Origin of the sequence: Chitinophaga terrae (ex Kim and Jung 2007) (genome assembly GCF_900107795.1) — a bacterium.
Classification (GTDB): Bacteria; Bacteroidota; Bacteroidia; order Chitinophagales; family Chitinophagaceae; genus Chitinophaga; species Chitinophaga terrae.
Map to the genome: position 1 here is coordinate 1 of NZ_FNRL01000035.1, position 55,223 is coordinate 55,223.

Below are 55,223 nucleotides of genomic sequence, written 5' to 3' on the forward strand. Positions count from 1 at the left end.
CAAACCCAGGTGGGACAACTTGCCCTCACAGGCCAACAGCCCCTCGCATAGCTCCCGCAGCCCGTTACAGTAACTGAACACCCCATACAGAAGGCTTACCAAATGAACCCGCAAGGGTAAGCGCTTATAATAACGGTTTGATTGATGCTTTCTGTTTGCCGCATTGATTATAGCACTGGGTATTACATCTAATATTTGAGATAATACCGGCTGTCCGGAAAAACTTTTATTTTCGCCCATGGTAATTTTAAGTGTGGTAACTCAAACTTACCAAATTGGGCGGTTCTTCGGAACTGCCTTTTTTCATCCTAAAACATTATTTTAGTCGGACAATAGTGATATTTTTTGATGATTGCAGGGTCAACCAGTGCAGCCCATACCTGATCAGGGGTTGCATGGATCGTTACTTCAGCTTTTGCTATGAGGTTCTTTTTTTCCATGTTACAGGTATTTAAACAATGAAAATTATTAGCAAAAACCGTGAAAATTATTTGTTGCCTGGCTCAACAGTATAAGTTCTTATATTCTTTACCGGTGCATGATTGGTAGAGGCTTTGAACCGGTAAACATCGCAGAACGCTTCCTTTCTTCCGTCTTTAAATTTCAGCAATCCTTCCGCCATACCGTCATACCCGTGGGTAATAATGGTATGAATAGTTAATTCCGCTACTTTATCGCTTCTGAAACGCCGGAGCGCTGCAAGCACTGCTTCTTTTCCTTCGATGGTTTCGCCTCCGGCCGTGGTCCATTGTATATCGTCGGTTGCGTTTTTCTCCAGGGAAGCCTGGTCATTATTTACGATGGCAATAATAAAGTCTTTTACAAACATTTTTTTGGGCGCATTACCGCAATCGGCCTGTACTTGAATTTTTATCATGGGTTGTTTATTTATTAGCGGGTCCAGGTGCCTTAATTGAAGATAAGGAAATTGTCAGTGTTCCAGGTAGCCTTTGTACAGGGGAATATACCTTCTTCAACTAAAAAACCGAAGGTTTTCCAACGTATGGAAAACCTCCGGTTCCTGTAAATTTAAAAAAAAAGAATTATTTCTTTTGCTGTTCCAGGAAGCTGACCAGGGATGCAAATTCTTCGATCGATAATGCATTGGCGAGCCCGGTAGGCATCATTGATGTTTTCAATTCCTTGCGGCTCAGGATATCGGCTGTATTCACCGTGTATACGGCGCCGGTAATATCTCTCATCACTACTTTGTTAGCCGTTTCTTCTGTTACGAATCCAACATACGACTTGTTGCCTTTTGCTGTAATGGTTACAGTGGCAAAGCCCTGCGAGATAGAGGCGTTAGGTTTAAGAATGGATTCGGCGATCCGCTCGCGGTTCATGATAGAACCAATTTGTCCCATGAACGGTCCTTTCATCTTTTCGCTCCTGCTAAGGCTATGGCAAGCAATACAACCCTGGTTGGTGAACAGGATCTTTCCTTTTGCCGGATCACCTTTTATCTGTTTAACAGCCAGCAATACGTCTTCAATAGATGATTTGCCTACCTGTCCTTTTTTACTTTTGATTTTCTCCAGGTCTATTTTTGGTTCCTTAGCTGCAACCGGTTCCGCTTTTTTCACCGGGGCAAATGCTGCGATCTCCATCCTGTGGCGTGCATCCAGTTCCCTGAACATATCCAGGCGTGCAGGTCCGGCTTTTACCGCTTCCTGTTTCAGGAATTTTTCGATTGCCGGCGAGCCTTCCCAAAGTACTGCTTTGTAATACGGTCCATGTGAATCAGGGCGTGTTCCCCACCACCAGGAGGCGTCGTATGCGTCTTCTTTTTTATAGAGGCGGGCCAGCGTGGTCAGGATTTGTTTTTTCAGCTTTTCGTCTTTCGATTGTTTGTAGGCGGCAATTAACCCGTTCACTGCTTTTTCATCGTGCATATAACGCAGCGCCCATAATGCAAGAGTAGCGTTAGGGCTGTTGATCGCCGATACCGTGGCATCCACCGCATTCAGTTCCAAAAGTGCGCGTACGGCCAGGTGCGGCAGTACGATAGCTGCATTAGGCGTAGCATGCGGGCCTTCCTTGTCTTTAACCGGTGCTGCAAAAGAGGCTGGTACTTTTGTCTGCAACAGGGCTGTGGCAGTTTCTGGATGTCCCAGGCGTCCTAACCCAATGATTGCTGCGGCATGAACGCGCGGAGAAGGATCTTTCAGCGCATCCAGGAATGGTTGTACCGGAACGGCTGCTGCCAGGGCTTTGCGATCGGCCAGGGCGCGTAACGCATGTTCTTTTATTGTTTCGTCCTTCGTCAGTTCTACCAACGCCGGGATACCGTCTTTACCGCTGGCTTGCGCATAGGTATACAAGCCGGCTACCCGGGCGTACAATGGCAATTGTGCATCAGATGCTATCTTCAGCGAAGCGGTAATTCCTTGCTGGTCGCCTCTTTTCACCAGCTCCTGGGAAGCGTTCAGTCTTGCCACGGCGCTTGGAGATTTAAGCAGGTTAACCAGCTCGTCTGCCGATGCCTTGGCCAGGTCGGGGAAGGGTTTATATGTCCAGTTATTAGGTACTGCCCGTACTACGAACCCGATGGTATCGCTGCCGGAGTAACCTGCGCCATCCCAGGCGGAAAGATAAAGCCTGCCGGAGCCGTCAACATCCAGGTCGGTGATCTGCGGCAGTGCAATGAAATCCTCTTCTTTTTGAGTGAACGTTGGGCCGTCGGGCTTTACCCTGTGAATGTAAAGCATGCTTCTGCCCCAATCGGCCATCATGGGAACGTTGTTGTATTTTTCCGGCCAGTTGGGTTCCGACATGAACAGGGCGCCTGTTCCGGAGCCTCCGCCCAGGTCGGCCAAGGCTGGTATGATTTCATCCGTGAAGTGTTGGAACAAAACAGGGTATCCATATTCGCCTGACTGGAGGTGATGGGAGAAACGTACGTTCCATCCGCCGCCATCATTGGTGTTTTCGCGGGTAAAGATGTTCATATACGGGTCAATGGCCACATCATATACGTTACGTGTGCCATGGGTGAATACTTCCATCTCGGTACCGTCGGGGCGTACGCGTACGATACCTCCGCCCAGCATGGTCAGTTTCTTACCGGAACGGTCGGTAGCTTCATGGAAACCGAAGTCGCCAACGGCAATATAGATCCAGCCGTCGATACCCATGCGGATACCGTTGGTAGCATGGTCTGTTCCCCGTTCCTGGATATATTTGGTGTTGCTGAGGTGTTCGATGAGTGGTTTGGGCGCTCCATCGGCCTTTCCGTCCCCGTCTTTGTCTTCAAATACTACCAGGGCCATACCCGTGGCCTTTCCTGTTTCATTGGAGAAGGTAGTATGCAAAACGAAAACCTGGTTACCCATTACGATGATCCCTCTTGGGTTATCTACCATCGCAAATTCGGTATGCTGGTCCATTTTCCCATCATTGTCCGTATCTACCAGCTTCAATATGCGTCCTTTCCCGGGATCTTTACCCAGGGAGCCGATCATATCTACGCCCACAAATACTTCCCCTGTTGGCGCCACTGCCAGGCAGGCTGGGCTGGGGGTGATGGCAGGACCTGAAAATTTTGTGATACTTAATTCTGCCGGAGCAGCAGTCTGAGAATACCCTGAAAACGGTTTAGCTAACATCAACGCTGTAAGAGAGCATACCAGCGTAAGTGGGTGTTTTATCATTTAATAACGCGTGTTTAAAAAACTATAACTAAGTGCTTGGATAACAGGTCAAGATATAAAAAATAAATTTCCGGGTAGAAAAATTTCTTTGAGTGGGGAGATGTTTAGCCTGTTCAACTGTTCGTTTGTGGACAAATGACCGTCCGGCGATGAACATTTATCCGGAGCCTCAAACGGCAGATTCGCCAGCCAGGCGTGCCTTGGGCGTGGCAGTTTATTTGTGATACAGGGAAACAATCATTTTTCAAATTCAAACTATGATAAGAAACTATATCAAAATGGCACTCAGGAACCTGATGAGAAATCGCCGGAGTTTCTTTGTGAACATGATTGGGTTGGTAGTTGGATTTAGCGCCTGCCTGGGCATATTGCTGGTGCTGAGCTATGAACAGAGCTACGATAACTTTCATGCCGGTAAAGATCGAATTTACAGGTTAGTGAGAGAGGATAAGAAAGTAGAAGCAAAAGGCTATGGCGCAGGTATTCCTTTTCCTATGGCTTCCGCTATTGCTGCAGAATACCCGCAGGTAGAGGCTACCGCACAGATGTACGGGGAGCGGGATGTACAGGTGATCGTTCCTTCAGGCCCCGATGGTGCAAACAGGAAATTCCTGGAAGCCAAAGGCGTATTTTTCACAACACCGCAGTTCTTTAAAATATTCAATTTCCGGATGAAAAGCGGTACCACTGATGCGATCAGGGAGCCGGGTACAGCGCTGCTGACTGAAGATTACGCCTCTCAATTTTGAGATTATAGTTGTCGATGATGGAAGTACAGACACTACGGCTTCGATTGCCAAAAAATTTTCAAACTATTATGGGCATACCAAAGTGATCTCTTACTTTCCTAATAAAGGAAAAGGATTTGCTGTTAAAACAGGTGTATTAGCTGCGGAAGGCAATTTAATATTGTATAATGATGCTGATGGTTCGGCACCTATTCAGGAACTTTGTAAATTGGAAGAACAACTATTATTAGGATATGATATTGCACTAGGATCTCGTAATAAGGATAATAATGGATCTGAAGTTCAATTTCTATTACATAGAAAAATAATTGGTACTCTTTTCAATACTTTAGTAAAAGTATTCCTTGTTCGGGAATTTCATGATACCCAATGCGGATTCAAATTATTTACAAAAGAAAGTGCAAAGAACGTATTTCCATTGCTTACGGAACAAAGATTTGCATTTGATATTGAAGTATTATTCATTGCCAAACATTTAGGATATAAAGCCTCAGAGGTTGGAATTAATTGGTCCAATGTTAAAGGGTCTAAAGTAAATCTGATTCTGGATTCATATAGAATGTTCATAAGTATTTTTAAAGTTCGGGTAAGGCGTTTCAAAAGCAAAAACACCAAAGTCAAACAATTAAATTATGAAAATCCAAATCACCTGGAAATGAATAATTTGTTATAAGGAACTTTTTATATACCTATCAGAATCCATTGTTTAGAAGTAACAAAATGATTGGCTGTCATTCCATCAAACCCCAGAAGTGCGTGAGTGCTATTGATTCAGGTAACCAACCAAATATTTTCAACTAACCAATTACATTTTTGAATATCTTTGCCGTATTCTTAATTGACTGTGCTACTAAACGAAGCTATTAGTGGTACTGATTTAAGGAAGCTAAAATTGCATTGGTTCAACTTTTATTAACCTAATAAAAGTTGATTAATAGGGAATCAGGTGAAAAACCTGAGCAGACCCGCTACTGTAAGTTCTGTAAGAACGCTTTGCATCCACTTGCCACTGTCTCTGTTCACCCGGGGATGGGAAGGCCGGCAAAGTAAGAACAAGCCAGGAGACCTGCCAATGCAGATAGAGTTTAGAGCTTTCGAGGGTTGAAGCTTTGAATATGATTGTACTGAATTAATTCAGCAACTTAATTTTTTTCCTGTGTCCTCCGGCCAACAGCCGGATGATCGCTTAATGATTAACCAATATGTCAAACGCCTTAAAAACGTTGATAGTGGCGTTCTTTGCTCTTATTGGCGCCCAGGGGTATGCGCAGCAGCGCCGGCATGATACCGGGCATGCAGATACCACAGGCGTTAAAACTTTGCGTAGTGTTACCGTATACACTTCTGCTTATAAAGAAGTTATTCCCTCGCAAAAGCTGTCGGGCGCGCAATTAAAGAGCCTGAACAGCTTCTCGGTAGCCGATGCAATCCGCTATTTTGCCGGCGTACAGGTAAAAGATTACGGAGGCATTGGCGGGCTAAAAACTGTAGACATGCGCAGCATGGGTACTAACCACATGGGCGTATTTTATGATGGGATACAGCTGGGTAATGCGCAGAACGGGCAGATAGACCTCGGGAAATTCTCTATGGATAATATCGAATCCATCGCTGTTTACAATGGTCAGAAAAGCGATATTTTTCAACCGGCCAGGGACTATGGTTCATCAGGCACCATCTACCTCCGCAGCCGGAAACCAGTCTTCGATTCTTCAAAGAATATCAATCTCAAAGGGGTATTTAAAACCGGGTCGTTCGATCTTATCAATCCTTCCATCCTCTTTGAACAAAAACTTACCCAGCATCTTAATTACTCCCTCAGCGGCGAGTATATCAAATCGTCGGGCCGTTATCCTTTCAGGTATAAACGAGTGTACCACGAGTCGGGGACCATTGCCTGGGATACCACTGCTACCAGGCAAAACGGGGATATTAACGCGTTCAGGCTGGAGAGCGGGTTATACGGAAATGTGAACCGTGGTACCTGGAATGCCAAAGCCTATTTTTATGATTCAGAGAGAGGCATACCCGGCGCTATTGTAAACAATGTATGGAAACGTTCCCAAAGGCAGTGGGACAGGAACTTTTTCATGCAGGGCTCTTTCCAGAAAAATGTTGCCAGGAATTATGATATACAGGTAAATGCAAAGTATGCCAACGATTACATGCGTTACCTGAACCCCGATACTACTTTAATGTATATCGATAATACCTTTCAGCAGCAGGAGTGGTACGGATCAGTAGCGAATAAATATAGCCTGTCCAGGAAGCTGGACATCAATTTGTCTACAGACTTCCAGTATAATACCCTTAACTCGAACCTGGACGGATTTGTGTTTCCTAAAAGATTCACATCCCTTGTGGCGCTCGCAGGAGCGGCAGATTTAGGGAAACTGAAAATGCAGGCAAGCGTTTTAGGTACTTTTGTAAATGAGCGCGTTTCCAGGGGCAATACTTCGAAAAGCGATACTGCTGCAGCCGCTCCATCCAGGAACGAGATCACCCCGGCATTCTTTCTTTCCTACAAACCTTTCACCAAAGCAGATCTTAGTCTCAGGGCTTTTTATAAGAATATTTTCAGGATGCCAACATTCAACGACCTGTATTACACGGATATAGGCAATATTAACCTGCAACCGGAGTACACGCACCAGTACAACCTGGGGTTCGAGTACCGTAAAACCCATACCGGGGCGGTGTTGAGTGAATGGCGCCTGCAATCTGATTTCTATTACAACCAGGTTACCAACAAAATAGTAGCCGTTCCGAAGGGAAGTGGTATGTACCGCTGGATGATGATGAATATCGGGGATGTAGAGATCAGGGGGATAGATGTAGTAGCCGACCTGGCGTTTACATTACCGGTAGAAGTTTTATTGAATGTAAGAGCCGCGTATACCTACCAGGCAGCCCAGGATTACACCAAACGGAAGAACCCCGAATTGCAGAAGATCACTTACGGGGGGCAGATACCTTATATACCCTGGCATAGCGGTTCTGTCATTTCAAGTATCCAATACAGGTCGTGGCGCCTGAACTACAGCTTTATTTACGTAGGAGAGCGATACCAGAACTCCGCCAATATTCCTGAGAATTATGAACAGCCCTGGTATACCAGCGACCTCTCGGCATCCCGGAATATCCGGTTTAAGCGGTACCAGTTCAGGATCGCAGGGGAGGTCAATAACCTTTTGGACCAGGATTACGAGGTAGTACTGAACTACCCCATGCCTAAACGAAATTATAAGATCATTTTATCCGTTGAACTATGAGAAAGTTGTTATTCTTCGTCCTGGCGCCGCTGTTGCTGATCCTGGCAACCTTATCCTGCAGGAAGGATGTAGAAGTCTTTATCAACGAAGACACCTCGCTGGATACCGCGTCGCTGAATGGGTACGCCGGGTTTTACCTGCTTAACGAGGGCAATATGGGCAGCAATAAAAGTACGCTGGACTATTTTGATTATACAACGGGGAAGTATCAACGAAATATTTACGCAGCTATTAATCCCAATGTGCCTAAGGAGTTGGGAGATGTAGGGAATGATATTGCTATATATGGCAACAGGCTATACGTAGTGGTAAATGCATCCAATAAAGTGGAAGTGATGGATGCGCGAACGGCCAGGAGAATCGGGCAGGTAGAAATACCGAACTGCCGTTATATCAGTTTCCACGAAGGATATGCCTATGTTACTTCGTATGCAGGACCTATCCAGGTGAACCCTGACTATACCCAGAAAGGTTACGTGGCTAAAGTGGATACTGCCGCGCTTTCGGTTGTCGACAAGTGTATCGTAGGCTATCAGCCGGATGGTATTGAAATTACAGGCGGTAAGATATATGTGGCCAATTCAGGAGGTTATATGGGAGCCGGCAACACAGCGAAATATGAACGAACAGTTTCGGTAATTGACCTGGCAACTTTCAGGGAAGATAAACGGATAGACGTTGCTTATAATCTTCATCATATCAAAGCCGACAGGCGGGGCAATCTTTGGGTCACTTCCCGGGGCGATTATAAATCGCTGCCCTCCAGGCTTTATTTTATAGACAAAGACCAGCAGAAGGTTACTGATACCTTGCCTGTTGCGGTGAGCAACTATTACCTGGATGGCGATTCCCTTTACATATATAGCACCGAATGGAGTTATGTCACATTTTCAAACGTGATCTCCTATAGTATTGTAAATACCCGTACCCGCGAAGTAGTGAACCGTTCGTTCATTACCGACGGAACAGATAAAGAAATAGAGATCCCTTATGGGATCATGGTGCACCCGGTCACGAAAGACATTTATGTAACTGACGCCGGTAACTATGTGTCGCCCGGGATGCTGTATTGTTTTACAAAGAACGGTAAGAAGAAATGGAGTGTCAGAACAGGAGATATACCGGCTCATTTTGCGCTGCTACCAAAATCATAAATATCAATAATCAATCAAACAAAATGAATAAACAATTTAAACGACTCGTTTACCTGGCCTGCATTTTAACTACCATCAACAGTTGTAAAAAAGAGGACGCAGTGATTCCGGAAGCGCCAACGGAAGTTAAAGGAACTGCTAACGCCATCCTGGCGCTTGAAGCCCCAAAGAAATTTGCGAACAGGAACGATTTGAAATGGGAGGTAGTGTCTGCCCCCTCTGAACTTTACAGGTTATCAGGTCAGGGCTTAACAGCGCTGTTCTCTGCGGTTGTAAAGGGAAACTATAAACTGAAAGTTTCCGCTGCCGACCTGGTTGATACGGTTTTTGTAACTGTTCAGCAGGCAGATAAAACCCCATCTCCCTATACCGCCAAAGTTTTTGATTACCTGCCGGCTCCCGGGCAGTTTGTGAATGAAATGCCTAAGTATGAAGCAGGCGATACGTATGAATCTATGGTTGCCAAAGCTGGTAAAGCGTTAGTGGGAGACGACGCCGGCATGATCACCTTAGGAGGCTGGGGAGGTTATGTAGTGCTGGGTTTTGACCATACCATTGTGAATGTACCTGGCAGACGTGATTTCAGGATTAATGGCAACGCGTTTGGCGCTAATACTAATCCGCGCCCTAATGCTCCTTTTGGAGGAAGCTGTGAGCCGGGCATCGTCATGGTAGCATACGATAAAAACAAAAACGGTAAACCGGATGAAGATGAATGGTATGAAATAAAAGGCAGCGGCAATTTTTCCGCAGAGGGCGAACTTTGGTACAGCGCAGCTGTTGGCGGCAAACTGGATACCCGTACTTTCCGAAACTATGAAATGACCTATAACCGGCCTGTTACCGAAGAGGAAAGTGCGCCAGAGGGATCTGTGAGTATCCGCAATTATATTCTCTGGACTGATAACCAGGGTCAGCAAGGGTATAAAATAAAAAATGTTTATCACTCTCAAAGCTATTATCCATCCTGGGTAAAAGACAACAAGATCACTTTTAAAGGCATCCGCCTGGCTCAAAACGGGATCGATGAAAGCAGTGCAGGCAATTATTATGTGTTGTACGCATTCAGATATGGCTATGCAGATAACTATCCTAATACCGATGATAATTCAGGTATCGATATCGACTGGGCAATTGATAAGAACGGCAATAAAGTTAACCTGCCGGGCATCGATTTTATAAAAGTATACAGCGGTGTTGACCAGGAAAATGGCTGGCTTGGAGAAGCGTCTACAGAAGTTGGAAGGGGAGAAGACCTGCACCTGTTGGGAACCAATATTGCAACCATTGAACAATAGAGAACAGCAGCATTTTAAAGCATAAATCAATCAAAAGGAAAATCAATTAGTATCAGAATGTTAAAGAAAAGAAGTGGTTTAGCACTTGGGGCGTTTATCGCCGTTGCAGCAGTATCATGTTCTAAGAACGATGACGTGGCGCCTGTCTGGTCTCCGGACGTGCAGCTAATAAATGTGCTTTCCCAGAACAATGTAGCACAGGAAGACACCCTGTTCTTTAAGGTGAAAGCTGCGACTGGCAGTACTTTTTCCTGGTCCGTAGATGGTAAGGACGCAGCGGTGGCAGACTCCGTGTTTAAGTTTGTTTCAAACGAGCTGGGGGAGCATACCATAAGGGTAGCAGCTTCCGGTAACGGGCAAAGTGCTTCTTCGGATGCGAAAGTTACCGTGTATGGAAAATATAAGTTCGGCACTTTCGTGTTGAATGAAGGCAACATGACATCAGAAAATGGTTCGCTTGTCTTTATCAGTCCCAGTGGCGTAGTAACAGAGAATGCTTATTTTAAAGCAAATGGTACAGATCTCGGCAATGTAGCGCAGGACCTGTATATCCACAATAATAAGATGTACGTTATTTCCCAGAACGGAAAAACGAACGCTGTTGGCTCTTCGTTTACCAACGATGGGATGCTCGTGGTAGCCAATGCAGAAACGCTTAAAAAGGAAGCCGCTTACAACGATGAACTGGCAGCGCTGAGATGGCCAACGCATGTAGCGGTACTCAACGAGGAAAATGTAATACTCCGCGATAACAATGGATTGTACAATTTCAATACTCTTACTAAAACGCTTACATTTATTAAGGGCTCCAGGTCCGCGGCTAAGATGACCATGGCTGTTTCAAATAACAAGGTATTTGCGGCAGCGGGATCAAAAGTATACGTAGTTGAGCCGAACAAGGATACGCTGACTTATGCGCTGGATATGAAAGCATCCGTAAGCGGCGTGGTAAAGGCAAATGATGGTAATATCTGGGTGTCTACTACCGGTTCACCCTCTAAGATCTCCAAGATCAACTACAGGGATTATTCTTTGATCAAGGCCAATGAGATTTCTGCAGGCAGTGTGAGCGCCGGTTTTGGCGCAACTCCGGGCATTACCGCAAAAGGCGATACGCTTTATTTCAGCGGCGCTGGTACCAAAATTTACCGACATGTTTTCAGTGTAGGAACTACTGAATTTATGGTAGATGCAAAAACTATGGTAGAAAATGCAGGAGTTGTATATAATAACATTGCCGTTCACCCGCTTACCGGCGAAGTTTACCTGAACACCATTAAAGGCTATGGTCCGGCATACCTGTTTAACAGCATCAGCGTATTCAACTTTAGCGGGAAACCTGTTCTGAGTAATAATTATAAAGACTATACGAAGTTCCCTGCGGGTATCTTCTTCACTTACTCATTTAACTAAATAAAGAGGGCTATCTCAAAATTGATCCGCTGCGAATGATGTAGATCTGATTCGGCAAGCGGGCGACTTTTGAGTTAGCCCTTTTCAATATCATACGTACTTGTTCACTCCATGCTTAACTGAGGCCAGGAATGTTTGCACTTCGGCGGCGAATCGTGCGGGTTGATCTATATGCAGGCTATGCCCGGCATCTGGTATCTGCGCTGTTTGCAAGCCGGGATAAAGCGACCGGAGCTCCGCGGCCACCGGTGCTGTAACCACTCCTTTATCCCCAAACAGCAACAGGCATGGAACATCTATTTGTTTCACCACTTGCCTGAAGTCCGGGTTTGGCGGCGTAAGAACGTCGAAAGCCGCCATACTGGTTTGAAGCCGGGCCCGTGCAAATAATTCCAGCGTTTCCTGCGACCGGTGAGGATGCCTGGCCCTTGCATCTGCCATTACTTCCTCCAGCGACCATTTAAGAATTTTTCTGTGTTGATCGGCTACTTCGCTGTCCCGTACTTCCCGTTGTACTTCCGGGCTTAAAAATGTGGGATCTGCCAGGATCAGCGCCCGGAGTAGCCCGGGATTGAGACTTGCTGTAACAGCAGCCGTCATCCCGCCCATAGAATGCCCCAGCAGCACAGGAGAGGGTAGCTTCAGCGCGGCGATGAGCCCTGCAATATCCTTTGCATGATCATAGTAAGTGTATCCATAATTCGGTACTGATGAAAGGCCATGGCCTCTTGCATCCGGCATGATCACATCGTAATCTTTTTCCAGCGTGCGCGCCAGGTCTGTCCAGCACCGGCCATTGGTCATTAAACCATGCAGCAGGATAAGCGGAGGTTTGTTGCCGCCCGTTCTCGTATAATGGATATGAATACCGTTAGCCTCGTAGTGAGCGTTAATCCAGTTGGTCATTTGTTCGTTTCCCGGGAATAGTGTTATAACATTTTATCCTGCTGGGAATAGCTATTCAGCAGGTTCCCAAAGTTCAATGGCATTTCCTTCCGGGTCAAGTATATGAACGAACTTCCCATAATCGTATGTCTTGATTTCATCGACGATCGTTACACCGTTCTGTTTCAATTCTTCAACCAGTTTTTCGATGTTTTCTACCCGGTAATTGATCATGAAACCTTTGGTAGAAGGGTCAAAGTATTTAGTGTCTGCCGGGAATGTGCTCCATATAGTAGAACCCATTTTTTCAGGATCATCAGCATCCCGCCAGTTAAACATGGCGCCGTATTCGGACACCGGGATGCCGAGGTTCTTTGCGTACCAGTCGTTCATTGCAGCAGCGTCACTGCACTTAAAGAATATGCCGCCAAGGCCTGTAACTTTTTTCATAAAATGTAGTTATCATGTGCGCAATGTAAGTAAAATATTCTTTGTGTTGATTGCCGGTGTAAATGTTTAGAATATTGAGAGAGATGTTCGCTTTATCCTATTTTATTTTTTCTTTCAATACATCCACCTCTTTCTTTAATGCTTTATTCTGCTCATTCATTTTGATCAGGTATAAGGTGAGTTCTTCCACTTTCTGTAATAATTTTTTATTCATCTCCCCAAGATCAATTCCTTCTCTTTCTACCTCCTCAGCGGAAGGTATCTCAGGCAGGTGTTTTTCTTTTTGGATGAATAGTCCAAGGTCTGTCAGATCTGTCAACTTATAATTATCTGAAAATACATAATCCGGCCATGCGCTGTTGGACTTTACTTTTATCTTGGTAAATATTGCATCGCCGTTTACGGCAAACTTATATCCTTTGGTGTCATAGGTGCCAACTCCGGTATTGCCTGGAAACACCATCGTACCATCTTCGGTAACACGTAAGCGTTCCTCTGGCGCGGCGCTACCATTTTTTTGTGTCACAAGACGGAAAATTACCGGCTGGGAAGAATTATTGATCCATGGGCCGCCGGCACGAACTTCCATAAACGCGGCGGTTTGGAACACTAAGTTATCTGCACTGTTTGGTGAAGTGCCGAATATAATGCCGCCGATCCGCTGATTGCCGGCAGTCGGTGTGCCGCTGTTCGTAATCCTGAGAAATGCACCGCCATCTGTGGCAAGGGCAGAAGTGCCGTGGATCCATACGCCCTGGCCACCCGTAGCAGACATTACATGTAATGGAAATAACGGTTTGTCATTTCCTATGCCAACATTTGTCAGGCTGGTTCTTCCAAGGATAATGTTGTTTCCCACAGGATTTATCAGCAAAGGCCTGGAATTGAATGATTGAATGGCGCTATAGTTGGCGTCACCACCCATACCAAAGGCGCTGGATGACTGCTGTATCCTGACAGCATAAGTTGTGATATCACCGGTCGCAGCAGGTGAAGTCTCGGCAATATGCAACCGGTTACTTGGATACGATATTCCGATACCCACAGAATCGTATCTTACTGTCTGTGCTACCAAGGCTGACGGCAATCCAAATGCCGCGAAAAGTAAAGGGATAATTCTCTTCATAATCTATTTTATTTAGGTTTACAAACTGAAAAAATATCAAATAAAGTATTACAGGATAGTCGCAACACTCAATTAACGCCACAGTATTTACCTGGTAAATAAATCTCTGATCACTATCTCTCCACATCCCTCCTGAAAAAATATAAACGATGCCCCAGGTCTAACTCCCCATACTGCTTAAACCCATGTTTTTCATACCAGGGAATATTTCGCGGCATTGATGTCTCCAGTAAAACATTCCTGTTATCCGCGTTACTATGGGCGATCACTTCCTGCAAAAGCCTGCCTCCAATCCCTTTCTGTTGTGCCAGGGGATCAACGCCTATGAACCACAGGTAGGTCATTCGCTCCTGAGGCTGTATACTATGAATTAGTTTTTCCCGTTTTAATGTTTTGACAATATTTCCAAAGCCAACGGCTCCGAATACCAATTGCAGGTCGAGCAGGGTAGAATGAAGAGTAGTCCGCTTTTTCTCAGGGTATACAACTAATGCGCTGGCTTTTTCATCGTCCGACAGGAACACTTCACCAAAAGAGGTACAAATTTCAAAAGAATAGCTCATTAACTGCCGTATTCTTTCAGTTTTATTCTTGTCTTGTCTGATGATATAGTTTACGCTTTGGTTGTCGTGGAACGATTGGCTTAGGATATCAAGTACCAGTGGCTTATCTTTTCGCGAGGCTTTCTTCATGGATAATGTGAGGTATGACGGATACAAACTACAACATTCAGCGGATATTGAAAAATCGGATGCGATCCGGGATATCTTTCTCTCTCTAATTAATCTGGTAAAAACCCGTAAATATCATTAAATTAGAATACAGTTTAGCAAAAAGAAAAGCCGTTTACGCTGTCCGGATTGTTGTACTTTTAAAGTTTCGTTGAAATGAGAAAGCTGCTTAACAAACTTGAACAAAACAGGCAGTTTCTGTTGGGTTACCGTTACGCCTTTGAAACAACCTCTAACAGGAAGAACTGGAAGAAAATTTTTTCCCTCTGGTACAGTGCTGCCCTCAGCGGGCATAAAAGAGCCCAATTTTATGTAGGTACTTGTTATGATCATGGCCTTGGTACAACCAAAAGCCTGAAGGATGCCTTTTATTGGTACCTGAAAGCGGCGAAACAAGGGCACATGGAATCGCAGTTCAATGTCGGATTTTTCTACAGGGAGGGCGAAGTGGTGAAGCAGGATTATAAGAAGGCGGTAAAATGGTTTACGCTGGCTGCAAAGCAAGGTGATGCCGAAGCGCAGCGCGACTTAGGTGTTTGTTATTTTTATGGCAAAGGAGTGAAGGAAGATCAAAAGGAAGCGGTTCATTGGTATAAGAAAGCGGCCTATAGGAATAACCCCAGCGCTATGTATAATTTGGGATTATGTTATAAATATGGCGACGGAGTTAGGCAATCTTCCCGCTGGGCAAAATTCTATTTTGAAAGAGCCAGGCAACTGGGCCACAAAGCAGCCACCAAAGAGTTATACAGCATTCAGAATTCTTCGTTATAGATCACCGGCATCTGCCCCTTCCACTTTTCCCATAATACATCCTCCGTCAGGAGCCGCGACATGAAATTCGCAACATTGATCCTGCTGGTTTTACCCGGCCTGAAAAGTGCACTTCTGACAGGCGAAACGTGCAATGAATAACGGCTGACTTTTGTCTCGTTGGTTAGCGTATCGGGTCGCACTACCACCCATTCAACAGATGAACCGGCTTGCCTGCTTAAATAAGCCGCTGCCTGTTCATTATCAGCATGCGGAGGTACCAGCAATCGTATCAAGCCTATGGCAACCTGCTGCGCGAAAGGCACCGGTTCTTTCAATAAATTATTCCTTACCCCCGCGGATCCCATTAAAACAAATCTTACAGGCTTTTGGGGATTTGTTTTTTGTATTGCTTCACAGAGAAGCCGGACGGTATCCCTGACCAGCTTCCGTGGCTGACCATATATTCCTTTCAATGTAGGATTATGTCCCAGGCAAGAGGCAACAGACTCGCAACCGCTGATCACCTCAGGATTGATAGGTTGAAAGTCGCTTCTGATCAGCGTGATGGATTGGTTGTGGAGACAGGATTCAGGTACTTTGCTGCCCGGGCGGATTAACAGCTTTACCTGCTGGCCGGCGTTTAATAACTCTTCCACTAATAACCGGCCGGTTGCGCCACTTGCGCCGACTAATAAAATTGCCATGTACAGAAGTATTTAGGATTATTTCCCCAGTTCTTCAATGACCTGCTTCGCGGTAACGTTTGATGGGTCCAGTTCCAGGGAGCGCTTGTAGTTCAGCAATGCTTTTTGTTTATCGCCTTTCCTGTAATACGCTTCTCCCAGGCTGTCGAACACATTGCCTGATTGAGGAAATAACCTGGTATTGTATTCGAAGATGACGATCGCATCATCTACTTTCTTTCTACCCAGATAGTCATACCCGATCATGTTCAATGCCGCTTCGTTATCGAAGTTATATTGATCGCTGTATTTCTTTTTTAGTTGCTGGTAAAGCGAAAGGAGTTGTTTGCCACTCAGGCTGTCGAGCTTCCCTTTAAAAAGAGAGCCGACAGATTTCTTTGGTTGCTGGTAGGGGCGTCCGTCCAATATCGCCTGTATGGCGTTGTTGAAATCATAAAGGTTATCCTGCCTGTTATTTGTCAGGAGGATGACCGTGCGTCCTTTCCCCGGGTAATCGACCAGCAATGCGTTGTAGCTCAAGCTGGAACCATCGTGGATATGCAGGATGATACTATCGCCTTTCATCTCGCCTCCGCCCAGGCCTGATTGTTTATTGGGGCCTGCGGGGTATAATATGGTTCTGGTATCGGCAGGCGACAGGAATTTAAATGTATTGATGCTGGTTGCCCATTTGTAGAAATCGTCCAGCGTTACGGCTGTCCAGCCGGAAATAGGGCTGAAGAGAGACCTGGATTGCCGGTCGTCTGTGAAGGAAATCGCCATCAGTTCATCTTTTTCTGTCGGATCAATGATGGAGTGGTTCATTCCTGCCGGTTCCAATAAGTATCGTTTTACAAATTCATTGAAAGCGATCCCTGTAATCTTTTCTATGATCCTGCGTTGAAGAAATACGTTATTGTTGTTGTAGGCGTAATTGGTTCCCGGCTCGAAATTCAACTGCTTCAGATCTTTCAGGTCCTGCATGATGTCGGCGTCAGATTTGGCGGTTTTCCAGTTCAGGTCCGGAAGCCCGCTGGTATATTGCAACAGGTTCAGGATACTGATCTTTTCGGCCCATGCGGGCAGTTCAGGTAAATAAAGGGATACCTTATCTTCCAGTTTTAATTTGCCCTGTGCCTTGAGCATCATGATAGCTACCGCATTGAATTCTTTCGCTATAGAACCGATATGGAACCTGTGATCTGTGGTCAGCGGCGTTTTCCCGCTTGCATCAGCGATGCCGATCGCGGTTTTATATATAACCTGGTGATGGTCTGCAACCAGTACATTGCCGTTGAACACGCCGAGACGGTTGGCCCTGTGTATCATGGAATCTAATTCAGGCGCCTGGGCTGTAACTGCTGAAGCCAGGAGGGAGGCGGGCAGGAGGAGAAGCAGGAGTTTCTTCATAGTTAAATATACTAACATTATGTAATTATGCATTAACTTCCGTGAACTAAGAAGCCATTTTAATGCTGGATGTTATTCATGATAAATTACTTGGATGCCTTGTTGGCGGCGCAGTTGGAGATGCGGTCGGCAGTTTTTACGAGTCGGGCGACGAAGGGGCGGCAGTGGACTTTGAAAAGGTTTTTTGCATAACAGACGATACGCAGCTCACGCTGGCAACCTGCGAGGCTATTGTTAAAAATAGGGAACTGACACCCGATAAAGTGGCGACCTCTTTTTTAAACTGGTATAATCGCGGTCGGTTAAGGGGATTGGGAGCCAGCACGTTAAAAGCATTGCGTGACTTGCAGATGGGGGCCCACTGGGGCCTTTCGGGACGAAGCGGGGAGTATGCCGCAGGAAATGGGGCTGCTATGCGTATTGCGCCGTTGGCGTTTGTATTGGATGTGCCTAACGAACGTCAGCTGATCAGGGATATCTGCCGCATCACCCACAAAAATGAAGAAGCTTATGTTGGAGCGTTGTGTATTTTGTACTTGTTGCATGATAGGTTGGCAGATAGTGATACTGATGACGATGAGCTAATGAAGAAACTGATAGCGGAAATGCCCGATACAAAGGTTAGAGACCATCTGATTCTATTACAAGAAGCTGCACCTGAGACTATTTCGTCTGCAGGCAAGTTAGTAGGAACTTCGGGATATGTTGCTTCATCTGTTCCCTTTGCCATATTTGCCGCTTTGCAGTTGCGGCAACTCGGATTCAGGCAGGTAATCACCGAAATTATTCAATGCGGAGGCGATACTGATACTAACGCCTCATTGGCAGGGCAGATAATGGGAACTGCTATTGGCTTCAAGAATTTACCTCCCGATGTTTTGACTGTATTTAACAAGATAGAGGAGAGCTCCTATATCCTCGAACTTGGAAACCAAATAAGACGATGACTTGTTGGGGCATCCAGCTCATAAGAATACAATAACATCTCCTCAAACAAACACGAAAGACTTATAGAGACCAGGTAGTCCAATCCGCCAAAAAAATTTCCAGCAAATCATCATTCCATCTTCTTACCCCCTTTCTTATCAATAAAACCCTTTACAGGCAAGCTATTTACCTGGCAAAACCCCGCTGCCCTCACTCATTTACCCCATATTCCTCGTCCCCAAAATTTCATTGTTAAGAAAAATAAAAATTTGGAAATCCAAAACTAACCTTATATTTGACCTATAGAACAGACTAGACCAAACCAGTAAAAATTATCATTAAACAAACTTTAGATCGCCAACACCGGCTTGTAAAAAGCCGGGCGGGGCAACACGTTATTTAATTATCAAATCTCTATTCGTAAACGACTCAATCACAAACAATCAAGTCTCACGTTATGTATGAAAGAATTGCTTCCAGGATGCAATGGTTGCTGACCATTATAGTGATGATGATCGGCGCTATACCAGCTTTAGCACAGAGCGGCAAGATCACCGGTACCGTCACTGATTTGAAGGGTGAACCTATTCCTGGTGTTTCCATCTTGATCTCTGGCACCAAAACAGGCACTATCACCGATGCCACCGGTGCGTTTTCTCTCAATACCAATGTTGCAAACGGTACAGTGGAAGTCAGCTTCCTGGGTTTTGAACCGCAAACCGTTCCTTTCCGCAATGGAGGTACGCTAACTATTAAAATGAAACAAGCCGCTACTGATGTTGATGAAGTAGTAGTGGTAGGCGCCCGCATGAAGAAATCTGACCTGACAGGCGCTGTAGGGAATGTAGATGCAAAAGCATTGATGCAACGCCCTTCTACCAACATCAACCAGGCTTTGCAAGGTAACGCCGCCGGCGTATTCGTTAGCGCGCCCGCCAAACCAAGCGACGACGCCAGCATCCGCGTACGCGGTATCAACACCATCAACGCCGGATCTTCTCCTATCTACGTGGTAGATGGGGTGATCATGGAAAACAACCAAGGCGGTTTCAACTCCATTAACCCGAACGATGTGGCGTCTATCCAGGTGCTGAAAGATGCTTCCGCCACAGCGCTCTACGGTTCAAGAGGCGCCAACGGCGTTATCGTTGTAACTACAAAAAAAGGACAGAGAAGAGGCGGCGATGGCCTGGTAACTTACGACAGCTGGGTGGGTATCTCCAACTTCACCCGCATTCCTAAAACCATGAATGCACAGGAACTGTTCGATCTGCGTGTGGACGCTTACGCTAACGGTTATATGAAAGATAACCCGACAGCCAACCGCCAGGCGTATATCGATACCGTGTTGCTGAAAAAGAATATCGCTTTCTCGAACCAGGAATTCGATACGCATAACAAGAATAAGAGCTTTAACTGGTTAGACCAGGTAACGCATACCGGCTTCCAGCAAAACCATGCGCTGGGCTTCTCCGGCGGCGGCGAAAAAGGCGTATTCTACCTGAGCGTTGGCTATGCAGGCCTGAATGGCATCGTGCAAACAACCAAACAGGATAAATACACCGGTCGTTTCAACGCAGAGTATAATGTTAAAAAATGGCTGAAAGTTGGTACCAATACCGGTTTTACAAGAACCAAAGACCTGATGCCATCTGACGATGTTTACGACAAGGCGATCAGGGCAAACCCATTATTGGACTACGCTCCGTACAAGGACCCGGCTACCCGCTTTACCTACGATTACCTGACCACCTACTTCCGCGCACACGGTGAGCAGAACAACAACGATTTCAACCCGTTCAACTCACAACTGGTACAGCGCGACAGGTCCCGTAACCGTATCACGTCTTCCAACTATATCAATATTAACCCGATCGAAGGACTGGATATCCGTTCTACCTATTCACTGGATTACGGAAACCAGGAGTGGTTTGAATTTACTCCTCATAACATCCAGCAGGCGATCCGCCATAACAACGGCGACGCCCGCGCGAAACACGAAAGATGGAGCGATACTTACTGGCAATGGGATAACACCATTACTTATAACAGGACCTTCGCACAGGATCATAAACTTACCGTACTGGCTGGTACCAGCGTAAGCAAACGTTCTTCCAACTATACCCTGGCGCAGGGCGACCGCTTTGTAAGCGACCAGTTGGGATATTACGACCTGGGCAGCTCCGCCGCTCTCGATAAACGGGTGATAGGATCTGACTTCTACGCCTATACGTTATCTTCTTTCATTGCCCGCGCTAACTACAGCTTCAAAGACAGGTATCATTTAACGGCAACTGCACGTTACGACGGGTCTTCCCGCTTCATGGAAGGCAGCCGCTGGGGCTTGTTCCCGTCAGTATCTGCCGCCTGGGATGTGAAGAAAGAAAGTTTCATGGAAGATGTGAATGTCTTCAGCCAGTTGAAACTGCGCGCAGGTTACGGAGTAGTAGGAAACCAGGATATTGGCAACTACGTGTATCAGACCTTGTACGGCGCATCGGCAGTGAACAACACCCCGGTGATCGGGAACGACGGCCGCCGCGGTGGCGATCTGACCTGGGAAAGACAGAAGCAGAGCAACTTAGGACTGGATATGAGCTTCCTCAAATCAAGGCTGAACGTAACCGCCGACTTCTTCTATATCAATAACGACAACCTCCTCCTGGATCGCAGCCTCGCAATTACTTCCGGCTACTCCAAACGCTGGGCGAACATCGGCCGCGTAAACAACAAGGGGATGGAGATCTCCGTATCTGCTGATGTAATCCAGAAAAAGGATTTCAACTGGAATGTATCCGGTAACATCTCCTTCGATAAGAATACCGTGAAGAACCTGTATGGCAATATCACGAGCATCTACAATACCAACGAGAATGTTATTCAGCGTGAAGGAAACATCTTCCTCGGCGAATCCATACACACCATTTATACCCTCCGTTCAGGCGGTATTGCACAGGAATGGAACCGCAAAGACTGGGAAGGCCTGAATTACAACGGTAAAACCGTGGCGATCGGCGACCTCTTCGCACGCGATGTTTCAGGTCCAGATGGCAAACCTGATGGAATTGTAAACCAGTACGACCTGACCATAGTTGGTAAGTCAGATCCTAAGTTCTACGGCGGTTTCTCTACCAACCTTGCTTACAAGGCTTTTGCGCTGAACGCATTGTTCACTTATTCTTATGGCGCTAAAAAGATCAGCAATTACTATGAAAGTCTGCTGAACAGCAACGGAGAAAGCATGGCCACTACAGACCTGCTGAACCGCTGGACGCCGCAAAACACCAACACGAACATTCCGCGTGTTATCACCAACACCAGCTATAACCGTTACAACCCGTCGGACCTGGATTTTGCAATACAGGATGCATCCTTCCTCCGCCTGGCCGCTGTGACATTGTCTTACAACCTGCCGGAAAAAGTACTGAGCGCCTGGAAATTCAATAACGTGCGCCTGTATGTAACAGGTTCTAATCTCTTCTGTATTACAAAATACAAAGGCATGGACCCTGAAACCGGCGACTGGGGCTATCCTCCGGTAAAACAATACGTGTTTGGACTGAATGTAGGTTTCTAAAATTCAAAGTTTAAAATTATGCAACGCAATATAATTTGGGTGCTGGCGGCTGGATTGGCCCTGTCGTCTACCTCCTGTAAAAAATTCCTGGATGAAAAAAGTATGACCAAACTGGACGAAAGCGCCGTGTTTGGTGATGTGAACCAGGTAGAATCCAGTCTCAAAGGCGCTTATGCCAAATGGAAAGACATCAGAACGGATGAACAGGGACTCATCATGATGATGGGAACCGACGAAACCCAGCAAGGCGCTTTTCAAATGAAAAGTGATCCCAACAAAGGGGCATTCGACAGGTTCGATGGTAACCTGAACTCTACGCTGAACCATATTGCCAATCAATGGAATATCCGCTGGCCGGTGGTAAATGAAGCTGCAAGGATCGTAAGGGGGATGAGCAAACTGAATCCGGCAGCCGGTACCCTCGAAGCCAAACTCCTGGGTGAAGCCTCCTTTATCCGCGGCTTCCTGGATTTCCAGCTGGCGATGTACTGGGGTGAAATTCCCATCCGCGACCTCGACAGGGAAGCGGAACTTGGCACCCGCAGGCAACCGCTGAAAGACGTTTGGGCCTTTATCATCGCCGACCTGCAAAGGGCTGCCGATAATTGCCCTAAAACCAACGATCCTGGCCGCGCTACTTCCGGCGCCGCCTGGGCCATGCTGGGAAAGGCATATATGTCGGCCCCTGTAAGCACCGGCCTGCGCGACTTTTCCAAAGCCGCCGCCTGTTTCGAAAAAATGATGGGCGATTATACCCTCGTCGCATACAAAGACCTCTGGGATTATAATACGCCTAATACCAGGGAGTCGATCCTGGAATTCCAATACAGCTATATCTATCCTAACAACAACAAGATACAGTTCCAGATCGGGTCCCGCGCCGTACAATCCTACTTCGGCGATGGTTGCTATTACTCAGGCTACGACAAGATCGTACCTACCAAATACGCTTACTCATCTGTCGACAGCGGCGGGGTATGGGAACCGGGAGATCAGCGCAGGTATGAAGCGATCAGGTACGACTTCACTTACTATGGCGAAACGCCGACCCTGGATAATATCAAGTGGGAAGACCTGGGACCGGATCATGATGAGCTGCTGCCTCACGTAAAAAAATACGAAGACTTCAGAACCGACAAGCATACCGATTTTAAGGTCAACAACATGTGGAATTCCGGAAAAAATATACCGGTACTTCGCCTGGCAGATATTAAATTGTGCTATGCTGAGTGCCTGAATGAATTAGGCCGTACCGCCGAGGCAATGACAGTAGTGAATGAAGTGCGCACCCGTGCATGGGGAGGCGTACTGCCGGAAGAAAGGAAATGGAAGGGAATGTCGGCCGACGCTTTCCGGACAGCCATCATGGATGAAAGGATGCGCGAGCTGTTTGCAGAAGACTGGAGAAAAATTGACCTGCTCCGTACAGGTAAATTCATCCAGCTTGTAAAAGCCCGCAATAAATGGACGGCGCAGTCAGGAACGATTAAAGACTTTAACTTGCTGCTGCCAATTCCTGATACGGAAATGAGATTGAACGAAGATCTCAAACCATCCGATCAAAACCCGGGTTATAACTAATCATTAATAAAAAAAAGAGGCAGGCCACCCGGGTTTTCCAGGCAGGCCTGCTTTTGCTTACATTATGAAGAAGAAATTACCATCCGTCCTGCAGCTGTTAATGACGCTGACCATGATCCTGGGATACGGGGCTGCCAACGCTGCTAATCCCGGCGCCTGGAAGATCGTGTATGATAAAACCGGTAAAAACCTGAGGCTGACAAGAGCTGCGGGAAATGTGGACATGCGGCTGTATGCATCTTACAAGTTAAATGGCCGGTTGGTTACCTCTAAAGACTATACTGCCTGCACTATCACTTCAAAACCGCTGAACGATGCATTCGGAAAAGGCACCCTCCTCCAGGCTACCTATCGCGGTTCCAACCTGCCTGTACTAGTACAATCTTTTTACCAGTATCCGGGTAAAGACTACCTGCTTACTGATTTTACGCTGGAAGCCGCGGGGAGCAATATTGCCTCCAACTACATGGCCCCGGTGAATATCACGGATATGACCCAGCCGCTTGGCGGCGATAACCTGAGGGCATTATTCGTGCCTTTCGACAACGACAAATGGATACGTTTCAAATCTCACCCGCTGGATTTCTCTTCATTAACCAGCTATGAAACAACTGCTGTATTCAACGGTAACAGCCGCAAGGGACTGGTGGTTGGTTCAGTGGAACACGACTTCTGGAAATCGGCCGTCGTGATGGAACGCAATACTAACAGTAAAGGCTATAGTTTAACTTGCTACGGTGGCGCAGCCGATTCTACCACCCGCGACTTGCTGCCTCATGGCGCGAAAGAAGGACATATTATCAGGTCGCCCAAAGTTTTGCTTGGCGTATTCAACGACTGGCGTACCGGGATGGAAACCTATGGCGTTGCCAATGCAACTGTTGCTCCGCGCCGTCCATGGACCAAAGGCGTACCGATGGGCTGGAACAGCTGGGGAGTATTGCAGTTCAAGATTAATTACCAGAAAGCCCTGGAAGTTTCCGACTTCTTTAAAGCCAACCTGCAACCCAACCATTTCGGGAATGGTAAGGATGAAATAGTGATTGGCCTCGACTCAGGCTGGGACAGTTTTACAGAAGACCAGCTAAAGGATTTTGTAAAACATTGTGAAGCCAATGGCCAGGTTGCGGGCATTTACTGGACCCCGTTCACCGACTGGGGAAAAAATCCTGAAGGTTCCCTGAGAGAAGCGCCTGGATTCAAGTTCAAAGAACTGTATCTTTATGCCAACGGGAAGCCCCAGGATATCGATGGCGCTTATGCCATCGATCCTACGCATCCTGCCATTGAAGCACGTATGAAAAAGGTATCAGAGCTCTTCCGCCGCTGTGGTTTTAAATATGTAAAAATGGATTTTATGGCCCATGGCGCCGTGAATGCCGACAAGTGGTATAACCCTGAGATCAGGTCGGGCATCCAGGCTTACAACTATGGTATGCAGTTGCTGGATAAGTACTTCGGCGATATGTATATCAACCTGTCTATTGCACCAATATTCCCTGCATCTTATGCACAGTCCCGCCGTATCGCCTGCGATGCATGGAATAAGATCAAGGATACTGAATATACCCTGAATGCGGTTTCTTACGGTTGGTGGCTGGATAATGTTTACCAGTTCAACGACGCCGATCATGTTGTTTTACAGCAAGCGACAGAGGGAGAGAACCGCGCCCGAGTTACTTCTGCCGTGATTACCGGCCTGTTCATCGCCGGCGATGATTTCAGTAATGGAGGTAGTGAAGAAGGCAAGAGTAAGGCTAAGGAGTTCCTGACCAATGCCGAAGTAAATGCGGCGGCAACAGGGCGCAGCTTCCGCCCGGTGGAAGGAACAGGGGAGAAGTCGGAAGACCAGTTCACATTAACCGATGCACAGGGAAATACCTGGTATGCCGTTTTTAATTATACAGATGCCGACAAGGATATTCAGTTGCCCCTGCAAAGACTGGGACTGGATGCCCGCAAGCAGTATACCGTTCGCGATCTTTGGTCGCACCGGGAGATCAACGCCGCCCAGGCGATCCACATCCCCTCGAAAGACGTTCGTTTTCTCAAAATCAGCAGTAAATAATATTATCCATGAGGAAAAAGGTATTATCGATTTTATTTTTCTTGATTGTTGTAGCCCACACAGCGGTTAGATCGGAAACCATACAGATAACCACAAACGAAACAGCGCTTGTACTGCAAACAGCATCCAACGGGCGTTTGTATCAACTTTACCTGGGGCCGCGTCTCCGCAACGTCAACGACTATACTAACCTGGTACCGGGTATGAAGTCGAAAACCGACGGCCAGGCCTGGGAAGCATACCCCGTATCCGGCACCGAAACATTTTTTGAACCCGCTTTCGGCATCCGGCATAACGATGGCAACCTGACTACTGTACTGCAATATGTTTCTCATAATGTAAAAAAGATCTCAGACGATGTTACCGAAACAGAGATCGTACTGAAAGATCAGCTATATCCTGTACAGGTGAAATTATTTTATCGCGCTTTTGCAAAAGACAACGTGATCGAAGCCTGGACAGAGATCAGCCATAAAGAGAAAAAGCCGGTGAACATTAACAACTACGCTTCTTCCATGCTGTACTGGAAACGCTCGGGCTATTACCTGACAGAGTTTAGCGGCGACTGGGCCAAGGAAGTGAACATGAGCACTGTGCCGCTGAGCTTCGGCAAAAAGATGATCGATTCCAAACTCGGGTCAAGGGCCGATCTGCATGTTTCCCCTTTCTTCACAGTAGGACTGGGCGAAAAACCGGCGGAAGACCACGGCGAAGTGCTTATGGGAACCCTGGGCTGGACTGGTAATTTCCGGTTTACATTCGAAGTAGATAATGAAAATAACCTGCGGGTGATCTCGGGCATCAATCCTTACGCTTCCGACTATACGCTGGATCCAGGTAAAACCTTTACCACGCCTTCTTTTATTTTTACTTTCAGCACCCGGGGAACAGGGAAGGGAAGCCGCGATCTGCATAGCTGGGCGCGCAATTACCGCCTGAAAGACGGGCATGGCGATCGCCTTACCCTGTTGAACAACTGGGAATCGACCGGCTTTGATTTCAACGAAACGAAGCTGGATTCGCTGATGGTAGAAACCAAATACCTGGGCGTAGATATGTTCCTGTTGGATGACGGCTGGTTTGCTAATAAATTTCCACGAAAAGATGACACTCAGGGCCTGGGCGACTGGGAGCCGACCAAATCCAAACTTCCGAATGGCGTACCTGCACTGGTAAAAGCCGCTACCCGCGAAGGAGTGAAATTTGGCATCTGGATAGAGCCTGAAATGGTGAATCCTAAAAGCGAATTGTTCGAAAAACATCCGGATTGGGTGATCATGCTGCCGAACCGCGAACGCTATTATTACAGGAACCAGTTGGTATTGGATCTCAGCAACCCGGCGGTACAGGAGCATGTGTTTAACGTGGTAGATCACCTGATGACAGAAAACCCTCAATTGGCTTATTTTAAATGGGATTGCAACAGCCCCATTACCAATATTTATTCATCCTGGCTTAAAGACAGGCAGAACAACCTATATGTGGACTATGTAAGAGGATTGTATAAAGTGCTGGACCGCATCAAGGCAAAGTACCCGGACCTGCCAATGATGCTTTGCTCCGGCGGCGGTGGACGTACTGACTACGAGGGACTGCGTTACTTCACCGAGTTCTGGTGCAGCGATAATACCGACCCGGTGGAGCGCCTCTTTATCCAGTGGGGATATTCCCAGTTCTTCCCGGCGAAGTCAATGGCCGCTCACGTAACCAGCTGGAACCACGCTGCCAGCATTAAATTCCGTTTGGATGTAGCGATGCAGTGTAAGCTGGGATTTGATATTAATGTAAAAGAATTGCGCCCTGAAGAACAGGAGTTCTGCAAGTCGGCAGTGGCTACCTACAATCGGGTAAAAAATATTATTTTCGAGGGCGACCAATACCGGCTCGTTTCTCCGTACGAAGGCAATCATACATCCCTGATGTACGTAGGCGGATCAAAGCAACAGGCGCTCCTGTTTGCCTATGACATCTTCCCGCGTTTTGGAGAAAGCCTGTTACCGGTAAAATGCCAGGGATTGGACCCTGAGAAGAAATACCGGGTGCGTGAGATCAACCTGATGCCAGGTGCAAGTCCTGCAGCCGCCTTTAACGATAAGGTGTATTCCGGCGACTACCTGATGAAAGTGGGATTGGATGTTTTTAGTACCAATAAAATGCATAGCCGGATACTGGAACTGACTGCAGAATAGGCTGTTAAACAGAAACAGATGAAAACAATTTTTGAGAAGATACGGGAACTGGACGACATGCCCGCCTACTCCAAACATGAGCGCTTCGTTGAAGGCATAGTAAATGCCATCGACGATAAGATCATCGGGGTAGGCGACTCCCTGCCATCTGTAAATGCCATGATCTCGCAGCTGGGGTTTGCCAGGGAAACGGTGATCAAAGGTTACAGGGAATTGCAGAACAGGGGGTTGATCGAGTCGAAGAACCGTTTAGGATATTTTGTAGCGGATGATAATACCCGGCAATCGCTCCGCGTAGCTTTGCTGATGTATACCATCGATACCTTCCAGGAGCAGTTCTATAGCAGCTTCCGCAAGGGGTTGGGACCAGATGTGCACCTGGATGTATTCTTCCATCACGGTAACATAGAGGTTTTTGAAACCATGCTTTCGTTGATGAAGAACCGTTATGGCATGTACGTAATATCGCCGATCCATCACCCCCGCACCAGGGAACTGCTGAACACTATTCCCCGCAACAAGCTGCTGATGTTCGACCGGTACGAACCCCTGGAAGGCCCTTTCAATTACGTGGTACAGGAATTCCAGGCTTCTTCCTATACGATATTTGAACAGTTGTACGAGAGCATACGCAAGTTTGATAAAATGATCTTCTATCATAACCCTGATTCCTTATTCCCTCCCGAAATACTTCGCTCCTTCAATAAGTTTATTAAAGATTATAAGATAAAAGGAGAGGTATTGAAAGAATATGAAAGAGGATCAGTAGAAAAGGGCGTAGTATATTACGTGAACGAGAATGCCGAACTCTGGAACCTGTTGAGGGATTGCAATGCAAAAAAAATAAAACCCGGTAAAGATATTGGCATACTTTCGCACAACGATGAGCCGGTAAAAGAGATCGTAGGAAATGGGATCACTACCTATTCCGTCAGTTTCACTGAAATGGGGCGGCTCGCCGCCCGGGCTGTGCTAAGCAAAGAATCTATCCAGCTTGTACTGCCAACGGAATTGATCAGAAGAAATTCACTCTAAAGTATGAATGGCCTGTCCCTGCTGAGTTTTATATTGATCACAGTAGTTGTGGCTTTAATTTCCTGGTATAAGACACGGAAAGAAAATCTGCAGACCGCTACAGGCCTTTTCTTTGCGAACCGCAACCTGGGTTTCCTCGTGGTAGGCGGCGCGCTCTTTTTCACCAACATCAGCGCAGTACAGTTCATTGGCGAAAATGAACTGGTGTTTACCAACAACATGAGCGTGATGGCATGGGGGCTTTCCTCTGTTCTTGCCATGCTGCTGGTGTCGGAGTTTATTATGCCGGTATACCTGCGCAGCGGGATCTCTACCACCCCCGATTTCCTGGAAGAACGTTATGATACAGGCACCAAGCGGTTTGTATCAACCATTTTCCTCGTCAGCTATATTGTAAACATGCTGCCCTCTGTACTGTACAGCGGGGCAATTACTTTCAACGGCCTTTTCCGGGTATCCGAGGTACTGCATTTAGACTATTGGACAACCATATGGCTGTTGGTATGGCTGATAGGGCTGATCGGTTTTTTGTATACCGCCCTTGGCGGATTGAAAGCAGTAGCGATTTCAGATACGGTATTGGGTGTCGGGATGTTTGTAGGCGGCATTTTACTGCCATATGCGGCCCTGAAATTTTTGGGTCAGGGCTCCGTAAAAGCGGGTATTGATATATTGCTATCCTCGCGCCGCGAGCATTTTAACGCTATCGGAGGCCCTCACGACTCTGTTCCTTTTTCTACCATCTTTACAGGCATGTTGCTGGTGAACCTGTACTACTGGGGCACTGAACAATATATTGTACAACAGGCGCTGGCTTCCCGCAGCCTGGCCGAAAGCCAGAAAGGGATTGCGGTAGCCTGCGCAGGCAAGATCGTTTCTCCTTTGTTGTTGAACATCCCCGGCCTCATAGCAGTGCATCTTTATACCAGCATGGATAACACTGCCGAAGTATTCCCCCGTATAGTCAGCGATGTTTGCCCGCCGCTTCTCACCGGGTTTATGGCGGCCATTGCCTTCGGCGCAGCGTTAACCACTTTCAACGCGGGGCTTAACAGTACCAGCACTCTTTTCGTTCTCAATCTTTACAAACCCTACAAAACCTGGAAACAGCAAACACCCAGCGAACAGGAACTGGTAAAGGCAGCCAAACGCTTTGAGATACTGGTTTGCCTGCTGGCGATGTGTATAGCTCCGTTTATTGCTTTCGCCCGCCAGGGACTTTATACCTATATCCAGATCGTGAGCGGTTTTTTCAGCGTACCTATCTTTACCATCCTGGTAATGGGATTGCTGCATAAGCGGATGCCTGCCATTGCCGCGAAGATCGGGCTGGTATTCTTCATTACCACTTATGCCATTTCCCAGCTCCTGGTAGATACAGGGCTGCATTTCCTGCATGTACTGGCTATATTGTTTGTACTGACTGTTTTGCTGATGATGATCATAGCGAAGCTCTGCCCCCGGAAAGAGCCGTTTGTGCAGCAATGGAACAATGTTGTGGCGCTTCAACCCTGGAAACATCGTCATATCTACGCCGTGTTATTGTTGCTGGCGATGGTAGCTTTGTTCGTAATATTTTCACCGCTGGGCCTGGCAAGATAAATACCGTTTATGTATTCATTAGGCAGCTCCTGGTTTTCCTCATTGCATTTCACCTAAACTTATATTACATTTAATTGAAGTTTAACGCAATTAATTGTAAAAACTATATGCACAAGTACTTAAAGCATCAGTATTTAACCATGCTCTGTATTGGTGGTGTAACCACTATGGTGGCCTGCGGCCAGAAATCCGGCACTAAAACGGAAACAACGCCCGACAGCACCGCTGCACCAGTAGAAACCAGCAAAGCCAATTCTGATTATAAACCTGCATTTCCCGGCCAAACCAGGATAGGCAGCGTGAAAACAAAAACGCCGTATGAATTTAAAGTACTGAGCAACGATCTTAAATCGCCCTGGGGCGTTACCAGCCTGCCGGATGGCCGCCTGCTCATCACCGAAAAAGCAGGCGTGTTGCGGATCGCAACAACCGACGGTAAATTGAGTGAACCAATTACAGGCCTGCCGGCGGTGAAGTTAGCAGGGCAGGGCGGTTTGCTGGGAATTACCATCGACCCTGATTTCAGCAATAACCGTATGGTATACTGGGTATTCTCGGAGCAGCGGCCGGATGGAACACTAACGGCAGTGGCTAAAGGAAAACTTTCTGCCGATGAAAAGAAAATAGAAAATGCAACAGTAATATATCGCGCTACCCCTGCTCATAAAAGCGACCTGCACTATGGAGGCCGTATACTGTTCGATAAAACAGGCAACCTGGTAGTGAGCACCGGCGAGCGTTCCGACCTGGAAACAAGGCCATTGGCACAAGACCTGAAAGCAGCCCTGGGTAAAGTGCTCAGGATTACAAAAGACGGGCAAGCCGCTCCTGGTAATCCTTTCGCCGGCAAACCGGATGCAAGGCCTGAAATATGGTCTTACGGTCACCGTAACGTACAGGGATTGGCGTTCCATCCAACCACCGGCGACCTGTGGGAAACAGAATTCGGTCCACGGGGCGGTGATGAGCTGAACAGGATAGAGCCAGGAAAGAACTATGGCTGGCCTACCATCACTTACGGCATCGAGTATAGCGGCGAAAAGATCGGCGACGCTATCCAGAAGAAAGATGGTATGGAGCAACCCGTTTATTACTGGGATCCGGTGATCTCTCCAAGCGGTATTACTTTTTATAGCGGCAGCCAGATACCTGAATGGAAAGACAACCTGTTCATTGCAAGTCTAAGTCGTACGCATATAGATCGTTTGGTTATTGAGAATAATAAAGTAACGGGAGAAGAAAGACTGCTGGCGGATGAAGGACAGCGGTTCCGTGATGTGACAGAAGGAAAGGACGGCGCTTTGTATGCCGTTACAGATATGGGCAGGCTGTATAAGATCTCTAAGAAATAATGTTGTTTTAAATAACAGAACAAAAGCCTTGCAGCACTCCTGCAAGGCTTTTGTTTTTCTTAGAAAATATAATTTGTACTCAGGAAATCTGAACTATGCTCGTTCAGGATATCCTCCAGCAACTGTTTATTCGTATCATTCATCTTGGTTGCAACCAAAGAGCGGATAGAGAAAGAACGCAAGGCGTCGTGTACAGATAAAGTACCTTCTGCGCTGTCTTTACGGCCGGTGAATGGGAATACGTCAGGGCCGCGTTGGCATTGGCTATTGATATTCACCCTGCTTACCTGGTTCACCAGCGGATCAATGAGAGAAGCTACTTCGCCAGGATTATTGCTGAAGATGCTCACCTGCTGCCCGTGCGGCGATTCTATCAGGTATTCGATCGGCTCTTCTATAGATTCGTAAGGCACGACAGGGATCACCGGTCCGAATTGTTCTTCCCTGTAGAGTTTCATTTGATCATTGACCGGGTATACAACGGCCGGGAATACGAACGATTCCTTGGTTGCACCGCCGTTTTCGTTGATCACTTCTGCACCGTGAGCTTTCGCGTCGGCCAGTACTTCGCGGATGTAATCAGGTTTGCCGGGTTCCGCAACTGGTGTCAGTTGCACGCCTTTCACCCATGGCATGCCAAACTTCATCTTACCGATAGCTGCGCTGAGGCGGGCGTTGAACTCGTCGGCAATGGATTTATGTACGAAGAGGATCTTGATGGCGGTACAACGTTGACCATTATACGATAATGCACCCAATATGCACTCATTCACTGCCACTTCAATATCGGCGTGTTGAGTGATGATAGCCGCATTCTTCGCATCCAGGCTAAGCACTGCACGCAGGCGGTTCAGTTTCGGGTGATGTTTGCGCAGGTCGTTGGCCACTTTGCTGGAACCAATAAATGCCAGCACATTGATCTTGCCGGTAGCCATGATGCCGGGAATTACAGAGGCGCCGCGGCCGTACACTGTATTCACCACTCCTTTAGGGAACGATTCCATGAAGGCGCGCAGCAGTGGATAATGCAATAAAGTACCGTGTTTAGGCGGTTTGAAAAGGATGGTATTACCCATCAGCAGGGCCGGGATCAGCGTTGTGAAGGTTTCATTCAGCGGGTAGTTGAACGGCCCCATGCAAAGTACAACGCCAAGGGGGGAACGACGTATCTGTGCAATAGTTCCTTCTTTGATCTCGAAGCGGGAAGAGCTGCGGTCAATTTCTTTCAGGGCGTCTATCGTTGCATTGATATATTCAATGGTGCGGTCAAATTCTTTAATTGAATCGGCGTACGACTTCCCGATCTCCCACATGATCAGCTTTACGATCAGGCTGCGTTGTTCGGTCATTTTGCGGGCAAAAACTGTCAGGCAGTTAATGCGCTCGTCCAGCCGCATGGTCGGCCATTCGCCACGCCCGTTGTCGTATGCCGCGAGGGCTGCATCCAGCGCTTCAAACGCTTCTTTTTCCGTGCCCAGGGGATAAGTGCCTATTAATTTGCGTTTCAGGCCATCCGCAGTCGGAATGTTAATTGGAGAATATACTTCACTAACCGGTCCGTCCCATTTCTTCATCTCCCCGTTTACCAGGTACTCTCTCTGATGAATTTCAGAAATACGGAATTCTTCGGGTATTTCATTTTCTTCAACAAAGAGTTGGTTCAACTCATCTTGAAAACTCATATGTTAAAATTTATGCGTACAAAGTACACAAATTATATTGAATATTCGGTATAGAATGTTTCGATCAGCCGGCGGGAGAAAATCTATAGCTTCTGTAATTCTATCTAACTTTTTTATTTTCAACGATTAATCCTAGTTTTGCCGGATGTTTTAATAAAAAATTAATACAGCAGCATGCCGTTGACGAAAGTTTTGATCACTACCAAAAGTTACCCCACCATATCTTCTCAGTACGATGAACAGCTCAGTATAGCCGGGTTTAGGGAAGACGGTGTTTTTATCAGGATCTACCCCATCCCGTTTTCCAGGAAGTCGTTCGATGAACAGTTCAGGTTATACGATTGGATAGAGCTGGACCTGGTAAGGCACCCGCGCGATTTCAGGCTGGAGAGCTGGAAACCTGCCAACCCCGATGCACCCGTGAAAGTAACAGGCCATCTCGGAACAGAAGATCACTGGCGAGAAAGAAAAGAAATTGTACTGAAAACGATATACCGTAATTTTTCTACCCTCCTGGTAGAAGCCAGACATGAGGCATTTTACACTTCCCTGGCTGTATTCAAACCTGCCAGGATCATAGGACTGGAGATAGAAAAAGCGGAAGGAGAGTGGGACAGCGAAAGACTGGAGAAACTGGAAGAAGAGAAGAACAGGGGACAGGTTTTTGAACAACCTGAAAACCCGTTTGCCGTCATGAAAAAACTCCCTTACCGGTTTTCCTTTCATTTCACCGATGATAAGAACCAGGAGATCAAATTGCCATTTGAAGACTGGGAGCTGGGCGCTTTATTCTGGAAGATCCAGAAGAAGCAGGGAGACGAAAAAGCGATTAAAGAGATCAGGAAACGATACCTCCAGGAGTATGCCCGGCATACGGACCTTCATTTCTTCCTGGGCACGACCCAACAGGTGCACGCCAGTTCCAAACAGCCGTTCACGATCATTGGTTTGTTCCACCCGACCACTCCGCCGGCTGTAGTACAGGGAAGCTTATTTTAGTATCTTACAATCTCGTATTCTGACTTATACTATGAAGAAGAACCTTTGGGCCTGGGCGCCTGTATGCCTTGTACTGCTGGCAGCTTGTAACGGAGATGGTAAGAAAACAGGAAAAGATTCTGCGACTGCGCCTGTTGCCACAGCAACTGTTGATACGACTGGCGACGACGCCCGGATTTCAACCGAAACCTATGTTGCGGAAATAATCAGCAAACGACAGGAGATTGAAAAACAATTGCCAGGCAGCACTCCCGACAAAGCGGTGGCGTTATACCGCTCCCTGGCCCTGTGCGCAGATACTGCCCTCCTTGCCATTTCCGCGAATGAAGGGGCGTGGCTGGACAAATATGTGAACTATTATTCTGAAAAGGAAGGAGCCTATGTTCCGCCGGCTGATGTAAAAGAACGCATACGATTGCTGGCAACAGCGGGAATAGAACCCTGGAATATCGGTGAAGGATATACGGAGTTACGTTTGGTTCCCAACTTCTTCACAGGTCTTTTTAAATCATCTCTGCCGCCCGATTACAATACGTTCCTGGACATAAGAGCTGCAGAAGACACGGTATTATACAGCGCCGACGCCGGCCTGATGATCTCCTTCAACCAGGTTGGCAAACGGGTGCTGAGCTGGGAAAAGTTCCTGGATACCTACCCCGGTAGCGTTTTTGCCCCGGTGGCCAGGGAGTACTACGAACGTTATTTTTACGATTACCTCTTTGGTGAAGATAATACGCCGTCGTTTGAAAAAAGAGGCGATGCCAGCTCCCTTGATCCCGCAAATAAAAAAGAATACCTTGATTTTATTCAGCAGCATGGCGATACCAAAGCCGGGAAGATAGTAAAGCTATTCCTGGAGCGCATCGCCGCCGGTGTTTCGTATGTTCAGCTGTCAAACGACCTGCAGGATACGATAGCGCAGGCATTCGCTGATAAAATAGCGTTGATGCCTGTACAAACTGATTTCGGCGTTTCGCAGATCGAACGCCTTACAAAACCCGTTTATGATACAGTGCCTGGCGAAATTGAAATCAGCGAAGGCAACACCGATGAAATAGAAAGAAGTCTCGACACCATCATGTATGTACAGCAGGATAATATACCTTACTGCCTGGCTGTTTATACCAACAGGGGTAAAGGAGGCGGCGCACCCGTATCAGGATGGGTGGATGTATGGCTGTTCAAAAAAACAGAGGATCGCTGGCAAACAGCTTCCTTTCTCCTGAATGCAGGAGGAGGCGGCATGTATGGCAATTCAGGTTATTTTAATAAACTGGTAAGAATGGGAAATAATACCATCGGCATTGTTGTTACCGGTGGTATCACGCACATGGGCAGCGATGTTTCATGGGATGATGTTATTGCCTGGACCGGCAATAAACTGGAACACCAATTCAATATCGTTACCCAGAATATGTACAATAATGGCTCAGGCACGCAAAGTTGCGTGATCAACCGCTGGATGTTCCAGCAGGGGCGGCAGGAGTATTATGATCTGCTTATTTTCCCCGCCAGCTGCCTGGTGAATACCTTGCCGTTAGATAAGGTAACCATACCTTACCGGAACGGGCATTATACTATACCGGATTCCTTCCAGGACAGGGGTATTTAATACCGTTATACCAGGGCGATTCCTATATCGCTTTGGCTGCCAGGGTTGCGCGTCTTATTGCCGCAGCTTCCCGCAGTGAGATCATCCTTTGCAATTCCGGTTCCCAGACCTTCAGCCTGCAACAGGCAATGATATCACGGATCTTTAAAGTGGTTGTTTTGGCATTTTGCAGTTCGGGTATTTCCGCCATCGCTTCGGGCAAACGATAAAATGGAATACGAGCGTTCAGGTGGTGAATATGATGGTAGCCAATATTGGCGGTGAACCAGTTCCAGAGTGGCGACATTACCAGGTAGCTGGAAGAAAGCAATGCAGCATCGTGATAGCACCATTTTTCTCCTTCCCGGAATATTACGCCCGGGAAATTATGCTGCGCATAGAACAGGTAAGCGCCTATGCCGCAGGCTATTGTAAACGGTATTACAACACCGAACAACCACGATTCCCAGCCCAGGAAGTAGAAAACAGCTACGCTGCCGGCAACATGCAATAACATAGCCAGGAGGCTGTCGAGGTGCTTGCGCGGACTGCTCAGGAAAGACTGCAAACACATGCCAATAAAGAACATGGTAACATATCCGGTTAAAATAGTGAGCGGATGCCGGGCAAACAGGTACATCGCCTTTTCCCTGCCGCTCATCTGTTCAAATTTTTGCCTCGTTGCAATAGGGTAGGAACCAATATCGGCTGTAAATAACCTGGAGTTATGTTTATGATGATAATCGTGCGACCGTTTCCAGATACTGACAGGCGCCAGTATATACAAGCCAAAAACAGTCATGATAGCATTGGCCAGTTTAGAGTGCTGCAGGATGGTATGATGCTGGTGATCATGATAGATCACGAATAGCCTGACAACCAGCAACCCTGCAAGTATGCTGAACACAGCCCCGATCAGGGATGGAAAAAATAAGGCGCCTGTTAAGGCAATTAAAAGCAATCCCAGGGTAGTCAATAAATGAAACCAGCTACGTGATCTGATTTCACTGGCAAAAGGTTTCGTTGCCAGGATTAGATCTTTTCCTTCGCGCATATAAATAAGTTTTTAATGATGTGATCTTCAGACGGTCTGAGGGCGTTTATGTTTCCATCGCTTATGCGACCATAACCAGGTGGCTGGCTGTTCTATGATATCGTCTTCCAGTTTACGTGTGTGCGCTGCCGTTATAGCGCCTTCCGTTTCTGCAGATGGTTTTTCAATAAGCAGGGTCGCTGATACGCTGTAATAACCCCGTTTTACTTTGTTGACGGACACATACACAACAGGCGTGTCCATTTTCTGAGCAATCTTTTCAGTTCCCTTGAACACTGGCGTATCCTGGTTTAAGAAGGACACCCAATAGGCATTGGAGGGCTGTGGCGACTGGTCCGCGATAAAGGCAGTAGCATTTACTTCGTTCCTGTTCTTTACCATCTCGCGGAACGTATCCTGCATGGCGATCAATTTGGTTCCAAACCTGGTGCGCATCTTATACATCAGGTTGTTGAACCGTTGATTGGCCAGTGGGTGGTAAATGACATACAGTTGCTGCCTGCATAATATGCTGAACGTATTGCCGGCCCATTCCCAGTTTCCTTTATGTCCCATCACCAACACCACGCTTTGCTTTTCCGCTTCCAGTTTATTGAATAACTCCACGGTTGCAGGCGTGAAGCTGCAATGCTTTACCATCGCTGCTTTGCTGATGGTCAATGTTTTGAATGTTTCCAGGAACAGATCGCAGAGATGGTGATAGAAATCTTTGCAGATACGTTCAAGTTCTTTTTCCGGTTTCCCCGGAAATGAAGCCCGAAGGTTCTTCATTACTACTTTCTTCCGGTATGATATCACGTAATAAAGCAATACATACACCATGTCCGAAAGCAGATACAACAAGCGGAATGGTAAAATGGAGATGCAGTAGATTACAGGTTGCAGGCAATAATAAAAGATAGTTGACAAGGCGGCAAAGTTTTAATAGCTCTACATCTCACATGAGCAAAAGGCATAAATGTAGCCCCCCACGGTCGATTTTCATAATATTTAATCATAATGTCTTGTTAAAGGTCTATCGGTCCTCTGATTTTCATCGCGTTAAAACAAGCGGCAAGTTTATAACAGTCAGGTTTCTTGAAGCATGTTTGAATAACGACACCTTTATACGTAGTTACCCCTATGTGATTAAAAAAATATCCGGCGGGCTATGCACATAAAAAAGCCCCCTGTTTTTAACAGAAGGCTTTTTAGCAGCACAAAGTTGTTGCCTGGGCTTATCGCCTGGCCGGTTCGGAAGACCTTAATTCCGGAGCCGGCATCTTTTTCAGCGTAAACGGCGCGGGCTTGCCATCTGCGGTCTCTACCACGAGACTGTCTTCTCCTTTAAAGTTTGGCTTCTTCGTGATGTACAGGGTGTAGTAGCTGTTATTCGTGCCACCGCGTGGAAAATCCACCTGTAAAGAAGCATGGTTCAGGTTCGAAGACCAGTTTACATAGCAGGTGTTAATGCCATATCCTTCCAGGCAGGAATTGGTTGGCGCAGAAATGATCTGTCCATCCGGTTGCTGATTGGTCCAGCTTACACACCAGGATACATATACGTTGCTGCCAACATGAGGCGACAGCTCGTATACGCCGATAGAACCCGGATAAACGGAAGTCGGACCGGTAATGATAGTGGATTGGGCATTTGCATTAACGCTGCTCAGGCATAATAAAAATGTAAGGACGCTGAGGACCGCGAAAATCTGAGGGAATTTTCTCGTCATAACAAGGGTTTTGAGTGATACCGTGGAATAAAAAATTGTCGTGTCGAAATAAAGAAATTGCGCGAGGCTTTCCTAACTTTTTTCCTGATTTCTTTTTATCATGATTAGTATCTTTTTTAACTACCTGTTATACAATTATTTTTCGATATTGCCGTTCGTCCAATTGAGATAAAAGTCATAAATATTGATACGATATGATTAACGTTCAATGCACCTGAATCAGCAACTTTGCACCTTTCCTGTTATCAATACTTTTTTCCACCGCATGATGAACGATACAAGCAACCAGGTTCCACTTTTAGCATCCAGGCAGCATTTCGAAATATTGGATGGCCTCAGGGGCATTGCTGCTATAGCCGTAGTGATCTTCCATTTTATGGAAATTGCAGTACCTGATTATAATGATAGCTTTATCGCACATGCTTACCTGGCGGTTGATTTCTTCTTTTGCCTGTCGGGCTTTGTGATTGCCTACGCTTACGACCGGCGTATCAGCAATCTGGGCCTGCTGAATTTTCTCAAATTGCGTTTAATACGTTTGCATCCATTGGTGATAATAGGGGCGGTCATAGGACTGGCAGTCTTTGTTTTTGATCCTTTCAGCAACCTTTACCGGTTGTATGCAGATAGCACCCTGTTGTTGTTTCTTTCTTCAGGCCTGCTTATTCCTTACCCGTTGGTGCGTGAACGTTATTTCAACCTGTTTCATCTCAACCCGCCTACTTGGTCGTTATTCTGGGAATATATCGCCAATATCGGTTACGGGTTATTCCTTTACAAAGCGGGTAAAAAAGTATTGTGGAGTGTAACCATCATTGCCGCGTTATCCTTGATCTGGGCGGCGAAATCTTTTGGCAACCTGGGCATAGGCTGGGGAGGAGATAATTACATAGGGGGCGCCGCAAGGATCGCTTTCTCTTTCACCGCTGGCATACTGGTTTACCGTCTTGGCTGGCGTATCCGTACCCGCCTTGGCTTTGCAGCATTAGGGTCGATTTTGCTCGCTGTATTCCTCTTGCCGTTTTCAGAGAAGTACAATTGGATCATTGATCCTGCCATGGCGATCTTCGTATTCCCGATACTTGTGGCCACCGGCGCCGGCGCTGCCGTGCATCCCGCTACCAGCAGGGTCTGTGAATTATCAGGAGAAATATCTTACCCCTTATACATGATCCATTATCCTTTTATCTGGCTATTTATGAGTTATGTGGAGAAATACAAGCCAGGCATGAGCGAAATGATCGTCGTAATGCTAACAGGGGTAATTTCCCTGGTGCTTGTTGCTTATCTGGTACTAGTATATGTTGATGTTCCTATTCGCCGGTATTTCAAAAACAAAATGACTTCCCGGCCTGCGCTTCCCGTGTCGTAATCCTATAAAAGGGACAGGATAGCAATTGCTATACAACTTCCCCTTATCTTTACCCCCAAATTCGACCGGATGTTCTATCAAAACATGCGAAAGGTTATTTTAATAATCACCTATTCTGTATTGTTCAACACCTATATTCAAGCGCAGCAAACAAAGGAAATTGACAGCCTTGTTAAAGTGTTGCAAAATGCGACTACAGATACTGGCAGGATCTCCGCAATCGGCGAAGTCGTAAAGCAATACCTGGTACAAACCGATTCTGTAAATGCTTTTAAATATGCTTACAGCGCTGCTTCCCTGGCGCAAAAAGTACAATCACCCCTGCATAAGGCGTACGCCGATCACCTGTTGGGATATATTCATCACCTGTTACAACACGAAGACAGCGCCATCTATTATTATAACCGGCTGCTTTCCAGGCTCGAAAGCAGCACCGATCCCAAGGCCGTAAGGCTGATGATCTACGGCGCTAATAATCTTGCCGCCCTATATTCTAAAAACGGGAATATGAGAAAATCGGTGGAGTTGCTGGTTGATAATCTTCCCAGGCTTGACCGGGCCAATGATAAGCAGGTTTATGAATTCACCATTCACAACCTGTCAGAAAGTTTCATAATAACGGGCGAATATAAAAAGGCTTACCTGTATATGCAGCAAAACATTGCACTGGCGGAAGAAGACCCCCAACCGGAAGCCAGGGTCAATCCTTATCTCAGCGCTGCTTTCCTGATGTATAAAATGGATAGTCTTAGCCGGATGCAACAATACCTGACTAAAGCAAAAGAAAACCTGGATAAAGCAAGGCCGGATAATGACTACAAGGTAAAATACCTGGCCTATAAAGCCACCTGGTATGCAAAAACAGGGCAGATTAAAGCCGCCAATGAACAGATGGAGGAGGCCTTCTTCATCGTATCCAAATGGCCTGACATAGGAAATGATTTCTACGACCTTTACACGGCAAAGGAAGAAGTGGCGGCAGCAGCAGGAAATTATAAGGCGGCAAGGGAGGCAGCACTGCTGTTGTATCAAAAAGCCAGGAACGACAAATATGCGGAAATCCTCTTAGCCAATGCGCTGCTGATTGCTAACTATTCCGCCAGGCTGAAGGATTATAAAACAGCTTATGAATATTCCAATCTATATGCTTCTTTGAGCGATAGTATCAGGTACACGGAAACGGTATTGGAGGTAAGCGAGATGGAAACCATGTACAAGACAGCGGAGAAAGAAAAACAGATCACCAGGCTGCAGGGAGAGAAACAACAGGTATTGCTGGAAAATAAAAATCAACAACTGCTTAATACCCTGCTGGGCACAGGAGCAGGAGTGCTCCTGCTCATAATCCTGTTGTTGGCCTTTATTTACCGTAGCAGCAAAAAACAGGCGGCGTTGCAGTTAAAGAAGGTGGAGCAGGAGCAGGAATTAAAACTTATACAGGCATTGCTGGACGGAGAAGAAAGGGAAAGGCTCCGCGTGGCCCGCGACCTGCACGACGGCCTGGGAGGCGCATTGGCCGGCATTAAACTAAAACTCTCCCATGACCCGGCGGTAGATGAAAAAGTAGTAGCGCAGCTGGAAAGTTCTATCAGCGAATTAAGGCGCATTGCACGCAACCTGATGCCGGAGCGGTTAATGCAATCAGGACTGGAAACCGCCCTGAAAGATCTCTGCGCTTCGTTTGCCAACCCAAAACTGGAGATAGAGTTCCAGGCCAACGGCATCAGCCAGGATATTCCTTTGACCACCCAGGTCAATATTTACCGGATCATCCAGGAACTGTTGGCCAATTCGGTAAAACATAGCGGGGCTACCAAAATTATTGTACAATGTATCCAGGAAGGTAAACAGTTCCTGGTAACAGTGGAAGATAACGGTAAAGGATTTTCCGTAACGGATCCCCAACATAGCAATGGCCTTGGATTGAATAATATTCATAGCCGTGTGAAAAATCTCAGGGGAAGTATGGACATTGTTTCCGAAATTGATGAAGGAACCTCTGTTAATATTGAATTATATGTCTGATGACCAAAAGATACTGGCGGTAGTAGACGATCACCCGATCGTGATAGAAGGAATAAAACACCTGCTGAAAAATGAACCGGCATATTCGGAAGTACTGAGTTTCATGACCGCTGCCAGTTTCCTGGCTTATGCAAGGAATAATACAGTTGATATTGTATTGCTGGATATTATGCTGCCGGATGCCGATGGAGTGGATGTTTGCAAATCAATAAAAGAATTATTGCCTGGCGCCTGCGTATTGGGAATGAGCAACCAGTCGGAGAGGAGCACAGTATTGAACCTGTTGCAGAACGGGGCTTCCGGTTATATCCTGAAAAGTACGGGGGCGGGGGAGATACTGGATTGCATAAAAACTGCCCTGGGTGGAGAAGTTGCACTCTGTAGCGAGATCCGCGATCTGATGGTGAATTCGCTCGTCAAAGACGCCAAACAATTACCTGCTGTTACAAAGAGAGAAAAACAATTGCTGAAATTACTGGCCGAAGGTAAAACAACGGCTATGATCGCCGAAGAATTATTTCTCAGCCGCTTTACCATCGATACGTATAGAAAAAACCTTCTTCAAAAATTCAATGTTAAGAACACTACAGAGCTGCTCATGCTGGTGACCCAGGAAAAACTGCTGTAACCCTTTAAACACGCGCTTACCTCCTATAATTAGGAGGGTAAAAACTCCTAATTACCGGTATTGTGCCCCATCGCCACCCCATTTAAATTTGCTCCATTAACCACATTCAATTTAAGTAAATGGAAACTAAAAGAGTTAGACGCCTTAGCTGGGTTTTAGGCCTGGCGTTGGTTGCAGCGATGACCAGTTCTGGATGCAAAAAAGACGACGACCCCAAACCGCCCAGCGTTGAAAAAATAAACGCGAAGATCACCGTAACCGTTACCGGCGCAGATGCAAACGATCAGGCCGACTTCAGGGTACAGGCGGCAAATGGTGATGCCAGCCAGTATGGAGCTCCCGTTTGGAAGATCAATGGCGTTGTCCAGGGAAATGAAGATAACGTGTTTGTAAATGAAGAAGATTTTGTAACCAACGTAAAAACCTACGTATTCGAAACTGTTAAACCTTTTGATATGGTATCCGTGCACCTGGGCTTTTCAAATACAGATGGAGGACCAATGACTATCAATTACAAAGTGGAAGTGGACGGACAGGTAAAAACCAATGTGCAAAACCTGGTATTGGCTGCAGGAAAATCTGAAATAAAAAATTTAACGTATAACAAATAATTTGTTCGGTTTTATACCTTGCCCCATATCAATTACATACAGCAGGCACACTGAAAGTGTGCCTTTCTTTTTGCCCCCGGTGTTCAGTGGAAGTAAAGTAGACGTGATCTATAATAATCTGTTTGAGTTGAATAATAATAACAGCAGCATGGTAACACTTCCATTCTTGAAATGTAATCTCAGGTGTTTTAATGCCATCGTCAGCTGGTTCTCCACTGTTCGTTTTGAAATGCCCAGCCGCAGGGCGATCTCGTCATTGCTTAGATACTCGAAACGGCTCAACCGGAAGATCTCCTGGCACCTTTTAGGTAGTTGCAGTAAAGTAGCATGGAGCTGTTCATAAAGCTCCGATTGCCGGATATGCGTATCCGCTTCGCTATGGCTGGTAATTTCATTCCCTAAAGAATCGGTATCCACCGGTACCAGCACATGCCGCGCTTTCTGACGGCTATAGATCTGGTAACGGGTAGCCGTAAGCAAAAAAGAGGGAAATGACGCTATCTCTAAAGTATGTCGGCGGTTCCAGATACTAAGAAAAATATCGTGAACAATTTCCTGGCTCGCTTCCTTATCTCTCAGATATTTGTACCCTGTTTTGTACACACTTACCCAATATTTATCGAAGAGCCTGTTAAACGCGTGCTGATCATCACAACGGATAGCTTTCCACAAATCTGTATCAGTCAATTCAATGTGGAACATCTCAACATAGATTTTTTCGTACGAAAAGATAAGCGTTAAAAACAAAAAAAAAAATTTATGATTTTATGTGTGTGTACCCATTTTTTTCATACCTAGTATACAAAGACCGGTTGAATGACAAAAGAAGAGTTTCAGCAACTATATATAAAGTTCCAGGAGGGCAAATGCTCGCCTGAAGAACTTAAAGCGCTATTTGAGTACCAGGACGGGATGCAGATGGAAGACGGGCAATGGGATAGCGCCCTGGGAAATAAATGGGTGATCGCCGAAGGGCTGAAACAGCGGCTGAATAACAGCATGGAGAAAGCTCCTGTTACTGGCCTGCGATGGAAAAAATACGCCTGGCGGGCGGCAGCTGCGGCAGCAGCGCTGCTGGTTGGCGTCGGGGCCTGGGATTTTTACCGCGCTAAGCCCATCCGGGGACACGTAGTGGCGAGTAAACAGTCTCCCAAACCTTCCGGAGTGTCACTGGTCTTAGGCAGCGGGAAAACCATTTCCTTGTCAGATGCCGGTAAAGGCGTGGTGAATTACGCTTCCGGGGTGACGGCAAACAAAGTATCCAATGCTGAACTGGCCTATGATACCAAAGAAGTGAACAGCCGGCAGCCAGCCGAGATGAATACATTGAAAACACCGCCGGGATTTCAATACACTGTCACCCTCTCGGATGGCTCAAAAGTACGCCTGAACGCCTCTTCATCCCTGCAATACCCTGTTTATTTTACAGGAAAGCAGCGGGAGGTCACACTAACCGGGGAGGCTTTTTTTGAAGTCAGCGCATCCGCCGAATCGCCTTTTATCGTACATGTAAAAGATCAGAAAATACAGGCCCTGGGCACTATGTTCAATATTAAGGCATACCAGGGAGAAAATACAACCAAAACAACGCTGGTAAATGGAGCTGTGAATGTTCATGTTGCCAATACCTCCCGGGTACTGCCGGTTGGCCAGCAACTTCAATTCAATACCCTGACCAATGAAGTAAAGATCAGGGAGGTGAATATGGAAACCGTTTTAGCCTGGAAAGACGGCATCTTCGCCTTCGAAAGAGAACCAATTGCCGACATCATGATGGAAATAGGAAGATGGTACAATATGGACATAGTTTTTGCACAAGGCGATAAAAACAAAAAATTTACAGGAACCATATCCCGTTATGACAAAATTGAAGATGTGCTCCTAAAACTGGAAAAGACAGGAGCAATGAAATTTCACTTGGAAAACAAAAAAGTTATAGTTCAAATTCCATAGTTATAAATTGTAATTCAGCCAGAATCTCGTTTTATTGAATCCCTGATTCAGTAAGAGTTTTCACCTTAATTATCACCAGATGAATAGTAATCCGCGTTCACGCCGGCGAGGGACAAGACTCCTTTTGCCTGCCAGAGACCTGTGCTCAAAAGTGTTGTTTATTGCATTTTTTATGGCTTCGTCATTCAGCCTCTATGCACAGTCTGCATTAATCACCCTGACAGTAAAAAATGAAAAACTGGAATCCGTCCTGAAAAAACTAAAACAGCAAACAGGCTACAGTTTTATTTACGAAAATGAATTGCTGGACAATACCTCCCCGGTCACCCTGCAGGCAGTTAAACAATCCCTGAAATCGGTACTGGACGAGTGCTTCAGGAATCAGCCATTGCAATACAGCGTGGTCGACAAATCCGTAATTATCAGTAAACGGGGTAGTAACAAAACCACTCCCGAATCCATTACCGTCAGAGGACGGGTACTGGACTCAAAGGGCGAGCCCATGCCGGGAGTAACCATCCGCAGCAGGAATAATAATGCGAATGTGCAGTCGAAAGACGACGGAACATTCTCGCTCACCCTGAAAGAAGCCAATGACGTGGTGATATTTACCTTTGTTGGCTATATTACCCAGGAAGTAGCGGTATCCGGGTCTACAACCCTTAACATCACCCTGAAAGAAAAAACTTCTGACCTGGCGGATGTGGTGGTGGTAGCATACGGTCAGCAAAAGAAAGTGACCACCATCGGCGCGCAGAGCAGCGTCCGGGCTGAAGACCTGAAACTTCCCGCCGCTAACTTAACTAATGCCATCGCCGGTCGCGTAGCCGGTATTATAGGCGTTCAGCGAAGCGGTCAGCCAGGTTACGATAATGCGGAGATCTATATCCGCGGTATTTCCACTTTTACCAACAGCAGCCCCCTGGTGCTGGTCGACGGAATTGAAAGGGATTTCGCCAACGTAGATCCCGAGGATATCGCCAGCTTCAGCGTTTTGAAAGACGCTTCCGCAACGGCTGTATACGGCGTACGCGGTGCAAATGGCGTGATCCTCATTCAAACTAAAACAGGTAAAGTAGGTAAACCGCTCATTAACGCCCAATACGACCAGGGATACACCCAGTTCACCAAAATACCAAAGTTTGCCGACGGGGTAACCTATCTCCGCATGGCTAACGAAGCATATAAGAACAGCAATCCAAATGATCCGCTTCCTAAATATTCTGAAGAGCGTATTAACCAGACAGCTACCGGCGAAGATCCGGATCTGAGCCCGAATGTCGACTGGTTTGATGTGCTTTTTAATAAGGCCGGTCAAAACCGCCGTGCAAGGGTGAATGCGAATGGCGGATCAGAAAACGCCCAATACTATCTTTCTATCGGGTATTATGATGAGAAAGGAATGTATAAGACCGATGGATTGGCCAACTACAACTCGCAGATCAAATTCACCAGGTATAATTTCACGTCCAACCTGGTAATGAAACTCACCAAATCCACGAAGGTAGATTTTGGAGCAGCCGGTTGGATCAGTAACGGGAACTTCCCCGGCAGCAGCGTAGACCAGATCTGGGGCGCCGCTTACCTGTTGCCTCCCATCCTCATTCCTCCAATTTATTCCAACGGCCTGCACTCACAGCTGAGAACGGGCGATATCTTCAACCCTTATAACCTCCTTACCCAAAGCGGGTATGTAACGGAGTTCAGAAGCCAGTTATGGAGCAATATCAGGGTAACACAAGACCTGGGTTCCCTGGTAAAAGGATTGTCGGTAACGGGTATGTTCTCTTTCGATAACTATAACAGCCATAATATCAGCCGCACAAAAACCGTGGACGGCTACATGGCCACCGGAAGGGACAGCGCCGGCAACCTGATCATGGATCAGACCTCCATCGGCAGCAACTACCTTGGCTACAGCAGGTCTAATGGCGGTAGCCGGCAGTTTTATACAGAAGCAGCATTGAACTATAAGCAGAATTTCGGTAAGAATGAGGTAACAGGAATGGTATTATATAACCAGTCTGACAGGCAGGATGCTTTCGCAGGCGATTTCATTTCGTCTATCCCTTACCGCTACCTGGGCGTGGCAGGAAGGGTGACCTACGCCTATGATAATACTTACCTGGCAGAAGCCAACTTTGGTTACAATGGTTCTGAAACCTTCGAACCCAAGAAACGCTTCGGTTTCTTCCCGTCTTTCGGTGTGGGCTGGGTGCCTTCCGAAGCAACCTTCTTCCAGCCGCTTATCAACGCCATCCAGTTCCTGAAAGTGCGCTTCTCCTATGGCCTGGTAGGTAACGGAAACATCGGCGGCCGCAGGTTTGCCTATATCTCTACTGTCGGAAACGGTAATGGCGGCTACTCTTACGGCAGCAACGGCATCGACAATAATATCGACGGCTACGATATCGGCGATTATGCTGTATCTGTAACCTGGGAAAAAGCCAAGAAAGCGAACCTGGGTATCGAATTAAAAACCCTGCACGACCAGGTGTCGTTAGTGGTAGATATATTCAGGGAAAACCGCACAGGTATTTTCAGGCAGCGTGGGGATGTGCCGCAGATCTCCGGTATCCGCAGCCTGCCTTTTGCCAACCTGGGTGAAATTCATAACAGGGGGATAGATGCAACACTCGAGATCAATAAGAAAGTAGGGGAACTGCAGATAGGTTTCAGGGGCAATTTTACCTGGAACAGGGCAATGATCATTAACGACGCCAACGCGCCCTGGCCTTATCCCTGGCAACAGCGCATAGGCCGCAAACTGGGACAACGTTTCGGCTATACGGCTTTAGGATTGTTCACCTCCAAAGAAGACGTAGCAGCCAGTCCATACCAGACAGGTACCAACATGCCGGGCGATATCAAGTATAAAGACATGAATGGAGATGGAAAGATAGATACCTATGACCAGGGACCTATCGGTTATGGCAGCATCCCCGAGATCGTATACGGCTTCGGACCTACTTTCAACTGGAGAGGCTGGTCGCTGGCCGGATGGTTTAAAGGCATCAGCAACGTAGATATTTCACTGAACGGCGACGGCCTGCAACCTTTCAGCCAGGGCGGCGAAAGAGGCAACCTGCTGGCGCAGATCACCGACCGCTGGACTCCCGGCAGCACCAATCCGCATCCATTGTATCCAAGACTAACCTATGGTAACGACAATATGAACTACGCCAATAGCTCATGGTGGGTGAAAAACGGCGCGTTCCTCCGGTTGCAGACTTTGCAATTCGGCTATACTTTCAGCAATAAACCATGGTTAAAGAAAGCCGGCCTTTCAAATGTTTACCTCTACTTTATCGGCAACAACTTAATTACATTCAGCGGATTTGACCTCTGGGACGTGGAGCTGGGCGATGGCCGTGGTTCGCAATATCCACTTGTTAAGACGTTTAACCTCGGCGCCAAGCTCTCTTTCAGATAAGATAAATCAATGATCATGAAGAAATTTACCTTATATATCGCCATATTGTTTTTTACTGCCGGTTTACTTAGCAGCTGCAGTAAATACCTTGACCAGGTCCCTAATGACCGTATCACTATCGAGGAGGTATTTAAAAAGAAAGGGCCATCGGAAAGATACCTGGCTAATATCTACAGTTATGTCAACGACGAATCGGATCAATGGAACAATAATCCCTGGCTGGGAAACTGTGATGAAGCGGATGTTACCTGGTCTAAATACCCCATCTATAGCCTGAACATAGGCAATATGAGCGCGGGCAACGTATTGTTCGACAAGTGGGGATATTATTATAATGCCATCCGTGCTGCTACCTATTTCATGAAGCATATCAATGAGAACGTGGAGATACGCAGCCTGAATGGTCAGCAGCTGATAGATCAGTACCAGGCGGAAGCCCGTTGTTTAAGGGCTTATTACTATTTCCTCCTGATGAGGCAATTCGGGCCTGTGGTGCTGATGGGAGATACGCTCCTGGCGCCCGACGCTCCGGCAAGCGACATGCAGATCCCGCGCAGCCCATTCGACGAATGCGTGAACTATGTAAGCAGCGAACTGGATGCAGTAGCGGCTGCGTTGCCGCTCGTGCCCATGAATAACGGGGAACCCAGCGATCTGCAGGGCGGTCGCATGACAAAAGGAATTGCGCTTGCCATCAAATCACGGTTATGGCTATATGCAGCCAGTCCTCTGTACAATGGAAACACTGAAATGGCAAGTTTCAAAACCCAGGATGGCAGGAATTTCATTTCACAGAGCTTCGATAAAGAGAAATGGAAAAAGGCGGCAGATGCGGCTAAAGCGGTAATTGACCTCGGCCTCTATTCCCTGTATAAGGACCCGGGCGGCGATGTGAAAAAATCGTTGCAAGGCATATTCCTGCAGCCATGGAACAGCGAGCAGATCTTCGTCAGAAAGAGCAATGGCCTTTCTACCTACGATGTGCATTGCATGCCACGGCAGGCAGGCGGCTGGTGCGGTCTGGCTGTTACCCAGGAACAGGTGGATGCCTACTTCATGAAAGACGGTAAATCTATAACTGAATCGCCACTGTATTCTGAATCAGGTTTTACTACCGAAAACGGGGTGAAAGTGTTCAACATGTACCAGAATCGCGAGCCCCGCTTTTATACAGATGTGACTTACAACAACAGTATTTTCCTTGGCGGTAATATGAAATCAGCCGCTCCTGTCAGCTTCTTCCTCTCTGGACCTAATGGCAAGAACGGGCATCCTACCGATTGGTCTAAAACCGGCTACCTGATCAGGAAGAATGTGGGTACGCAAACCAACGACGGTTCCGGCGGGAATGGTCAGAAACAGATCAGGCCTATTATCCTTTTCAGGTTGGGAGAGATCTACCTGAACTATGCAGAAGCGCTGAACGAATATGATCCGGGAAACCCTGATATCTTGAAGTATGTGAATGCCATCCGTCGCCGCGCCGGTATCCCGGGCTATGGAGATGGAGCAGATGGGTTACCGGTACCTGCAACCCAGGCCGACGCAAGGAAGAAGATCCGCGACGAAAGGAGAGTAGAACTGGCGTATGAATGCCATAGGTGGTTCGATATCCGTCGCTGGAAGATAGCCGCTTCCGTAATGGGAGATGTTCATGGGATGGATATCAATAAAGATGGGGATGACTTTTATAAACGAAGCGTTGCCGCCACGCACTTATTCCGTTCGGCTAACTATTGGTTCCCGATCAGCCAGTATGAGATGGATAGAGGAAGAACAATGATCCAAAATCCCGGCTGGTAATAGTTTTATCTAAGTTCTAAAGTCAACGATATGTCATTCAAGCAATTCCATATATTTTGTTTTACAGTCCTGGCGGCGGCATTCAGTGCCTGCAACGATAAATTCGAGTTGCCGGAACAACCGTTATCAGCCTATACAAAGGTATACATGCCTCAATCGGTGAATGGCCCCAAGGTCTACTCCTTCAAGATCAGTGATACCGCCCAGACAATGATCTACTCCGCCAATTTCGGCGGCCAGGATTATCCGGCTGCGGATATCCAGGTAACCTTTGCGGTTAATAACCAGCTGGTCGACAGCTTCAATAAAGCCAATGGTACCGCCTACGCCGTTTTACCTGAGAAGAGCTACGAGTATACTACTTCGGCCGTTATTCCGAAAGGCGCATTATCTACAGGTCCGCTGTCGGTAAAAGTAAAGACCTCGGGCGATGGGGCGATAGAAGTATTGAAAGACTACCTGCTGCCAGTTACTATCAGCAGCACCTCCGCAGAATTAAATACCGCAATGAGCGTGGCATTCTTCAAGGTATCTGTACAGCCGGAAGTCTATGACCGTACCGGGTGGACGATAGCCGGTTTCTCTTCTGAAGAAGCAGACGGGGAAGGGCCTAACAATGGCAGAGCGGTTTTCGTGTTGGATAACAATCCTTCCACTTTCTGGCATACGCAATGGAAAGGCGCCAGTCCCGGCCCTCCGCATTACCTGGTCGTGGATATGGGAGCCGCTAAAACAGTTCATGGCCTGGCTTTAACGCCACGGCAGTCAGACAATTCCGGCAAGCCGCAGGAACTGACAGTGGAAACCAGCACCGATAACCAAACCTGGCAGGCCGTTGGCTCATTTACCATGGAAAATACAACAGCCGAACAAATGAGAACCCTATCAACGTATACTGATGCCCGTTATATCAAACTGACCATCACCAAAAGTTATAACGCATCTTATACTCACCTGGCAGAATTTAAAGCATTCTGATAACCGGGAGGAAATTGCCTGCCATGCTACAACAAAACGTTAAGATGGAATGCACAGCTGGCAGGCATTTTTTCCGTGAGTTTGTCAATTACCGGGAAAGACTTGGATTACCTGTTGCCGGCAAGGAAGGCGCTGAAGCAGAGGCGCATTTCGGTTGGTTCAAATACTTCGCATCAATGAATTGTGCTGCTTCCAGCGAGTTGACAAGGCAGGCGCTGGGCTGGGAAACCAGGGAAGCAGGGTTGCTGGAAGACCTGGTTGCAGGCGGCTATCTGGCCTGACAAACTGCTTTTTACCTGGTAAAAAAATGCGGGAGGCGGGAATTTAATTCCTGCCTCCCGCATTTTTTTTGTTGTTGATTATCAATTTGTTAAGTAAATAGTCAGAAAATAAATTTGCGTAGTTAAATGACTACATATACATTTGTAGTCAAATGGCTACATTTTATTTATCTTTTAAAAACTTCTGCAATGACACACAAAACAATTGTTGAATCATCCGGCGGTCAACAGGATGTCAGGATAACAAGAACATTCGACCTACCCGTTGAATTGCTTTTCAGGGCATACGAAGATCCCGAACTGGTTGAAAAATGGATGCACACCAAGGTATTGAAACTGGAGAACCGCACTCATGGCAGTTACACGTTTGAAACTACCAGCCAGCAAGGCGACGTCCTTTTCCGCGCAAACGGGGTGATTCACCAGTTTGTTCCCGGCCGAAAGATTGTCAGGACCTTTGAAATGGAGAATACGCCTTTCGGGGCGCAGTTGGAGTTCCTCGAGTTTGAAAAACTGACAGCGGATACCAGCAGGCTTAATATGCATGTGATCTACAGGTCGGAAGCCGAAAGGGACCAGGTACTGCATATAGGCATCGGGCTGGAAAAAGGTATCAACCTGGCACATAATAAACTGGAAGAAATTACCGGCAAACTAAAATAAGACGCTATGAAAAAAAGAGATAAGATCATTTATTGGATCGCTACCATTTGGCTCGCGTTGGGTATGACATCAACCGCCCTTGTTCAGCTTTTGAAAATGAACAGTGAGAGTGATTTTATTTTTAAGTTAGGATTTCCTACCTATATTTTAACATTGTTGGGAATATGGAAGATACTGGGCGTGATCGCCATTCTTGTTCCCCGTTTTCCTTTACTGAAAGAATGGGCATATGCCGGCTTTTTCTTTGCCATGTCGGGCGCCGTGTTTTCGCATATCGCACATGGGGATGCAGCGGGTGATATTTTCCCGTCGTTATTATTGCTGGTGCTAACGTTAATCTCCTGGTATTTCAGGCCGGCAAACAGAAAACTGCCATTGCTCGTCAGGAATTCCTGATTTTTGAAATATCTTTACACGAACCATCACTGTATACTTGTAAAATAAATTTTCAGTAAATATACATCAAAGATTAATAACAGGTAAAACGATTGTAAATAAAGGCTTTACAATCGTTTTTTGATTTTTTGGTAATGATGTAAAAAGCAGAAAAAAGCGAGGTTAGGCAAAAGGAAGGTTACTAAAACGTTACTTTCAAGCATTACAAGAAACCGATTTAAAATGCTGTAATTCAGCTTTCTGCATAATTTTTCATATTGTTCCGTAGCTCACATAGGTTTAATTTTATCATTAAGAATTGTGAGTATGGAAACGACAAAAAAATCAACATTTAAGGTATTGTTCTACCTTAAAAAGAACGCCCCGAAGAAAAACGGAAAAGTTACGGTTATGTGCAGGATTACCGTAAACGGCAAACAATCTGCATTTAGTACCAAATTGGATATTTCTGCATCGAATTGGGATTTGAAGTACGGCAGGGTTTTAGGGAAAAGCCGAGAAGCCCAAGACACTAATAGCAAGCTTGATAAAATCCGTTTGGGCATTGAGGAATGCTATTCTAAAATTCTGAAAAACGAGGGAGCTGTAAACAGTCCTAAACTCAAAAATGCTTTTCTCGGTATGGAAAGTGGAGAATTAACCTTTTTCAAATTTTACGAGCAGTTTGTAGCTGACTTTGAAAAAAAGGTAAACAGCGGACTTCGGGTACAAGGCACATACCGCAGGTATAAAACGCTTTTAAAGCACTTGCGAAATTTTGCCCTTGTCAAATACGGTTATACCGATGTAATGTTTAACGACCTTACTTCTGATTTTGTACAGGATTTCGACTACTATTTACGTGACGATTTAACCCTAAATCATAATACTATTTGGAATTATATGATTGGTTTTACTACGCTTTGCCGTTTGGCAATGAACAGAAAACACCTCGCTTTTAATCCGTTCAGCGAGTATAAGAACACCAAAAAGGACAAAGACAGGGGTTATCTGTTGCGAAATGAATTGGAACAGCTCGTAACGTTCAACTGCGATAAAAAGAAAGACGAGTTTGTTAAAGACTTGTTTGTCTTCAGTTGCTTTACAGGGCTTTCCTATTCGGATATAAAAGGGCTTAAAAACAGTAATATCCAAGATTTCTTTGACGGTAACCAATGGATCATTGTCCGCAGGAGAAAAACAGCAACATCGTCCAATGTAATGCTGTTAGATATTCCCAAAATGATTATCGAGAAGTATGCAGGACTGTCAAAGGACGGCAGGGTTTTTCCTGTTCCGTCTAACAGTTCCTGTAATGATAGACTAAAAGCAATATCCAAGCTGATTGACTGTCTTAAAGAGAAAAAAGTAACCTTTCATTTGGCACGCCATACGTTTGCCACGCTGTTTTTGAGCGAGGGGGTTCCGCTGGAAAGTTTAAGCAAAATGTTAGGACATAAGAACATTGCTACCACACAGATTTACGCAAAAATTCTCAACGAGAAAGTTGGAAAGGATATGCAAAAGGTATCACATAAATTTAAGGGTATGGAGCAATCTTTTGTAGCAAGCCTATAACATTATATCACAATTCGATAAAAGAAAAATAGATATATAAATACAGCGTTTCGCTTTATAAATTCCTGTATCTGAAAGGTCGAAAATTTCAAATAGCACAGGAAAGTAAGAGTGGAAACGCCTACGGTAAAGCGTGGGCGTTCCTTTTTGCTTTGTGCTATCGGTATTCGACCACCGCAGATACGAGCAAGGGGAATTAGCTCACGTTATTTTTTTACCTGATTATGGGTTTCCGTAATAATTAGAAAATCATTATTGTCCGACAAAAATCGGGTTAAAAATGGCTGTAATCCCTTTCTGATAAGGATTACAGCCTAAAATTTGATTGTTTCAAAATTGGGGGAAGCTCCCCTCCTTTATTACGGTGAAAAGGCAAGCGATGATGCATTGTGTTTTTTTCTCCATGCTTTATATGTGTCTTTAATAAATTCCATCAGTCCAACATAGCTTGTCAGGTGTAATCTTATAACGGTGATCATATTAGCAAAAGATTTTTTCGTGGCAGCTTTCTTTCTGATGACCACCATCAGTAATTGAGCGATCAGCACGCAATAGACCTGCATTTTGACTGCATTGG

At 46.4% G+C, this 55,223-nt stretch carries 44 protein-coding genes, 1 pseudogene and 1 riboswitch; of the genes and pseudogenes, 29 read left to right on the forward strand and 16 right to left on the reverse strand.

Annotated elements, in window-relative coordinates:
• From BLV62_RS29040 to BLV62_RS25085, 4 genes are all read right to left on the reverse strand, one after another.
• On the reverse strand, positions 1-240 hold a 240-nt coding region (locus tag BLV62_RS29040; RefSeq protein ID WP_139170393.1), incomplete at its 3' end, for a DUF4372 domain-containing protein.
• 68 nt (positions 241-308) lie between these two features.
• The gene (locus BLV62_RS28855; RefSeq protein WP_258522449.1) at positions 309-440 is read right to left on the reverse strand and encodes an SRPBCC family protein; all 132 of its coding nucleotides are present in this window, start codon (positions 438-440) and stop codon (positions 309-311) included.
• Positions 441-487: 47 nt separating this feature from the next.
• The gene (locus tag BLV62_RS25080; protein WP_089765395.1) at positions 488-877 is read right to left on the reverse strand and encodes a nuclear transport factor 2 family protein; all 390 of its coding nucleotides are present in this window, start codon (positions 875-877) and stop codon (positions 488-490) included.
• A gap of 166 nt (positions 878-1,043) precedes the next feature.
• Positions 1,044-3,650 carry a DUF7133 domain-containing protein gene (locus BLV62_RS25085; RefSeq protein ID WP_089765397.1) on the reverse strand — a complete coding sequence of 869 codons (2,607 nt, stop codon included), beginning with the start codon at positions 3,648-3,650 and terminating at the stop codon, positions 1,044-1,046.
• A gap of 257 nt (positions 3,651-3,907) precedes the next feature.
• Between BLV62_RS25085 and BLV62_RS25090 the strand changes: the two genes are divergently transcribed.
• The 6 genes from BLV62_RS25090 (at position 3,908) to BLV62_RS25115 (ending at position 11,536) form a co-directional block, all read left to right on the forward strand.
• Positions 3,908-4,399 (forward strand): ABC transporter permease, encoded by a 492-nt coding sequence (locus BLV62_RS25090; RefSeq protein ID WP_089765399.1) that lies wholly within the window; start codon positions 3,908-3,910, stop codon positions 4,397-4,399.
• Positions 4,400-4,442: 43 nt separating this feature from the next.
• On the forward strand, positions 4,443-5,072 hold the full coding sequence (locus BLV62_RS25095) for a glycosyltransferase (RefSeq protein WP_258522450.1): 630 nt from the start codon (positions 4,443-4,445) through the stop codon (positions 5,070-5,072).
• 208 nt (positions 5,073-5,280) lie between these two features.
• Positions 5,281-5,487: riboswitch (cobalamin riboswitch) on the forward strand.
• Between the two features lie 114 nt (positions 5,488-5,601).
• Positions 5,602-7,671 carry a TonB-dependent receptor gene (locus BLV62_RS25100; protein ID WP_089765402.1) on the forward strand — a complete coding sequence of 690 codons (2,070 nt, stop codon included), beginning with the start codon at positions 5,602-5,604 and terminating at the stop codon, positions 7,669-7,671.
• Positions 7,668-8,825, forward strand: coding sequence for a YncE family protein (locus BLV62_RS25105; RefSeq protein WP_089765405.1), 1,158 nt, complete (start codon positions 7,668-7,670; stop codon positions 8,823-8,825). The genes BLV62_RS25100 and BLV62_RS25105 overlap by 4 nt, the downstream gene beginning before the upstream one ends.
• Positions 8,826-8,848: 23 nt before the next feature.
• Positions 8,849-10,123: a hypothetical protein gene (locus tag BLV62_RS25110; protein ID WP_089765407.1), complete on the forward strand. Its 1,275-nt coding sequence runs from the start codon at positions 8,849-8,851 to the stop codon at positions 10,121-10,123.
• 57 nt (positions 10,124-10,180) lie between these two features.
• On the forward strand, positions 10,181-11,536 hold the full coding sequence (locus BLV62_RS25115; protein ID WP_089765408.1) for a DUF5074 domain-containing protein: 1,356 nt from the start codon (positions 10,181-10,183) through the stop codon (positions 11,534-11,536).
• Between the two features lie 90 nt (positions 11,537-11,626).
• Here BLV62_RS25115 and BLV62_RS25120 read toward each other — a convergent pair whose 3' ends face one another.
• The 4 genes from BLV62_RS25120 to BLV62_RS25135 form a co-directional block, all read right to left on the reverse strand.
• Positions 11,627-12,442 carry an alpha/beta fold hydrolase gene (locus BLV62_RS25120; protein ID WP_089765410.1) on the reverse strand — a complete coding sequence of 272 codons (816 nt, stop codon included), beginning with the start codon at positions 12,440-12,442 and terminating at the stop codon, positions 11,627-11,629.
• 51 nt (positions 12,443-12,493) lie between these two features.
• Positions 12,494-12,871: a VOC family protein gene (locus tag BLV62_RS25125; protein WP_089765412.1), complete on the reverse strand. Its 378-nt coding sequence runs from the start codon at positions 12,869-12,871 to the stop codon at positions 12,494-12,496.
• 97 nt (positions 12,872-12,968) lie between these two features.
• Positions 12,969-13,997: a hypothetical protein gene (locus BLV62_RS25130; protein WP_089765413.1), complete on the reverse strand. Its 1,029-nt coding sequence runs from the start codon at positions 13,995-13,997 to the stop codon at positions 12,969-12,971.
• 113 nt (positions 13,998-14,110) lie between these two features.
• Positions 14,111-14,689 carry a GNAT family N-acetyltransferase gene (locus BLV62_RS25135; protein WP_089765415.1) on the reverse strand — a complete coding sequence of 193 codons (579 nt, stop codon included), beginning with the start codon at positions 14,687-14,689 and terminating at the stop codon, positions 14,111-14,113.
• A gap of 195 nt (positions 14,690-14,884) precedes the next feature.
• Between BLV62_RS25135 and BLV62_RS25140 the strand changes: the two genes are divergently transcribed.
• The gene (locus BLV62_RS25140; protein ID WP_089765416.1) at positions 14,885-15,502 is read left to right on the forward strand and encodes a tetratricopeptide repeat protein; all 618 of its coding nucleotides are present in this window, start codon (positions 14,885-14,887) and stop codon (positions 15,500-15,502) included.
• Here the strand turns inward: BLV62_RS25140 and BLV62_RS25145 are convergent.
• Together BLV62_RS25145 and BLV62_RS25150 are read right to left on the reverse strand one after the other, a co-directional pair.
• Positions 15,484-16,188 (reverse strand): NAD(P)-dependent oxidoreductase, encoded by a 705-nt coding sequence (locus BLV62_RS25145; RefSeq protein WP_089765418.1) that lies wholly within the window; start codon positions 16,186-16,188, stop codon positions 15,484-15,486. The genes BLV62_RS25140 and BLV62_RS25145 overlap by 19 nt on opposite strands.
• An 18-nt stretch (positions 16,189-16,206) precedes the next feature.
• Positions 16,207-17,577 carry a serine hydrolase gene (locus tag BLV62_RS25150; protein ID WP_089765419.1) on the reverse strand — a complete coding sequence of 457 codons (1,371 nt, stop codon included), beginning with the start codon at positions 17,575-17,577 and terminating at the stop codon, positions 16,207-16,209.
• 62 nt (positions 17,578-17,639) lie between these two features.
• Here BLV62_RS25150 and BLV62_RS25155 point away from each other — a divergent pair, with 62 nt between their 5' ends.
• The 8 genes from BLV62_RS25155 to BLV62_RS25190 all read left to right on the forward strand — a co-directional run bounded on the left by BLV62_RS25155 (position 17,640) and on the right by BLV62_RS25190 (position 31,908).
• Positions 17,640-18,524, forward strand: coding sequence for an ADP-ribosylglycohydrolase family protein (locus BLV62_RS25155; protein ID WP_089765421.1), 885 nt, complete (start codon positions 17,640-17,642; stop codon positions 18,522-18,524).
• Positions 18,525-18,961: 437 nt separating this feature from the next.
• The gene (locus BLV62_RS25160) at positions 18,962-22,081 is read left to right on the forward strand and encodes a SusC/RagA family TonB-linked outer membrane protein (protein ID WP_089765422.1); all 3,120 of its coding nucleotides are present in this window, start codon (positions 18,962-18,964) and stop codon (positions 22,079-22,081) included.
• 18 nt (positions 22,082-22,099) lie between these two features.
• Positions 22,100-23,662 (forward strand): RagB/SusD family nutrient uptake outer membrane protein, encoded by a 1,563-nt coding sequence (locus BLV62_RS25165; RefSeq protein ID WP_089765424.1) that lies wholly within the window; start codon positions 22,100-22,102, stop codon positions 23,660-23,662.
• Between the two features lie 64 nt (positions 23,663-23,726).
• Positions 23,727-25,730, forward strand: a complete 2,004-nt coding sequence (locus BLV62_RS25170) for an alpha-galactosidase (RefSeq protein WP_225889707.1) — start codon at positions 23,727-23,729, stop codon at positions 25,728-25,730.
• Between the two features lie 8 nt (positions 25,731-25,738).
• Complete coding sequence (locus tag BLV62_RS25175; protein ID WP_089765426.1) at positions 25,739-27,919, forward strand: alpha-galactosidase; 2,181 nt, start codon at positions 25,739-25,741, stop codon at positions 27,917-27,919.
• A gap of 18 nt (positions 27,920-27,937) precedes the next feature.
• Positions 27,938-28,954: a GntR family transcriptional regulator gene (locus tag BLV62_RS25180; RefSeq protein WP_089765428.1), complete on the forward strand. Its 1,017-nt coding sequence runs from the start codon at positions 27,938-27,940 to the stop codon at positions 28,952-28,954.
• Between the two features lie 3 nt (positions 28,955-28,957).
• On the forward strand, positions 28,958-30,556 hold the full coding sequence (locus BLV62_RS25185) for a solute:sodium symporter family transporter (protein ID WP_089765429.1): 1,599 nt from the start codon (positions 28,958-28,960) through the stop codon (positions 30,554-30,556).
• Between the two features lie 107 nt (positions 30,557-30,663).
• The gene (locus tag BLV62_RS25190; protein ID WP_225889706.1) at positions 30,664-31,908 is read left to right on the forward strand and encodes a PQQ-dependent sugar dehydrogenase; all 1,245 of its coding nucleotides are present in this window, start codon (positions 30,664-30,666) and stop codon (positions 31,906-31,908) included.
• A gap of 59 nt (positions 31,909-31,967) precedes the next feature.
• Here the strand turns inward: BLV62_RS25190 and BLV62_RS25195 are convergent, their stop codons facing one another.
• The gene (locus BLV62_RS25195; RefSeq protein ID WP_089765433.1) at positions 31,968-33,590 is read right to left on the reverse strand and encodes an NADP-dependent glyceraldehyde-3-phosphate dehydrogenase; all 1,623 of its coding nucleotides are present in this window, start codon (positions 33,588-33,590) and stop codon (positions 31,968-31,970) included.
• 174 nt (positions 33,591-33,764) lie between these two features.
• Between BLV62_RS25195 and BLV62_RS25200 the strand changes: the two genes are divergently transcribed.
• Positions 33,765-34,589: a hypothetical protein gene (locus BLV62_RS25200; RefSeq protein WP_089765435.1), complete on the forward strand. Its 825-nt coding sequence runs from the start codon at positions 33,765-33,767 to the stop codon at positions 34,587-34,589.
• A gap of 31 nt (positions 34,590-34,620) precedes the next feature.
• A complete protein-coding gene (locus BLV62_RS25205) occupies positions 34,621-36,201 on the forward strand; it encodes a hypothetical protein (protein ID WP_089765436.1) in 1,581 nt (526 codons plus the stop codon).
• Positions 36,202-36,223: 22 nt separating this feature from the next.
• Here BLV62_RS25205 and BLV62_RS25210 read toward each other — a convergent pair whose 3' ends face one another.
• The 3 genes from BLV62_RS25210 to BLV62_RS25220 all read right to left on the reverse strand — a co-directional run bounded on the left by BLV62_RS25210 (position 36,224) and on the right by BLV62_RS25220 (position 38,946).
• Positions 36,224-37,234 (reverse strand): fatty acid desaturase family protein, encoded by a 1,011-nt coding sequence (locus BLV62_RS25210; RefSeq protein WP_089765438.1) that lies wholly within the window; start codon positions 37,232-37,234, stop codon positions 36,224-36,226.
• A gap of 27 nt (positions 37,235-37,261) precedes the next feature.
• Entirely contained in the window at positions 37,262-38,143 is an 882-nt protein-coding gene (locus tag BLV62_RS25215; protein ID WP_089765440.1) for a lysophospholipid acyltransferase family protein, read from the reverse strand.
• A gap of 308 nt (positions 38,144-38,451) precedes the next feature.
• Positions 38,452-38,946 (reverse strand): hypothetical protein, encoded by a 495-nt coding sequence (locus tag BLV62_RS25220; protein WP_089765442.1) that lies wholly within the window; start codon positions 38,944-38,946, stop codon positions 38,452-38,454.
• A gap of 265 nt (positions 38,947-39,211) precedes the next feature.
• Between BLV62_RS25220 and BLV62_RS25225 the strand changes: the two genes are divergently transcribed.
• From BLV62_RS25225 to BLV62_RS25240, 4 genes are all read left to right on the forward strand, one after another.
• Positions 39,212-40,318, forward strand: coding sequence for an acyltransferase family protein (locus BLV62_RS25225; protein WP_225889705.1), 1,107 nt, complete (start codon positions 39,212-39,214; stop codon positions 40,316-40,318).
• A gap of 84 nt (positions 40,319-40,402) precedes the next feature.
• On the forward strand, positions 40,403-42,343 hold the full coding sequence (locus BLV62_RS25230; protein WP_168927990.1) for an ATP-binding protein: 1,941 nt from the start codon (positions 40,403-40,405) through the stop codon (positions 42,341-42,343).
• Positions 42,336-42,971: a response regulator gene (locus tag BLV62_RS25235; protein WP_089765445.1), complete on the forward strand. Its 636-nt coding sequence runs from the start codon at positions 42,336-42,338 to the stop codon at positions 42,969-42,971. Before BLV62_RS25230 ends, BLV62_RS25235 begins: the two co-directional genes overlap by 8 nt.
• Positions 42,972-43,090: 119 nt before the next feature.
• Entirely contained in the window at positions 43,091-43,582 is a 492-nt protein-coding gene (locus BLV62_RS25240) for a hypothetical protein (protein WP_089765447.1), read from the forward strand.
• A gap of 108 nt (positions 43,583-43,690) precedes the next feature.
• On the opposite strand, the gene BLV62_RS25245 is transcribed toward BLV62_RS25240, so the two are convergent.
• Positions 43,691-44,284, reverse strand: a complete 594-nt coding sequence (locus BLV62_RS25245) for an RNA polymerase sigma-70 factor (protein WP_089765468.1) — start codon at positions 44,282-44,284, stop codon at positions 43,691-43,693.
• A gap of 114 nt (positions 44,285-44,398) precedes the next feature.
• Here BLV62_RS25245 and BLV62_RS25250 point away from each other — a divergent pair, with 114 nt between their 5' ends.
• The 8 genes from BLV62_RS25250 (at position 44,399) to BLV62_RS25285 (ending at position 54,646) form a co-directional block, all read left to right on the forward strand.
• The gene (locus BLV62_RS25250; RefSeq protein ID WP_089765449.1) at positions 44,399-45,535 is read left to right on the forward strand and encodes a FecR family protein; all 1,137 of its coding nucleotides are present in this window, start codon (positions 44,399-44,401) and stop codon (positions 45,533-45,535) included.
• 172 nt (positions 45,536-45,707) lie between these two features.
• Positions 45,708-48,968, forward strand: a complete 3,261-nt coding sequence (locus tag BLV62_RS25255) for a TonB-dependent receptor (RefSeq protein WP_168927989.1) — start codon at positions 45,708-45,710, stop codon at positions 48,966-48,968.
• A 15-nt stretch (positions 48,969-48,983) separates the two neighbouring features.
• Positions 48,984-50,771, forward strand: a complete 1,788-nt coding sequence (locus tag BLV62_RS25260; RefSeq protein ID WP_168927988.1) for a RagB/SusD family nutrient uptake outer membrane protein — start codon at positions 48,984-48,986, stop codon at positions 50,769-50,771.
• Positions 50,772-50,801: 30 nt separating this feature from the next.
• A complete protein-coding gene (locus tag BLV62_RS25265) occupies positions 50,802-51,749 on the forward strand; it encodes a discoidin domain-containing protein (protein WP_089765455.1) in 948 nt (315 codons plus the stop codon).
• Between the two features lie 44 nt (positions 51,750-51,793).
• Entirely contained in the window at positions 51,794-52,030 is a 237-nt protein-coding gene (locus BLV62_RS25270; protein WP_089765458.1) for a hypothetical protein, read from the forward strand.
• Between the two features lie 189 nt (positions 52,031-52,219).
• On the forward strand, positions 52,220-52,693 hold the full coding sequence (locus BLV62_RS25275) for an SRPBCC domain-containing protein (RefSeq protein ID WP_089765460.1): 474 nt from the start codon (positions 52,220-52,222) through the stop codon (positions 52,691-52,693).
• A 6-nt stretch (positions 52,694-52,699) separates the two neighbouring features.
• The gene (locus tag BLV62_RS25280; RefSeq protein WP_089765462.1) at positions 52,700-53,089 is read left to right on the forward strand and encodes a DoxX family protein; all 390 of its coding nucleotides are present in this window, start codon (positions 52,700-52,702) and stop codon (positions 53,087-53,089) included.
• A 306-nt stretch (positions 53,090-53,395) separates the two neighbouring features.
• Positions 53,396-54,646 (forward strand): site-specific integrase, encoded by a 1,251-nt coding sequence (locus BLV62_RS25285; protein WP_089765464.1) that lies wholly within the window; start codon positions 53,396-53,398, stop codon positions 54,644-54,646.
• Between the two features lie 359 nt (positions 54,647-55,005).
• Here BLV62_RS25285 and BLV62_RS28430 read toward each other — a convergent pair.
• Positions 55,006-55,223: pseudogene (locus tag BLV62_RS28430) on the reverse strand (hypothetical protein); the annotation flags it as partial.

What these genes read in the sequence shown, in the direction of transcription:
- BLV62_RS28855 (WP_258522449.1), bottom strand. Translation starts at nt 440, where the DNA reads ATGGAAAAAAAGAACCTCATAGCAAAAGCTGAAGTAACGATCCATGCA.
- BLV62_RS25080 (WP_089765395.1), bottom strand. Translation starts at nt 877, where the DNA reads ATGATAAAAATTCAAGTACAGGCCGATTGCGGTAATGCGCCCAAAAAA.
- BLV62_RS25085 (WP_089765397.1), bottom strand. Translation starts at nt 3,650, where the DNA reads ATGATAAAACACCCACTTACGCTGGTATGCTCTCTTACAGCGTTGATG.
- BLV62_RS25090 (WP_089765399.1), top strand. Translation starts at nt 3,908, where the DNA reads ATGATAAGAAACTATATCAAAATGGCACTCAGGAACCTGATGAGAAAT.
- BLV62_RS25100 (WP_089765402.1), top strand. Translation starts at nt 5,602, where the DNA reads ATGTCAAACGCCTTAAAAACGTTGATAGTGGCGTTCTTTGCTCTTATT.
- BLV62_RS25105 (WP_089765405.1), top strand. Translation starts at nt 7,668, where the DNA reads ATGAGAAAGTTGTTATTCTTCGTCCTGGCGCCGCTGTTGCTGATCCTG.
- BLV62_RS25110 (WP_089765407.1), top strand. Translation starts at nt 8,849, where the DNA reads ATGAATAAACAATTTAAACGACTCGTTTACCTGGCCTGCATTTTAACT.
- BLV62_RS25115 (WP_089765408.1), top strand. Translation starts at nt 10,181, where the DNA reads ATGTTAAAGAAAAGAAGTGGTTTAGCACTTGGGGCGTTTATCGCCGTT.
- BLV62_RS25120 (WP_089765410.1), bottom strand. Translation starts at nt 12,442, where the DNA reads ATGACCAACTGGATTAACGCTCACTACGAGGCTAACGGTATTCATATC.
- BLV62_RS25125 (WP_089765412.1), bottom strand. Translation starts at nt 12,871, where the DNA reads ATGAAAAAAGTTACAGGCCTTGGCGGCATATTCTTTAAGTGCAGTGAC.
- BLV62_RS25130 (WP_089765413.1), bottom strand. Translation starts at nt 13,997, where the DNA reads ATGAAGAGAATTATCCCTTTACTTTTCGCGGCATTTGGATTGCCGTCA.
- BLV62_RS25135 (WP_089765415.1), bottom strand. Translation starts at nt 14,689, where the DNA reads ATGAAGAAAGCCTCGCGAAAAGATAAGCCACTGGTACTTGATATCCTA.
- BLV62_RS25140 (WP_089765416.1), top strand. Translation starts at nt 14,885, where the DNA reads ATGAGAAAGCTGCTTAACAAACTTGAACAAAACAGGCAGTTTCTGTTG.
- BLV62_RS25145 (WP_089765418.1), bottom strand. Translation starts at nt 16,188, where the DNA reads ATGGCAATTTTATTAGTCGGCGCAAGTGGCGCAACCGGCCGGTTATTA.
- BLV62_RS25150 (WP_089765419.1), bottom strand. Translation starts at nt 17,577, where the DNA reads ATGAAGAAACTCCTGCTTCTCCTCCTGCCCGCCTCCCTCCTGGCTTCA.
- BLV62_RS25155 (WP_089765421.1), top strand. Translation starts at nt 17,640, where the DNA reads ATGCTGGATGTTATTCATGATAAATTACTTGGATGCCTTGTTGGCGGC.
- BLV62_RS25160 (WP_089765422.1), top strand. Translation starts at nt 18,962, where the DNA reads ATGTATGAAAGAATTGCTTCCAGGATGCAATGGTTGCTGACCATTATA.
- BLV62_RS25165 (WP_089765424.1), top strand. Translation starts at nt 22,100, where the DNA reads ATGCAACGCAATATAATTTGGGTGCTGGCGGCTGGATTGGCCCTGTCG.
- BLV62_RS25170 (WP_225889707.1), top strand. Translation starts at nt 23,727, where the DNA reads ATGAAGAAGAAATTACCATCCGTCCTGCAGCTGTTAATGACGCTGACC.
- BLV62_RS25175 (WP_089765426.1), top strand. Translation starts at nt 25,739, where the DNA reads ATGAGGAAAAAGGTATTATCGATTTTATTTTTCTTGATTGTTGTAGCC.
- BLV62_RS25180 (WP_089765428.1), top strand. Translation starts at nt 27,938, where the DNA reads ATGAAAACAATTTTTGAGAAGATACGGGAACTGGACGACATGCCCGCC.
- BLV62_RS25185 (WP_089765429.1), top strand. Translation starts at nt 28,958, where the DNA reads ATGAATGGCCTGTCCCTGCTGAGTTTTATATTGATCACAGTAGTTGTG.
- BLV62_RS25190 (WP_225889706.1), top strand. Translation starts at nt 30,664, where the DNA reads ATGCACAAGTACTTAAAGCATCAGTATTTAACCATGCTCTGTATTGGT.
- BLV62_RS25195 (WP_089765433.1), bottom strand. Translation starts at nt 33,590, where the DNA reads ATGAGTTTTCAAGATGAGTTGAACCAACTCTTTGTTGAAGAAAATGAA.
- BLV62_RS25200 (WP_089765435.1), top strand. Translation starts at nt 33,765, where the DNA reads ATGCCGTTGACGAAAGTTTTGATCACTACCAAAAGTTACCCCACCATA.
- BLV62_RS25205 (WP_089765436.1), top strand. Translation starts at nt 34,621, where the DNA reads ATGAAGAAGAACCTTTGGGCCTGGGCGCCTGTATGCCTTGTACTGCTG.
- BLV62_RS25210 (WP_089765438.1), bottom strand. Translation starts at nt 37,234, where the DNA reads ATGCGCGAAGGAAAAGATCTAATCCTGGCAACGAAACCTTTTGCCAGT.
- BLV62_RS25220 (WP_089765442.1), bottom strand. Translation starts at nt 38,946, where the DNA reads ATGACGAGAAAATTCCCTCAGATTTTCGCGGTCCTCAGCGTCCTTACA.
- BLV62_RS25225 (WP_225889705.1), top strand. Translation starts at nt 39,212, where the DNA reads ATGATGAACGATACAAGCAACCAGGTTCCACTTTTAGCATCCAGGCAG.
- BLV62_RS25230 (WP_168927990.1), top strand. Translation starts at nt 40,403, where the DNA reads ATGCGAAAGGTTATTTTAATAATCACCTATTCTGTATTGTTCAACACC.
- BLV62_RS25235 (WP_089765445.1), top strand. Translation starts at nt 42,336, where the DNA reads ATGTCTGATGACCAAAAGATACTGGCGGTAGTAGACGATCACCCGATC.
- BLV62_RS25240 (WP_089765447.1), top strand. Translation starts at nt 43,091, where the DNA reads ATGGAAACTAAAAGAGTTAGACGCCTTAGCTGGGTTTTAGGCCTGGCG.
- BLV62_RS25245 (WP_089765468.1), bottom strand. Translation starts at nt 44,284, where the DNA reads ATGTTCCACATTGAATTGACTGATACAGATTTGTGGAAAGCTATCCGT.
- BLV62_RS25250 (WP_089765449.1), top strand. Translation starts at nt 44,399, where the DNA reads ATGACAAAAGAAGAGTTTCAGCAACTATATATAAAGTTCCAGGAGGGC.
- BLV62_RS25255 (WP_168927989.1), top strand. Translation starts at nt 45,708, where the DNA reads ATGGCTTCGTCATTCAGCCTCTATGCACAGTCTGCATTAATCACCCTG.
- BLV62_RS25260 (WP_168927988.1), top strand. Translation starts at nt 48,984, where the DNA reads ATGAAGAAATTTACCTTATATATCGCCATATTGTTTTTTACTGCCGGT.
- BLV62_RS25265 (WP_089765455.1), top strand. Translation starts at nt 50,802, where the DNA reads ATGTCATTCAAGCAATTCCATATATTTTGTTTTACAGTCCTGGCGGCG.
- BLV62_RS25270 (WP_089765458.1), top strand. Translation starts at nt 51,794, where the DNA reads ATGGAATGCACAGCTGGCAGGCATTTTTTCCGTGAGTTTGTCAATTAC.
- BLV62_RS25275 (WP_089765460.1), top strand. Translation starts at nt 52,220, where the DNA reads ATGACACACAAAACAATTGTTGAATCATCCGGCGGTCAACAGGATGTC.
- BLV62_RS25280 (WP_089765462.1), top strand. Translation starts at nt 52,700, where the DNA reads ATGAAAAAAAGAGATAAGATCATTTATTGGATCGCTACCATTTGGCTC.
- BLV62_RS25285 (WP_089765464.1), top strand. Translation starts at nt 53,396, where the DNA reads ATGGAAACGACAAAAAAATCAACATTTAAGGTATTGTTCTACCTTAAA.